Raw genomic sequence first — 57,183 nt, forward strand, 5'->3', positions numbered from 1 at the left:
AACCGCTCCGACGACTATGACATCGCTTTTATCGAGGGATCAATCACCAAAGAATCCGAGATCCCACGGCTGCAGGCCATCCGCAACCAGGCCAAGGTCCTCGTCGCCCTGGGGGCGTGCGCTTGCACCGGCGGCGTCAACTGCCTAAAGAACGCATACTCGTCAGAAGAACTCTTGAAGGGCGTTTATGGCGAATGCGCCTCTTTTTATAACACCATCCCGGCGCGGCCGGTCAATGCCGTTGTGCCGGTGGACTACTACATCCGCGGTTGTCCGCCTACTACCGCCGAGTTCGTCAAGGTGGTTAAGGCTTTGCTCCTGGGCAAGCGGCCGGACCTGCCGAACTATCCCGTCTGTACCGAATGCCGTGTTGCCGGCAACATCTGCGTCTTTCAGCGAGGCGGCACTTGCATCGGTCCGGTGACCCGCGGTGGTTGCGACGCCATGTGCGTCGGCGCCGGACGCTTTTGCTGGGGCTGCCGGGGTCTGGTGGAGAACCCCAATACCGACTCGGCTAAGGATGTTCTGGCCCGCTACGGCTTGACGATCGATCAAATACTAGAACGGTTCAAGATTTACAACTCCTATTCGGAGGTATCGCAGTGCCAGAAGTAAAGATCAAGGTCAACCAGTTAACCCGCGTCGAGGGTCACGGCAATATCCACCTGGAAGCCACCGACGGCAAACTCGATAGGGTCCTTTGGGAAGTCACCGAGAGCCCGCGCTTCTTCGAGTGGATGCTTAAAGGCCGCAACTTTGACGACGTGTCCACCATTTCCTCCCGCATCTGCGGCATCTGCTCGATTGCCCATACCACTGCCTCGTTGCAGGCGACCGAGGCCGCCTTCGGCATCAAGCTGACTGAGCAAGCATGGCTGCTCCGGAAATTGCTGTTCGACGCCGAATTACTCGAAAGTCATGTGCTTCATGTTCTTTTCCTTATCGCCCCGGATTTCCTGGGAGCGGATTCGGTCATCCCATTGGTAGCCACTCATGGCGATGTCATCGTCATGGCAGTCCGGATGAAGAAGCTGGCATACAACCTGGCCGAGGTCCTTGCCGGCCGCAAAACTCATCCCATTACTCCCATCGTCGGCGGCTGGAGCAAGCTGCCGGATGTAGACGCCCTGAAGGCTGTCCGCGAGCGGCTGGTTTCTGCTCTCGATGACGCCGAGACCATGGTGGCGGTGGTCAAATCACTGGCGCCGATGATCCCCAATTTCAACCGTCCCACCGAGTATATCGCCCTCAAGGACTCCAAGGAATACGCCTTCATCACCGGCAAGATCGCCTCGTCGGATGGCGGAACCTACCCGTTGGAAGACTATACCAAGATCACCAACGAGTTTTGTGTTCCTCAGTCCTCCGCTAAGTACACCAAGCACGCGCGAGATTCATATATGGTCGGCGCGCTATCCCGCTTCAACTCAAATTCGGAACAATTACTACCCCGAGCTAAAAAAGCCGCCGCCTCGCTGGGTATGAAGGCGCCGATCAACAATCCGTTCTTCATCTCTGTCGCCCAGACTATTGAGACGGTCAACTGCATCGAGGACGCTATCAACATCATCGATAAGCTTCTCGCCAGAGGTCTACATCCTGAGGAAGTCAAAGTCAAACCCAGGGCAGGTCGGGGGGTGGGCATCGTAGAAGCGCCGCGAGGCATGCTCATCCACGATTACACGTATAACGATGCCGGTGAGATCGTTTCCGCCAACTGCATCATCCCCACCGGCCAGAACCATTTATCTATCCAAAAGGACTTCGACGCCCTGGCGCCGACCATCCTGGACAAGCCTATCGACGAGATCCGCCACACCCTGGAGATGCTGGTCCGCGCCTACGACCCATGCATTTCCTGTTCGGTGCACTAGACTCAATCGACGATCACAAAAGAGGCGTCCCGGTCACCGGGACGCCTCTTTTCGTTCCCCAAATTACTCAAAGCTTCCTAAACCGGTTACAGTGTTGTGATCAGCCGGTGAAAAACTGTTATAAAAACAACTCGGTAAATGGGTTTAATCCAGCTGGGTTGTTAAGAATTAGATTGATTCACTAACAGACCTATGGGTTGGGATAGAGCCTCAGTCGATGGCTCGAGGGTTGAAAAAGATCAGTTGATCCCAACTCATCGTTCGTCGGGGGATCTGCTGTCGAGAGAGCGGCGGAATAAAACACGTTTTGGCGACAATATTCCCCAGGTGATCGTCATCTGGATAGCTTTAAGGAACGAGACATCGGTTTCGATGATTTGATCCCTGGTGGCCAGAATCCACGTGCCGGTGTGTGGGAAGGGTGAGGTAGGGAGAAACACGGTGACGAAGGGGCTGCCTTCGCGGTCCTTGATTTTGTTGGTGATGAAACCCAGAGTGAATACGCCAGCCCGCGGGTACTCCAGAATAATGACCTTTCTGAAACCGCCCTTGAAGGCTCCGGGGACAGAAAGAGCCTGCATCGCCTGCTTGGCGCCGCTGTACACCTGCGCCAGGACCGGGAGCCGAGCTATTAAAAATTCTCCAAACCGGACGATGCTGTTGCCGACAACGTTCGAGGTCACGATCCCAACGATCAGGATTAGGAGCAGCGTTAAAAGGATGCCCAGACCGGGAATCGGGCGCCCGAAAAGGATATTGACCAGGGGTCTGAGTATGCCGTCCGCCAGGTCGAACAGCCAGATGATGCCAATTACGATCAAAGCGCCGGGCAAAACGACCACCAACCCGGCAACAAAAGTCCGCCAGATCTGCCGGAATAGACTGTTAAGCGCGGGCGTTTTCTGTTTCTTTTCGGTCAATGGCGCGATCCCTCAATCGGTTTCTTCCACCGAAACATTATAACCGCCGCGGCGACGGAGATAAATGCCCGCCTTTTGGTATTCACATTGCCAGGGCGATATGTGCCTAGAGTACAATTGACGCTACCTTTCCGGGCGTTGCTAATTACAGTCGCCGGGAGTACACTGGGTAGCATTTTTCGAAACAAAGATGTCCTTGGAATTAATCAATTGACAGATCCCGCATATCCCCAATTCAACATGCCAAAGAAGGGGCTGTTTGCCAACCCTATCTTCAGGCGTTTTCCGCCGGGTGTGTGGATGGTCACCATCATCGGCGTGCTGAACTCCGCCAGTTTTTCGTTGTCCCTGCCGTTCCTTTCGCTTTACCTCAACACGCAGCGGGGCGTGTCAATGCTGATGGTGGGGCTAATCATCCTGGGATCAGGTTTGATCGCTTCTGCGGCGCAGATGGCTGCGGGAATGATATCCGACCGAATCGGCAGAAGGCCGATCATACTGGGCAGCATGACTTTGGCGGGATCTTTGTTCGTGGTAATGTCCATCCTGATCAACGCCGTCGCCCCGGTTTGGTCAATCGTTGGTGTCTATTTCCTGGTTCGTTGCGGACTGATGGCGGCGCGGCCGGCGACGCAGGCACTAATCGTCGATTTAATGCCGAAAGCACGCCTGGCTGAGGGCTACGGCATCCTGCGCATGGGCCAGAACCTGGGGTTCGGGTTCGGTCCGGCTATCGGCGGTTACTTCTGGGCGGCGGGAGTTTCTTACGCGTGGCTGTTCGTCGGCGCAGCGGTTGTCAGCAGTATCTGCATCCTCGTGACTTTCACTCATCTCACAGAAAGCCATGTCGGGGGTGGTTCTGAGCAAGTCAGTTTTTCGGCAGCCCTGGCTACTGCAAAAGACAGGACTTTCCTGGTATTCACCATGATCAGCGTGATCGCATTCATGGGATTGGGACAATTCATCAGCACAATGTCGGTATATACCGTGGAGCGTGTCGGTTTTTCGACGGTGCAATATGGCTCTCTCCTGACTTTGAACGCGATTTTAGTGGTGCTTTTTCAATATCCGGCGACTCGATTTATAAGCAAGCTAGATAAAGCAAAAGCACTGCTCCTGGGAATGTCGGTCTACGCTCTGGGGTACTTGACCATGGGTTTTGTCGGTCCATATGGCCTGGCGATTGGTGCGATGGCTATCATCACCGCTGGAGAGGTTCTGTTCTCGCCAATGTCTATGGCAGTAGTGGGCGAGCTTTCGCCCAAGAGCTGGCGTGGCCGCTACCAGGGATTCTACGGTCTATCGGAGACTCTAGGAGTATCGTTAGGTCCAACACTCGGAGGGCTGTTACTCGATTCCACTGCGCCGGACGGGAGGCTTTCGGTCTGGCTGCCGATCGCTTCCGTCATCATGTTCGCCGGGCTGGCTTTTTACGCGTGGGGTAAGATGCTGCGACCGTCGGCGGCAAAGGCAGTGAAAAGTTCGGATTAAAAAAAGTTGGGCTCGCCATGGCGAGCCCAACAATCAATAGTGTTGGCTGAGATAATGCTGGTTCCTAAGCTTGGCCTGAAAACCGTTATTTCTTGATGAAATAGCCAGTGCCGGACTTTGTCATTATGGCGCCCTGCATACCGATGTCGCCAAGTTTCTGCCGCAGGTTGCGCATATGCACCCGGATGGAGTTGGCGGCGTCCGCCGGGACCTCGCCCCAGATGGACATCGACAGGTCGTTATGGGAAACCGGTTTGCCCATGTTTTGGGCCAGGCAGTAGAGCATCTTGCCTTCGGTGGTGGTTAACTTAACGCTCTGTCCATCGCACGTGACCTGGCGTCGGGAGGCGGAGAAATGGAATTGGCCGATTGATATTGGCGAGCCGCTATCGCTAGCCCGTTGCCGGCGGAGAAGCGCCTTAGCCCGTGAGACAAATTCCATCTGGCGGAATGGCTTGGTGATGTAATCATCGGCGCCCAATTCCAGCCCGCGGACGACATCAGACTCCTCATCACGAACCGTCAGGATGATTACCGGTACATTGGAATGGGTACGGACCTCCTTGAGCAGTTCGAGGCCGCTCCTATCCGGCAAACCGAGGTCCAGAATGATCAGGTCGGGGTTTTCCTTGTCCGCCAGTTCGATGCCTTCCTGGGCAAGCCCGGTAAAGACAATCCGGGAATCCGGCCAGCTCACCCTCAGGCACAGGCTAACCAGTTCGACGATGGCGCTGTCGTCTTCCACGATCAAGATTTTCATGCCAGATTTTCCTCCTTACGATTTACTATACGGTACCTTGAAACTAAAAGTGCTGCCTTTGCCATGGGCGCTTTTCAACCAAATTTGACCACCGTGCAACTCAACGAACATTTTAGACAGGGCTAAACCCAAACCAAGGCCGCCGAGACGCTTTTTGTCGGTATTTTGACCCCGGTGGTACGGTTCGAAAATATACGGCAAATCGGCAGTGGCGATACCTGTCCCGTTATCGGCTACCGATGTAACCGCCCCATCGGGATCTTGTCGCAGAGATATTTTAACGTGACCGCCCTTGCGACTGAATTTGAATGAGTTGGATACCAGGTTGGTTACGACCTGTCGCAGGCGGTCGGGATCGGCGCTGATAACGACCGGCGCCGGAGGCACGTCAAGCTCGAGTTGAATTCCTCGGTGTATGGCCTCCGGTCGGACGTATTCTGCGATCTTCTCCAGTAGAGCGGCAAGATCGAAAGAACGATAGCTGAGCCGAAGGGTCCCGACCTCGCCGCGAGCCAGGTCCAGTAGTTCGTTGATCCTCTTTTCCATATTTCTGGCACCGACTTTAATATTATGGGCAAAGCTTCGGGCGGTCTCGTCGGTCAAACTAGCCTCAAGATAATCCGAGGCGGTCAACAGCGGGGTGAGCGGGGTCTTAAGTTCATGCACCAGAGCCCTGGTGTAAAGAGATCGCTCTTCGATCTGCTGCCTCAACGCGCTTGATAGAGTCTGCTCTCTGTCAAAAAGCAACCGCAATTCACTCTCGGCTTTCTGCCTCTGGATTATTTCCGATCCCAGGGCTTCGGTGCGCGCGGCGACCATATCCTCAAGCCGGTGCTGGTAAACCTCGATCTCCTCCTGCGACTTCCGTTGTTCGGTGATGTCACGGACGATGGTAATGGTGGACATGGAACCATCGGGATGAGGCTGAAATGTCTGGATCAGTTCGCAGGGGAAAAGCTCTCCGCTTTTACGCCGCTGAAATGCCTCGGTACGAAGGCCTTCGGCGGCTTTCCCGCTGGATATGGCCTCGGAGAGCCGGCGCGATTGAGCCAGGTAGGAGGCTCTGTCAGGAAACAAAAACCCGGGAGTGCGCCCCAGGCATTCTTCCGGTGTATAACCGTACAGTTCGACCATGCGGCGGTTAACGTATTCTATCCGCTTCCCCGGCCGGCGGACGACAACAATTGCGTCGGGCAGGGAATTGTTCAGCTTTTCAAGCCGGTCCCGGCTCTCCTTGAGTCCCCGCTCGGCCGATTTGCGCCGGGTGATATCAAGGCCGTAGAGATTAAGGAAGCCGTTCGCTGTATCAGGGAAAAGGGTAAGAGCGTAGGTCGCGCCCGGGATTTCGAGCTCCGCTTCGAATTCCTCCCCGGTTTTCCAGGCCCTCCCAGCCTGTTCAGGCCAGGGGGGAGGGAGGACGCCACCAGTGTCGATATGCCATTCCCGCAGAAGCGGCGAGGCGGCGGGGTTGGCGAACAAAACGCTTCCTTCCATCGAGACACGAAGTACTGGACTCGGGTTGGACAGCGGGAAAGCCGCCAGGCTGCGGATCTCCGCCTCCTGTTCCAGCCTTTTCCTGATGTCGCGGATCACCGACAGGATCACCGTTTTGCCATTCAGTTCGAATCTATGGGCGGAGACCTCCGAGGGTATGGGTTGTCCCGATTTGGTACGGTGAACGATCTGGACGGTCAACTGCCCGGTTCGTTGGAACGCCTCGGAGCTGACGTTAGTTTGAGCGTAACTTTCAGGTGTGTTGAGGTCGCGAGCTGTCAGATGAAGCATCTCTTCATGGGCGTAACCGTATCTGTCGCAGGCAACCTGATTGGCCTCAATAACCCGGGCTTCATAGCCGCTACCGGGCATCTCCCAGAGGATGATGGCATCGCCGGTGTTATCGAAAAGGGCGCGGAAGCGCTGTTCGCTATCGCGGAGCGATTGGGTAAGACGCACCCTCTGTATAGCATTGCCCAGCACCAGGCCGATCTTTTCAAGCTCGGCGACCAAAACGGGCGGGACCATGTTCTCATGCCGATCCGCTACGTGTATCAAGCCGAGGACCGAATCCCCCGATCTTATTGGAATCAGAGCGACGGATTCATATCCGTGGGCGTTGCAGGCGTTACGCGTTTGACCTTTTTCATCTTCTGAAACCGTGGCGAGGAAATTGCTCGTCCGGTTCATAAAGAAAGAACCTATTTCAGTGTAGAACGGCTTTGACGGGTCGGTCGTTCCGGCGATGACATTTATGCACATGCAGCGATCGGTGCCGATCACCAAAGGGCTTTCAAGTTCGACGAAATCCCTGGAAAATCCTTCATAGACAGAATAGGGAATACTGCGCTCCTCATCGAGCAATCGGATGCCGATCGCGGAGCATCCGGTGAGGGCTTTAAACTCTGCAAGGAATTCTACCAGCAGTGGTTTGATCTCGACATGCCGGTTAGCGATCTCAAGAAATTTGTAGGCGGTTTCCAGGGTCTGTCCTGACCGGAGCTTGGTTGTCACCAGGGTGTGCCTTTTTCTTAATGATTTAAAGCTATTGTAACGTTTTGGCGGCAGATTGACAATACTTTAAGGTAAAAACAGATGGCGTATTTAAAAATATTTATTAGACAATGGTTACAAAAAGCAAATAACGGTACGCTGGATAATTAACGTGGCATAACCAAAACTATCATCATTAGTCACTCAGGCTGGAATAAAGATCGAAAAAGGCCATTGAATGACTCTTTGAAACAAAGTGGACCTGACAGGCTGCGATTATACCGGCTTGAGAAATTTTGCCCAATTGAGCGATGTGAATTAAAATCGGAAATGAACACCTATTTAATCCACTTGGCGAATAAATACATGAATGAAAATAAGCGTTCGTTAGAGTCCCTCCTCAAACCCCGGTCCGTGGCGGTCATCGGCGCCTCCAGGCGTGAAGGGAGTCTCGGCAACAAAATTTTCAATAATTTATTGGAAAGTGACTTCAAAGGCCCGGTATTCCCGATCAACCCGAATGCGGATGATATATCATCGGTCAAGGCGTATCCATCGATTTTCGATATTCCCGAACCCGTCGACCTGGCAGTGATCGCCGTGCCGGCTGAATTCGTTCTTGAGGCAGCCGAACAGTGCGGCCTGAAGGGCGTAAAGGCATTGGTAGTGATTTCGGCCGGATTTGCCGAGAATGGACGGGAGGGTGTGAATCGCCAGCGAGACCTGGCGTCAATCTGCCGTCACCACGGGATGAGACTGGTCGGGCCTAACTGCATGGGCGTTTTGAATACTGACCCGAATGTCTCTCTCAACGCGACCTTCAGCCATGTTTTTCCGCCTCAGGGGGACATCGCGATGGCAACGCAGAGCGGAGCGCTGGGGCTGGTGATCCTCGAGTATGCCAGGAATTTGAATATCGGATTATCGACGTTCGTTAGCGTGGGTAATAAAGCTGATGTATCATCGAACGACCTGTTGGAGTATTGGCGCGATGATCCGAACACCTCGGTCATCATGCTGTACCTGGAATCATTCGGCAATCCGAAAAAATTCGCCCGGTTGGCGAGGTCAATTTCGCCCAGCAAGCCAATAGTCGCCGTAAAGAGCGGAAGGTCGCCTCAGGGGTCGAAAGCGACTGCCTCGCATACCGGGGCGCTGGCAACCGCCGATGTAGCGGTCGACGCGCTGTTTGCCCAGACCGGGATAATCAGGGTCGATAGCCTGGAGCAGCTTTTCGACGTATCCGATTTCCTATCCAAGCAGCCGCTCCCCAGGGGAAACCGGGTCGCCATTTTGACCAACGGCGGAGGGCCGGGAGCCTTGGCCGCCGACGCCTGTTCCGCGGCCGGACTGGAGTTGACGCCACTTTCAGACGAGACGCTGGCCGGGCTAAAAGCATTATTACCGGTACGGGCATCACTGGCTAATCCGATAGACATCACCGACGTCGGAGCCTCCGAGTACCGCGGCGCTCTGTCGTTGTTAGCCTCGGACGATAATATCGATGCAGTCATAGTTATTTTTATCCCCCCGGTGTTCGCATGTCCCGAGGAAGTGGCGGTGGTGATCAAAGACCTGGCTCCGGAATTCCGGCGCCGCGGCAAACCCATGGTCGCCTCGTTCATGGGGCAACGGGGCTGCGTACCCGGAACGACACTGCCGGCAGGGGCCGCCGGAGTGCCTTCATTCGCTTTCCCGGAAGCGGCGGTGTATGTCCTCGCGAGAGCGCTGGATTACGGCCGGCAAAGGCAGAAACAGAAGGGGACAATTCCTGAGTTTCCTGACATCGATCGTCAGAAGGCAAAGGAGATCGTCGATTCTGCGCCAGATGGCTGGCTTCAACCGGTGGAGGTGTTCTCACTCCTCGAGTGTTACGGGATAAAAGCTCTGGGAATCCGTTCCGCGGCAAATCTTGAGCAGGCAACCGCAGCAGCGCAGGAGATCGGTTATCCCGTTGTCCTCAAAATCGATTCCAATACCATCGTGCACAAGACAGAAGCAGGCGGCATCATTCTGGACATCGGATCCCCCGAAGAGCTCCAAACTGCCTATGACGGCTTAATGAAGAGAATGAGCATTGCAGGGTTTGTAACCGGGGTAAGGGGAGTCACGGTACAAAAGATGGCGGGGGAAGGTATTGAACTCATCGCCGGGGTCATCCATGATGCGATCTTCGGACAGCTGACATTGTTTGGGTTGGGCGGCATTTACACTGAGTTGTTCAAAGATTCGACAGTGAGGATTCAACCGTTAACGGATGTCGATGCAAACGAGATGGTGCATTCCATTAAGGCGTACAAGCTGCTGGAGGGATTCCGAGGATCCCCTCCGGCGGATATCCAAGCAATCGAGGAACTGTTATTAAGGTTATCGGCTTTGGTCGAGGATCTGCCGCGGATACAAGAATTGGATTTGAATCCGGTAAGAGTATTTGCGGCCGGTAAAGGGTACGCCGTAGTGGATGCCAGAATTTTATTGGCTGGCAACAAGCAACACGCTAATTCCGTGCCTGAATCTGTCGCAGGGTGACACGAATCCGCCTCTCTTAGATGAAGAAGAAGGCAGTGGCGATAAGGGCATAAACCGCCAGAAGTTGGGCGCCCTCCAGCCAGTGGCAGATGCCGTCGGCGCTGATGTAATTGGCGATCATCGCTGTCATGACCAGCGAGATCAGCTCAAACGGGCTGAGAACAAGATCCATAGTACTGCCGGTGAGCGTGGAACTAAGCAATACCAAAACCGGCACCACGAACAAAGCGATCTGTAAAGCTGAACTCATGCCTATCTCCAGGGATAATGTCATGTTATTCAGGCGGGCAAACCTGGCAGCGCTGATCTGTTCAGGGATATTGGTCAACAGCGCGATTAGGACGAGTCCGGCGAAAGTCTGAGTTATACCGAGGGTATCTATCAGCGGGGTGATCGAATCGACGATTAACGACGACTCGAAACCTGCTGCAATCGCCGAAATCAGCAAGATAGCGACCGCAACCCTGAAAGGCCAGGGGCGATAGCTTCCAGATGGCGGGGCTTCGCGTTTGACGATGAACAGATGCTTATGGGTCACCAACGTATAGAACAGGCTTAACAAATAAATAACGCCCAAAATAACGGATACCGCAATGCTCATATCCTGTGCCGGTTTGCCTACCAGGATGCTGTACATCGATGGCATGGCTAACCCGACGACGATTATGATCAGCATCGTCGACGACAGACCCGCTGAGTCCTTATTAAATCGCTGTTCCTTATATTTCATGCCGCCGGCAACCATAGAGAGGCCTATTAGGAAAAGTACATTAAGGATAATTGAGCCGGTGATCGATGCTTTGACCATTGTCTCCAGTCCGGCACGGAGGGCGAAGATCGCGATCATGAATTCGATGGCATTACCGAAGGTGGCGTTAATGAGCGCTGAGATAGTGCTCGATACCCGCTGTGAAATTATGCCGGTTGCTTCGACCATGAGATGGGAGATGGCGACGACCGCGGCAGCTGCAGAAGTGAAAGACACTATCGCCGGAAGCTTGAGGAGATAACAGGCCAGCGAAAGGGGAACGAATAGGAGTAAAAAATCGATCCGATGAAGCTGAATCCGGCCTAATCTGATAGACATAAAGTTATGGGTGAAACTAACACCGAAAAAATTGTTCAATCAGTGTGCATATTCCGGTGCCGGGCGAATGGTTGCTCATCATACTCCGGACGTAATGGCTTTTCAATCGGGGCAGGGTATCACCGCATAATTCGGGAACCAATGAATAAAAAAACGCCCGGATGGATTCCGGGCGTTTTGACGTTCATGTTGAATTTATTCGGCAGCAGCAATCTCGATGTATTTCATACCTCGGCCGGCGCCACTGGCTGCCAGTTTGCCGGCGGCGATGGCATTTTTGAGTGCCTTACGGATCTTGTTATCTGAGCAACCGGGTTCGACTCTGGTCATTTCCAACTTGATCGCTCCGAAGCCGCGCTCCTGACCAAAGAATCCGGCAGAAGTCAAATCGGCCGCGAGCTTGTCGCAAGAAACTTTCTTCTTTCGGGCAGGCTTCCCAGACTTGGGGGGGCGGCCGGGACCGCGCTTGTCTGTGGGTTTTTCGATGGCTGTTTGAACTGCAGCACCGCCTGGGGCGTACTTGGCAATGTATTTTTCAACAAATTCGATCGGACCTTCGAGTTCGATAACGCCTTCCTTCAGATCAATTAACACCCTGGCTTCAGTCATTCTTACTCCTTGCGCAATTATTTATTCAAAATTCATTATAACCAATTATTAAAATAAAAGTAAAGACAAATATATAAGATCAAATAAATGTGAACCTGAATCTTCGATTTGTGAAACAAAATAATCGGCTGGTTGATTAGTAAAATCGGAGGCGGGCTTTTGCCATTCAAAAGCACAGCATGCGAACGATTTCCGATTTCAAGAAGCAAGCCAAATTGTTTGAATTAAAAAGATGAATATAAACGTTATAAGACAATACTAATAAATACAGGGAACCAAAACAAAATTGATTTATATTTTCATTTTGACTTAAGACGGTTTGCCCCTTATCCTGAAACTAGGAGGACAACAAGATGACCAAATATCGATGCACAATTTGCGGATACATATACGACCCGGCGGCGGGTGATCCGGATGGAGGCATCAAACCGGGCACGCCTTTCGAAGACATACCGGACAGTTGGGTGTGTCCTGTATGCGGGGCGACCAAAGACCTGTTCGTTAAAGCCAGTTAGATTACGTCTCAGTGGAGGTAAAATGGATGATGATCTGAACATCATGATTGGTGGCGAGGCCGGTCAAGGGGTTCAATCTGTGGGTTCGGTTTTGGCCAGGTCCCTTTTGCGAGGTGGTTTCGAGATATTTGCCGATCAAGACTTTGAATCCAGAATCCGAGGCGGGCATTCTTTTACTCGTGTCAGGGCAAGCAAGAATCCGGTAGCCTCAGCCCTTGAACCGATCGACATCCTGGTAACCCTGAATGCCGAGACGATAGAAATTCATCGAAAAGCGCTGCTACCGGGCGGAACTCTGATTTACGATGGTGCTAAGACGGGGGGGAAACCGTATGACGGCATCATCTCGCTTGACGTTCCTCTTGAAAAAATTGCTCTTGATACATCCGGCAACGTCCTGATGACAAATACGGTTGCCGCCGGAGTGACGCTTGGTTTGCTGGGTTACGATTTCGAAGTCATGGCAGAAGTTCTCCGACAGGAATACGGTCGGCACGGTGAAAAAGTGGTCGAGGACAACGTCAAAGCCGGGAAAGCCGGTCATGATTACGGAAATCAAAACCGACCCGCCGGCTTTGAACTGCGCCTTAAAGCAGACAAACCCTCCGGCAAGATGCTGGTTACCGGCCACGAGGCACTGGCTTTGGGCGTACTTGCGGCAGGGTGTAAGTTTGTGGCCGGTTACCCCATGACGCCGACTACTCCAATTCTTGAATTTCTGGCGGACAAGGGCCGGGAATACGGGCTCCACGTTGTTCAGGCAGAGGATGAAATATCGGCGGCTAATATGGTGGTGGGGGCTGCCTACACCGGCGTCCGGGCGATAACAGCCACCTCTGGCGGCGGTTTTTGCCTTATGGTCGAGGCCCTGTCACTCGCCGGAATGACAGAGACGCCGATGGTTGTCGTCCTGGGGCAACGGTCAGGTCCGGCTATCGGCCTGCCGACGCGAACTGAACAGGGTGAGCTGTTATTTGCCATTAATTCAGGACATGGGGAATTTCCTCGAGCGGTCTTGGCTCCCACCGATGCTGAGAGCGCTTTTTGGGCGGCTGTGAAGGCCTTCAACCTGGCGGAAAAATACCAGTCGCCGGTCATAATTCTCACTGACCATGATCTGGGCAATTCTTCATATACGATGAAAAAACCGGACTTGACGAAGGTGATCATCGATCGCGGAGAAATTTTAACAGACGAGGAAGCGGAAAAAGCTATCGATTACCAGCGTTATGCCTTTACCAAAACGGGCATCTCTCCGCGAGCATTTCCGGGCCAGGGTAAAGCGCTGGTCGTAGCCGATTCAGACGAACATAACGAGAAAGGGCATATCATCGAAGACGCTGAGACCCGGACAAAGATGATGGACAAACGAATGCGTAAAAATCTCAGTTTGGCAAAAGAGATCAAGGGCCCGATCGTACACCACCGTGACAATGCGAAGTTCAATCTTATAGGATGGGGCAGCACCCTTGGAGCCGTCAGAGAGGCAGCCTGCCAGCTCGAGACTCTTGGCACCAACGCTTGTGTCGTCCAACTCGACGAGATATGGCCATTCCCGGCTGAAGCTCTTGGCAACGCTCTGGCAGGAGTAGCCAAAAACATAGTCATCGAAAACAATTACACAGGGCAGTTGGAACAACTTATTCGCTCAGAAACAGGCATCGCCGCAGACGGCCGGATTCACAAGTACGATGGCAGGGCGTTTACCGCGGAATATATCGTCAGCGTTCTGGAAAAGGAGACCTGAAATGCCCGCTAGAGAGAAAGTTGATATCAAGGAATATGCCCCCGGTTCAGAGAACGCTTGGTGTCCCGGGTGCGGTAATTTCGGGATTCTGCGTTCGGTGAACAAGGCACTGGCAGATCTTGGACTCCATCCCAATGAGGTTTTGCTTGTCTCCGGAATTGGGCAGTCGGGCAAGTTACCGCACTATACGACCGCCAATGTCTTCAATGGCCTGCACGGTCGACCGATGCCAACTGCGGTGGCGGCCAAAATAGCTAATAGAGAGTTGAATGTATTAGTCATCTCCGGCGATGGAGACGGTTATGGAGAGGGCGGCAACCACTTCATGCACGCCATGAACCGCAATTCCAATCTAACCTATCTGGTGCATAATAACCAGGTCTACGGCTTGACCAAAGGCCAAGCCTCTCCGACAACTGACCTCGGATTCACCACAAAGCTCAATCCCGACGGGGCGTGGCACGCACTACGGCCGCTGGCAGTTGCCGTTGCTTGTGATTGTTCGTTTGTCGCCCGTGGGTTTGCGGCTGACATCGACCATTTGGCCGGTCTCATCGAACAGGGTATGAAACACAAGGGTTTTGCTTTGATCGAGATACTCCAGCCCTGTGTCAGCTTCAACAAAAAGAATACGTATCAATGGTACCAGGAGAGGATTTACAAACTCGAAGCCACCAAGTACGACGCGTCCGACCAATGCGGGGCTTTTCAGAAAGCGCTCGAATGGGGGGAGCATATCCCGATAGGTATTATTTATCAACACGAGCGAGAGGTGTTCGAGGACTACCTAGGAATTACTCAACAACCGCCTTTGGTTAAACAACCGCTTGAGCTGAAGTCCCTCGATAGATTACTGGATATTTTTACCTGATTGTCAAAAGATTGACATCGAGATATTGAATATTCGAAAATGCCGCATCAAGGAGTAATTCGATGCGGGTAACAAAGATCGAGAAGGAAATCCTCTCAAAATATAAAACGATTGCGGTCGTCGGCGCCTCTCCGGACCCGCAACGCCACTCAAACGCGGTGATGGCTTACCTGATCGGGACAGGATATAAAGTAATTCCGATTAATCCTACCGTGGAATCCGTCCTGGGCAGAAAAACCTATCCGGACCTTCCATCTGTACCCGAGAAGATAGAGGTAGTGGACGTGTTCCGGGCTTCAGACAAATTGATGCCCACCGTCGATGAAGCGATCGCCGTAGGCGCCAAGGTCCTATGGCTTCAAGAGGGCGTAATCAATGAAGAAGCGGCCGAAAAAGCCAGACAGGCCGGACTTATTGTCATCATGGACAAGTGCCTTGCCAAGGCTCACGCCGCTTTCACCGGGGCCAAGCACTAAATCCTTCGCACACTTTTTATTTCCGATAATAGAAAAAGATCGACGGCTTTTAAGCCGTCGATCTTCATTTTTATTCGGGGAGAAGGCTAGCCGCCGGTCTCAAAGGCATGAAGACCGGAGAAGAAGTAGTTACCGAAAAAGGTGAAAATCACCGCCAGGAAGGCGATCACCAGCAGTACCGCGGACCTGTTGCCTTGCCAGCCGACAACCACTCGTGTGTGCAGATAAGCGGCATAGAAAAACCAGGTGACCAGGGCGGCTGTTTCTTTCGGGTCCCAAGACCAATAGCGACCCCAGGCTACGTGAGCCCAAAGGGCGCCGAGGATGATCACCAGGGTGAGCAGCGGGAAACCGACGATGACGGTGTTGTAGCTGATCCGATCGAGTTTATCCGGAGACGGCATCCAGGGGATGATGCGTTTACGCTGCATCAGGAACATTATCGAAGTGACAAAACCGATGGCGAAAGCACCATAGGAAAGGGCAGCCGCGGCAACGTGCGTGGACAAGAGGAAATTCTGCTGCAACGCGGGAACCAGTTCCGAAGACTGGGTAGGATTAAAGCCGGTGGAGAAGGCCGCGAAGATGATTAGTGCCAACGCTATAACTGAAGAAGCGCCGGAAACCAGCAGCGTCTTGTAGCGCATCCAGTAGAGGATTCCCAGGCCGATGATGCCCCATGCGAAAGCCAGGGCAAATTCGAACATGCTGGAGAAGGGTCCGTGGCCGGTAGCTGCCCAACGGGTGGCGATAGCTCCCGATAAAAGAGCGAAGGATAACCACATCATGAAGATAAGGATCTGGCGGACGGTCTTTCCCGCGTCCTCGCGTTTACCTCGCGCCGACGCCAAACTGGAAATGTAGATGATGAGACCGAGGGCGATTAAGCCAAGCGAAAGTAGTGAAGCCCAAAAGAAAATTGCCTGCATTGCTTCCATTTATTTTTTTCTCTCCATGTTTTTGGGCTGTATTTGACCAGTCGCGCCGATGACTTTGGCGAAGGATTCGATCTCGTCGGTAGCGGCCTGGTTTTTTTTGCCAAGAATATGATAGGCAGTGCGGCTGCCTTTGACATCTGGATAGACGCCTATGACCATCTGGCGATGAGGGAAATAGAAGACGAGGCCGAGTCCTAGCATGAACAGGATGAATGCCGCCCATATAAGGTTCAATCCGGGATCTTCGCGCAACTGGAAACCCGAGAACTCGATCATCGCGCTTGGGGAGAATTTGAGCCCCTGGAACTCGGTGGTGCTCCCGATTTGAATATCCAGGGAATCGATAAACTCTCCCCCGGTATCCGGCGAAGCATCGTAAAATTCAAGCCGTACACTTCCATTGGGCACCACTGGATCTCCCGGTCCGGCAGAACTGATGATAAAAACGAAAACACCGCTCGATGTCAGGTCGAGGGTCCCGGAGTTCCGTGTAATACCTTCAACGGTGAATGGGTCGGTCAGGGCTAGGGAACCATCGAAAACCTCGTTTCCACCTGAATCGGATACCCGGAGGGTCAGGGCGGGCCCGTAAAATGATTGATAGATATTCAGATTGCCGTAACTCAATGGGTAGTTGACTCGTATTGTTCCTTCTTTGATTACCTGACCGCCGACAAGGATCTGCACATCGCTCCGATAATCTTTGGGCTGACCGTTATCATAAAAATCGGCCTGGAAGTCAACGAGTTTGATGGAGGCATCATACGGTGATCCGATAGCCCTCGTTTCGCCCTCTGTAACTACAAAAGACTCGTTGGAATATCCTTTGGCGCTCCCGACAATGTAACCGGCGGTCAAAAGGATCAGGCTAAGGTGAATGGCATAGGTGCCCCATGGGGCAAAACGGTTTTTATCAGCGACAAATACGGTTCCATCTGGTGTCTCCCCGCGTCTCACCCGGTAGCGGCGATTGGAAAGAAAACCAGTCACATTTGCCATGTTTTCGGACGCTGAAATCTTGCTTGCGGAACGGGTAACATTGCCTTTTTCAAGAAGTCGTGCCGCGCTGTCCAAATCGGTTCCACGGCTTGTCCTTATCAGGCTGGGCATCCGTTTAAGTGAACACACAGCAATCGCTATGATGAGCAGGCTTCCGAGAATCAGGAATATGGCTGAATGGAATACATCGAATAAGCCCAAACCGTTAAACACGGCGGTCCAAAAAGAGCCGTAGTGAGGCTGGGCAACCTGTTCGATCCAGGCCTGTTTCAATGTAGGGTCGGCGAGCAATTGGGAAGGAATTTGCCGAAGAAGGGTACCGGCAAGGCTTACAATGGCGAGAAGTAAAATAATCCAGAGGGCGAATCTGACGGAACTGAATAAATGCACGAACCAATTAAACGTGGATTTGATGTAGTTCAATGCAAAGGATGCCTTTCAAAGTGAGTTAAAACAAATTCCGCCGTCCGATAAATATCGACGCCAATAATATAGTGACTTATTTTTTATTGAAGGTCAAATAGCATGAAACAGCGACAGATTGAGAGCGGGTGATCGGCAGCCCGCTCTCAATCTGTTGACAGCTTAGGGTTCAAGACTGAAAGGAGGGTATCGATCAGTGATCAAGAGAAATGCATACGCACTAACCCTGAGACCCCAGCGCATGACCCCTACGATGAAATCAAAGAGCGATTTGGGCATCTTACCGGTAAACAGGATGGAGAACCATGAGATAATTGCACAGACGATAGCCGCGAGACCCAGGAAAAACAGGATAAAATAGTGGGGGATGGCAAGAAACCATTTGACCAGAGGCATTCCCTGCCCCAGGTCTTTCTTGGCATCAGGATAAACCAGATCAAGATGCACCGACTGTTCTTCGTCGGTTGAAGGATATTCATCAAATAACAAGGCTATGAAGGCAGTGACTCGGGTGGTAAACCTGGTCAGGTTGAGGTTCCAATCAAACCACCACCGGGGGTACTTTTGTCTGAAGAGAATCATTAAACCCACGGAGAAGAACAGGATGCCACCTGCGGTTCCCCAATACGGAGCAGAACCGCCACCAATCAACCCAAGCACAATGGCGATCGGGATAACCACAAAGATGCGAAAACCGACACTGACTCGATTCCTGGGTTTATCAGGAAAGTCGACGGACAAGGTTGCGGGATACAAAGGCGTACTTTGAATCACTTCTTTCCTCCTGATATATATTTCAATCCAAGTCTATCTCACAAAGTTATGTTATTCAACCATTTCCTGACTTGACACCAAAAGTGAGATAAGCCAGAATATACATTCACGCATGGTTAATCCAGACGGGAAGGGGTGATTTTTTTGACCGAAGTTAGACCCGAGTATAACGAGAGCTTCGAGGGTATGCTCAAGCGGTTCAACCGCAAAGTGCAACTCGATGGCGTCATCCGCGAAGCCCGTCGCCGCGCTCGTTTTGAAAAGCCCCTGACCCGCCGCAAACGTAAAGAAACAGCTACCCGCCGCGCCGCTATTAAAGCCGCCCGCCGCACGGCCACCCGTCGCCCAGTTTAGGGCTTTCAGTGAATAAATGAACGCCTCCCGAGGATACTTTCCTCCGGAGGCGTTTTTTCTTGGGTCGCGTCACGTGTAAGCCGCCTCAATATCTCAAGATTTATCATGTAACGGTAAGGAGATCCAACAACGATGATCGTTGAAATGAAAAAAGGTGCCGTAAAAGCTTCAGTCGATGCCGTGGTGGCGCGGGCAAAATCCCTTGGACTTGGCGTTCAAATGAACCTCGGAACGGACAAAACGGTGGTGGCGCTGTTGGGCAGCAACACAGGCCAATTGTCGCCGGATATTTTCGCGGTTTTACCTGAAGTCGAATCTGTGACCAGGATTATGAAGCCCTATAAGTTGGCTTCAAAAGAATTTAAACCGGCACCTACAATTGTCACCGCCGGCGGAGTCGAGATCGGCGGCAATCGTATCGCGGTAATGGCCGGTCCTTGCGCTGTGGAGAGCGAAGCTCAACTTTTCGAAGGCGCCAAGGTCGTAAAGCGGGCCGGGGCAGCCGTTTTGCGCGGCGGCGCTTATAAGCCCAGGACGTCGCCCTTCAGTTTCCAGGGTCTCGAAAAGATAGGTCTGGGCTTTCTTGCCAGCGCCAAGAAAGAATTCGGCATGCCTATTATTTCCGAGGTGGTAGACCCGCGTGACGTCGAGAACCTGGCCGAAATTGTCGATATTATCCAGATCGGCGCCCGGAACATGCAGAATTATGCCCTGCTGACCGAGGTTGGCAAGCAGAAAAGGCCGGTGCTTCTAAAACGCGGGCTTTCTTCTACCATCGATGAATGGCTGACTGCCGCGGACTACCTGCTGGCAGGCGGTAACAATCAGGTTATTTTGTGCGAGCGCGGAATAAGGACTTTTGAAACCAGCACGCGTTTCTCACTCGACATTTCATCGATTCCCGTAATCAAGCGTTTCAGTCACCTGCCTATCGTAGTCGACCCCAGCCACGCAGCGGGGCATTATGCGCTGGTCCCGGCGATCGCAAAAGCTGCGGTAGCCGCCGGCGCCGACGGTCTGCTCATCGAGGTCCACCCCAACCCGAAGGAAGCGCTGGTAGATGGGCTGCAGTCGCTGACACCATCGGATTTTACACGTTTGATGGATGAGTTGAAGCTGGTGGCGGCGTCGGTTGGGCGCACGATCTAAACCAGCAAAGTCCAACATTCAAAATAAGTATCACTCGTTGGGATGATATAATTGTGCCATGCCCGCGCCGGAACGAATAGCGATTATGGGATGTGGCAGCGGTGGCAGCTACCTGTACCGCCTGTTGCGATATCGAAACCTAGATTTAAACATTACACTCTTTGACCAGCCCACCGCCAATTCTTGCGGAATCAAATGTTGCGCTTGGGGGGTTTCGCACCCTTTGTTTGCGCAATTATGCGCTGAGGCTGGCATAGACTCCGAAGCATTCATCATTTCACAATACGATCATGTAGTCATCAACGGTCAGCGGTTGAAAGCCGACCTGGCCATTATCGATAAACCGGCATTGGTAAAGAATTTCCTCGGCGGTGCCGAGCAGTTTGATCCGGCCGCTGTTGATATCAGCAGTTATGACAGGGTAATCGATGCAACGGGATCGGAACGGGTTTTTTTACCGGCTACGGATGCGACACCGGTGGTCTCTGCTGTCCAGGTCAGGCTCAAAGCCAGGGCTCCGAGGGCTCCGACGGCGGTTTTCAATCCGGGAGGCGGCTACAGCTGGCTGTTTCCTATTGGCGAGGACGAAGTCCACCTCGGCTCTCTGTCGCCCCAGGGTTTTGACGTTGCCAGGGAAGAACTCAAAAAAATGATGTCCGGGAGCAAGAGCGAGGCTGTGTGCAGTTGCCGCGGCAAAATACGCTGCCACGGGCCGGTTACCCCCTTTGTGCAAGATAAAGTCTGGGGTATCGGCGAGTCGATTGGATTGGTAGATCCGGTGACCGGAGCCGGTATCGTACCTGCGATGACATCAGCAAAACAATTGGTTGACCATTGGGATTCGCCTAGCGAATACCAGGGTGTCGTGATGCAGCGGTTTTCGTACATGATGAAAGAAGCCAATACACTGAACCGGCTTATGGCGGGAAACGCGCTGTCTTCAGGGGATCTCTTTTTCCCCAAATGGGCGCTTGAAACAATCGGCATTAATCCGTCTTTCGTTGAACTCGTCGGACTGGTGGTCAAGGGCGCCAAGGATTACCTGGCTCACCGCAAGGTTTAAAAAATAACTGTGACTGGGATTGGAAAAGTAACTCAGCGACAATTTATTAGTAGTTGCTAACTTTAACCAATCCTTTTAATGCCCCTTTTGAGGTCGACATAAAAAATTGTCCCTCGGTTAAACGAGACAACCCGCCAATTGTTGAAGAAATATCGAGATATTCTTCATCATCAGGAAGCCATATTCCATTAGAATCGGCTTAAATACCTGTTAATGGTTTTGATTTCTCCAATATCACAGGCTAAAATAGTTAACGATTCATAACACCCATGTAAAGGAAGAAAACTGTAACCTTGCAAGATTTCCGGTAGTCTATTAAATCTAAGTGCGAGGGGCATCGTTGGTCAGATCTTTTGAACAAACCAGGAAGGCAGTACCGGAAGAACCGGGTGATCTGAATATCACTGATGCCCTGAACATCTATGAAGAGAACCCCAACCCCGTTTTAAGAATATCCAATGACGGGATCATTCTTTACTATAACCGCAGCAGCCAATTTCTTTGCGATTCCTGGGAGAGCAGGACCGGGGACCGGATACCCGAAACTTATCGACAACGAATAGAAATAGCCCTTAAAGAGGGTAAACCCAAGAGCTATAAAGAGGTGATTAACGGTTTCAGGGTAGTATTGCAAATTGTACCCATATTGACTCAAAACTATGTCGATGTATTCGGTTACTGCCAGCCAAACTTCGAACTTCCGATTGAAAATCGAACAAAGGCAGGTATCCGCGGCGTTCGAAACGACACAAGAATCACACGGCAGACCGAGTTTGCCAGGGCGGCTGTTCATGAACTCAGAAATCCGCTGACTCCAATTCTGGCGGCGAGTGAAATGCTGGTTAACCGTTTAGATGAAGGGGCACCCGCCCGCCTGGCGAGACAAATCAATGCCAGCGCCACTGAACTCAATGCCCGAATCGGAGAGTTATTTGAGCTGGTACAAGCTGAAACTGGAGCTTTTGCCCTGAATTACCAGACGATTAATATCAAAGACATTGTACGCGAGATTGTCGAATCTTTCCTGGGCGCCGCCGGCAAGAAGGGCGTGCAGATCATAAATGACGTGGATGGAGGTCTGCCCGAAATCCAAGCAGACGGGGTGCGCCTTAAGGAAGCAATAGGTTATTTAATTGAGAACGCAATAAGCCGTTGCGAGTCGAAGGCGATCATTCGATTTACCGGAATGGCCAAGCAGAATTCGGTAGTATTCAAGATCAAAGTAACCTGCCTCAAAATTCCCCCGGCGATCAGCACCTACCTATCTTCAACGGGCCAGGTAAATCCGATGGACCGGTATCATTTCAGCAGTGTCGGTTTGAAACTCACATTGGCGAAATTGCTGATAGAACTGCATAGCGGCGATATTCATGTCGAAAATGAAAACGATTGCGATATTTTCACCATCAGGGTGCCTATTGGAGAAAATTCTATAGTCCAGGAGGATCCTCTTGAAAATCTTGATCATTGAAGACGACCCCGGCATCGTCGAACTCGTTTCACTTACATTTGAACTCGGGTGGCCGGACGTGAAATTGATCGTAGCAGATACCGGGGAAAAGGGTATGAATATCCTCGAATCAGACCGCCCGGACGCTGTAATTCTGGATATAGGTTTGCCCGACACAACTGGTTTTGAAATTATTAAAGCTATCCGTCTTTTCTCGGATGTTCCTATTTTAATGCTGACTGTTCGAATCGACGAACGGGATGTAGTCAAAGCATTAACGCTGGGCGCTGACGATTACTTGACCAAACCGTTCAGGCAGATGGAACTGTTAGCGCGGATTAAAGCAATAACCCGCAGGACGCAACACGGCGACCAGGACCTAAAGGTGAGTAACGGACCATGGCACTTTGGAAAAACTCTAACTGAACTTTATCGCGGCCAACAAATTTTCCATCTGACGCCGATTCAGGGCTTGATCATGCAGTCACTGATTAAACAGGCCGGTCAGTTCGTGAGCGCGGAAACCCTTGCTGCGAAAATTTGGGGCGAACATCATGCCGCGACTGCCGATGACCTGAGGGTGCATATCCACCATCTCAGGAAGAAATTCGATGAAAACAGATCGGGTTCGGGCTTTATCAGCAATAAACCGGGCTTGGGTTATATGTTGGTAGGCGAATAGCAATCAGACAAGTATAACCTTCCGGACAACCGGATCATTCTCTTAAAAGGTTTAGTCCTTCGCCCCGCTTTTGTCTTTTCTATTTTTATTGAAGGTTTATTTTGCCTCCGAACCGCGGTACTAGTACCCCTGTACCTTTGGCCATTTTGCTCTACGCATATATGCTGAATTTTGATGATATTTAGCTTTGGTTATGCCAGAGTTAACGCATATTAACGCTTTTTAACTGAATATTAATAGGTAGATGATGTACATTATCCGAGTAAAGATTAATAAATCTTAAGCACCCCAAAAAGTGTAGAGAACAGAAAAATACATAACCCTAGTGAGCCGCAGCCACTGCAATGGTTGTCAGCTCGAAAAAAAGCGCCGGCGACCTCTGCAAAGGCCGCCGGAAAGGAAGGTTAAAAATCCGCCGTATCAGGGTCAGCCTTTTGTTGCCTTCCGCTTTTAATTTTCCCCCTGGGGAAACACGTCGTCAAGACCGTTCAAAGGTAAAAGATTAAGGAATTCTGGTCAACTCGTTTTAGAAAAGCCAGCCCGTAGAGGAGGTACCCATGGTCCCTATCCAACCGATGATCAGCCGGCAGGAATTCATGAATTTAATGTCGGCTTCTGTGTCACCAAAGATTGAAACACCGCGGCTACCTTTTATCTACACAGCGATGGACGAAGCGTGTTTCATTCAGGCTCAGCAGATTCTGGCGGTGATTCGGAGAAAAAATCGCCCTATAGTTAAAAGATCTTTTTCGGAATGGGCGGTTTAACCGTTCGAATGAAATTATTGTCTTTTTTCGCGGCAAGCCTTGCGGTGGGGGAAACCGGGGTGACGTTGGCTGTTTGCGACTCAGCCGGTGTCAGAAGGTACTGTGAAACCCCTCCCGTGGGCTCCCTGGGCGTAATCGGGGTTCACCGCCAGGCTTGCCGAATTCACAGAAATAGTCTGGAGAGGTAGCAATGCAGACCAACGTTTACAACATCGCCTTCGCCGAGTCTACCAAGCAAGCCTATCTTCATTTTTGGGGTTGTAACATCAAGTGCCGTGGCTGCGTGTGCCAGAAGGTGGTTTATGATTTCATGCTGGACCGGAACATGCACCTCCACATGGCTGAGCCGAAAGGCACGGCGACTGCTCCCGAGAGATTCATGGAACTCGACGATGTCATCGAGACCCTAGTCGGTCTGGACGTGGAGTGGGTGCTTTTCGAGGGGCAGGAAGCTTCGCTCGACCCCGCCATGCCTCTAATAGCCGAAGCGATTCACCGGAGGTTGAATACAACCAATGTCCTGCTAACCAATGGATTTAAAATGCCGAATCTAAAGCACATCGATAAAGTAGCCGTAGGTCTCAAAGCGTTTGGTGAAAATAAACACATCGATTATACAGGAGAATCTAACAGGACTATCCTCGAAAACTTCCCCAAGATATACAAGTCCGGCATACCGATGATGGCTGAGACAGTGTTGATCCCGGGATACATCGACCATGACGAGATCGAGAAAGTCGCTAAGTTCATTGCGTCGGTAGATCCTAACATCCGATACCAGATAGATGCCTACTTCAAGGCCGGCGACAACCCGTGGCGGCGGCCGACATCCGAAGAGGTTGAACGGGCTGTTGAAGCCGCCCGAAAGCATCTTAACAACGTTTACGCCTATAAGGGCACGGAACCCAGGGAATTTGGAGTCAAGAGCGTCTTCCCGACCGAGGAAGAACTGGCGGCCGCCAAACTTGCGCCCGCGGTGGATGCCCGCGAGCTGATCCCTGCATAAAACAGGAATATGAAAATTCTACTCGTCATCCCGTCCCGGTCTTACGGCAATATGCCGGGTTACACCAAGTTTCCCGACGAGATGCTGTCGATCGGCGGCATGCTGGAGAGTCGCGGCCACGAAATCAGACTGATCGATTGTAACCTGGATAAAAATAGTCAGCCGGCGGACTTTGTTGAATTTGCGCCAGAACTTATCGGCTTTGGCGTTGCTACAGGTCCGAATATTGCCAGTGCCCTGTCCCAATCAGCGGAATACAAAAAACTTCTGCCCGGAGTAAAGATCGTCTGGGGGTTCCGGCATGCCAGCGCCTACCCGGCTGAGGTTTTAGCTGAACCATGCATCGATTATGCCATTATCGGCGCCGGCGAGTTTACCATCGCGGAACTGGCCGAATACCTGCAAAACGGTACTTGTGAGATTGCATCGATTAAAGGTCTGGCCTACAAGGATTCACAAGGCAATGCGGTCATCAACGAAGCCCGGTCCTTCATGCCTGACCTGGACTCCCTGCCTGACCCAGCCTGGCATCTTATCGACGTCAAAAAGTATTCGGACGTCACCCTGAACACCTCCCGTGGCTGTCCTTATAAGTGCACTTTCTGCTCCGACACCAGCTTCTGGGGCGGGCAGATGTGCGACCTTTCGGCAGAACGCATCGTTTCCCAGATGGAAATTCTGCACAAAGAATACGGCATCCAGCACATCTATTTCTCTGGCGAGCGGTTCGTCATCAACAGGGAGCGATTGAAAGAGTTTTGCAACCTGGTAATAGCCAAAAAGTGGAAATTGACCTGGAACGCACCGGTTTCCGGCGGCATCGACGAAGAGACGGTCAAGCTCATGGCTAAATCGGGCTGCACCTCGGTGCTGCTCGAGATAGAGACCGGCAGCCAGCGAATGCTGACCTTCCTGGACAAGGGCACCGTGGCTGAAATGGAGTCCACTTTCTGGTTTCTGGTCAAGCACCGCATCATTCCGACCATCTTCATGTATTACGGATATCCCACGGAGACAGTTGCCGACTTCAAGGAAAGCCTGGACTTGTTGAAGCGGCTGGACGATCCGCCATATCTCTACATGAAATTCGTTCCGTATCCCAGCACCAGGCTTTTCGACTACTGCGTTGAGCAGGGACTGTTGGCTCAACCTAAAAACCTGATGGAATGGGTCGATTTTCCCCTCAGGTGCGCCAATGAGATGAATCTGTCGGCAGTGCCTCAAAAGGCTATGGATGAGGCCATGGCCAGTTTCCGCCGCAGCTATGCCACCAGGCGTGTGCGCTTCATGCTGCGCCACAATCCGGCATTCTTCTTGATGGCAATTAAGCGTCCGGGTGAGTTTTTCCGCTCGATCTGCGACCTCGGGAAATATTACATAGACATCATGATGGATCAGACTAACAGTTCCGATTCGTGGATGTACAAACTGTTCAAGAAGATGGGTTGGGTTGGCAACAAGAGTTCTAAACAATCCGAAGAGGTTAAGGCAGTAACCCGCGGAGGGGAGGTAAGGTAGATGAAAGTACTTCTTGTTACCTCGGCGACTCCGGCATACCGCCATTATTACCAGGCTTACACCAATCTACCCAACGGAATCCTGTACCTGGCTTCATTCCTTGAGAAATACGGCCATGAAGTACAGGTGTACGACGGGTATGTGGATGACAGGCAGCCCGAGGATTTTGTCGCTTTCAATCCCGACCTGATCGGTTTTTCAGTTATCACCGGGCCCAACCTGGAGGGTTCGGTTACCCAGTCGCGCGAGTTCAGGGGTTTATTCCCGGAGGCCAAAATTGTTTGGGGCAATGTCCATCCGTCCATAATGATCAATCAGACGCTTCTTGAAGAATCCGTTGATTACGTGGTCATCGGTGCCGGTGAGCATACGCTGGTTGAACTTTTGGACAACATAAAAACCGGTGAGCCCGGTGTAGATACGATCAAAGGTCTTGCCTACAGGAAGGGTGGGGAAGTAGTCGTCAACGCTCGGCGGGAGTTCATCAATGACCTTGAATCCGTGCCTGATCCCGCATGGCACCTTGTGGACGTAAAGAAATATTCCGGCATCGGCTTGAATACTTCCCGTGGCTGCGCCCACCGTTGCACTTTCTGTTACAACAAGTCGTACAACAAAGGCTACATCGGGTATTTCGGAGCTGAACGTATTATCTCCCAGATCAAACACGTTCAGGAGAAATACGGTGCGAAATACATCCGCTTCAACGAGGATAACTTTACCTTCAACAGGAAACGGCTCCGCGAATTCTGCAAGCTGATGATCGAACGCAAAATCAAGATCCAATGGGGCTGTGACTCTCGGGCTGATCTTTCTGAAGCTGACATCGCCTTGATGAAAAAAGCCGGTTGCGTCGCCGTTGGCCTGGGTCTGGAACACGGTTCCCAGCGTATGCTGGACTTTATCCAGAAGGACATCACCGTTCAGGAAATGGAAAACACATTCTGGAATCTGGTGAAAGCCAAGATCCGCACCTCGGTCTACATCATGTACGGCTTTCCAACCGAGACCATCGAGGATTTCAAGGCCACTCATGCCATGCTAAGCCGGTTGGACGATCCCTACTATATGTTTAACAGGTTCGTGCCATTCCCGGGCAGCGTCCTTTTCGATTACTGCGTCAAGCACAGCCTGGTGAACCTGCCCGAACGCCTGGAGGGCTGGCCTGAATACCTGATGCGGTTTTCAAACCAGGTAAACATCTCGAAGGTACCGGAGGAGATGATGTCCGAAGCGGCAGCACGTTGGCGCGCAACGTACGCCGTGCAGCGCTTCCGCTTCACCTTGAAGCACAATCCGGCCTATTTCTGGACGGCAATCACCGATCCCGGGAAATTTTTCCGCGAACTGTGGGAACTGGCCAAATTTCACATTCAGGTCAACGGTTTCTATAAGATCGTCAAGAAGAAACTCTCGACACCTGGAAAAGAGCCAGTAGCTACCTGCGCCAAGGCTCAGGCGAGATAACCGATGCAATAAGGAGGTCAACAATGAAAGTTCTTCTGATCAATGCCCCCGCTCTCGATTACATCAAGTATTACAACTCCAATGCCTATACGACGTTCGACTATGGCCTGTTGTCTATCGCAGCGGTCCTGGAGCAACATGGCCACCAAGTCCAGATTTGGGATGGCTTCGTCGATTTCCGAAAGGCTAAGGATTTCACTGACTTCAAACCTGAGCTTGTTGGCTTTTCGGTTCTGGCCGGGCCGAACATGGAAGGGTCGATCTCTCTCTCCAAGGAATTCCGGAAACTCCTGCCTGATGCCAAGATCGTCTGGGGCGATGTCCATGCCAGCGTACTTCCGGAACAGACCCTGACTCCGGACTACATTGACTTTGTGGTCGTCGGCGCAGGCGAGTTCACCGTGCTGGAACTCGTGGAGCATCTTGAAAAGGGGAACGCCAATTATTCAGATATCAAAGGCCTGGGCTACAAAGATAACGGCAAGATAATCATTAACGAACGCCGTCAGTTCATAAAGGATCTCGAATCGCTACCGGATCCTGCCTGGCATCTTATAGATGTCAAAAAGTATTCGACCCCCGGACTGAACACGTCTCGCGGCTGCGTTAACCAGTGCACCTTTTGCTACAACAAGTCCTATAACAAGGGCTACACCGGTTGGGTGTCGGCAAGCCGCATTATCAAGCAGATCGATTTCCTCCAAGAAAAGTACGATATTAAATATATCCGCTTCAACGAAGACAACTTCACCTTCAATCGCAAACGCCTCCGCGAAGTCTGCAACTTGTTGATTGCCAGAAAGCGCAAGATCAAGTGGAGTTGCGACGCTCGCGCCGACCTCTCTGAAGCCGACATTGCCCTGATGGCCAAGAGCGGTTGTGTCGATATTGGGCTTGGTATCGAAAGCGGCAGCCCCAGGATGCTTGAGTTCATTAAAAAAGATGTCACTGCAGAGCAAATGGCGGCTACCTTCTGGAATTTCATCAAGCACAAGATCAGGACTTCGGTGTATATCCTCTGCGGCATGCCGACCGAGACGATCGAGGACTTCAACGAGACTCAACGGTTCCTTGAAGAGGATCTGGACCGGCCTTACTACATGTTCCACCGTTACGTACCATTCCCTGGTTCTGCGATGTACGACTATTGTGTGGAGCATAACCTGATCGAGGCGCCGCAAAAACTTGAAGATTGGCCCGGGTATGTCAAATTCTACGGACACAAGGGCGGTCACTTGAGCCAAGTGCCTGAGGAAGTGATCGAGGCGGCGGTCCAGAAATGGTCGACGACCTATGCCGTACAACGCTTCCGCTTCACTTTAAGGCACGACCGGTCCTACTTCTGGATCATCTTCAAAAATCCACTGAAGTTCCTGAAAGAACTACAGGGACTCTGGAAGTACCAGGCGCAGGTGCACAACTATCACCGGACTGTAGTCAAAGAACAGCAGCGGCAAAAATTGGTCAATCCAGACGTACTATCTCTTTCACGTTCAGGCAACGCCAAGCAGGTGGTGTAGATATGGGAACTTTCATCGGAACGGTTTTCGGCGGATTTCTCATTGCTCTTTGCGAACTCTGGAGGCGAGTTTCCGGCCGAGCGACGTTCGAGGAACTCATACCGCCCTGGGCTGAGGACCTTCCGGGCAATGCATTCACTTACAGCAGGTTCCCGTAACTGGTCATAAAAGGAGAATAGATGGCAGGTTGGCATCCGGGAAAAGACCGGATGAAGATGGCCACCACCAATCTGTTCAACTATTTCTTTGCCGCGATGTACCCGAGCTTTGGTTATGGGCTCAAGACCGGGGAACCGATCGAAGACTGGTGGGATATGGCTCTCCCGTATTACGGTTTCGATTCGACTATGGATTCGGACATATGGGATACCATCGCCTTTAGATCCAGGGCTTTTTGTTGTGGAAGGCAGGCCGTTGAAGCCTGCCTTCCTTTGTTAAAAGAAGGCGATCGGTCTTTTAACAAGTAATACTTTGAACGGAACGGTTGTAAAAAGTATAATTGCTGCTGTTTTCCTGGTTTAAGGTAGAGGTGGATGATGAATCTAATTTTGTCCCGCGAGTGTGGGAATTCTTGCCCCTATTGTTTTGATGAGGCCGAAAAGCAAGCCGGTCAAAAGCACTTCATTTCGATGGAGGAAGTTGGAGCCTTCGCCAAATGGGCGTACAACGCACGGCTACCATACCTTTCATTATCAGGGGGCGAACCGTTTTTACATCCCAAACTAGGGATGATCGTGAAACTCTTCCGCCAGAATTGCCGCGATACTGCGATAAGAATATTAAGTGGTGGGGTTTTCAATAAAGATGTACTTGATACCATTTCTCCTGAAGATGCCGGAATAATCTTCAACGTCAATGAGCCGAAGGATTATGAAAATCCGAAGCATTTTTGCAAGGTGATCAACAACATTGAGACTGCCATCCGAAAAGGCTTCAGGATCGGAATAGGTTTCAATGTATGGAGACTTGATTTTGATACCGCTTTCATATCCAATCTCGCCCACCGTCTCGCATTACCGAGGTTCACTTGGGCGGTGGCTAATCCCATTAATGGTTTGCCATCCAAAGCCGTCCTTCCAGAGCAGTACCCGGCATTTTCAGAACGTTGTTTTCAGATGTTGCAGGAAGCCGCGCGGTTGAACATAGAGGCGGGCTTGGATTGCAGTTTACCGCTCTGTTTTTTCAACGACGCCCAGATGGGTTGGGTCAGGCAATATCACCCCGGTACGGCGTCATTAATGGGTACGTGCGAACCTCCACCGATCGATGTTACACCCGAGTTGGAGGTCATTAGATGTTTTGCGTGTTCAAAAGCAGCACGGCTCAAGTTAAGGGATTTCCACAATCAGGGCGAAATCGAAGAGTGGTTCCAGAAGCACATCGATGCCCAATTACTTCATAAAGGTGTCTTCCCGTATTGCAGTGAGTGTCAGCATCTGAAAGAAGGCAGGTGCTATGGCGGCTGCCTGGCATGTCGCGAAGAAGACATTGGCCTTGTTAGAGAAAAACTGAATTCCCCGAGCTTAGAGCAGCAGATGGATGAAGCTCTCGGGACCGGCAAAGCTGATCTTGCCCTAAGTTATTTTAATGCCGCAAACCATTGGTTAAAAACCGATGCAGCTACCTTCAAAGCAGCAGTCGCGGCTTCAAAACTTGGCGATTGGACGCAGGCGCTGCGCTATGCCACAAAGGCTAATTATAACGCTACGGAATTCGAAACGATGCGGAAAATCAGAGAATTCATTGCCAGCATTCCGTCATCGGCTCTTGATACAGGTGTCGAGGTTGCCGCGAACGAAGGTTCAAACGTTTTTGTGTCGCTTCCTGTTCAAACCGTTCGAGGCAAGGATTCCACTTAGCTAAATCTTGGGGAACACCTGGACCATCCGATCTAACACAACAATGGGTTCATCCAATCTCGGGAGTTGAGGTTCAGGTACTTTGTTCAAACCCAGGGCACAGAATGCATGCGCGGCTCTTGCCGCCACCTAAGTGACTTTAAATTGGCTTTCTGCTAGAATAAACTTCCTTAACCCAATAGTAACCGTCAGCCAACCCCAACTCGCCTATGTAGTGATTGAAAAAGGGACGTCAGAGTTTCGATGAAGGTCCTTCTAATTTTTCCACCCCAGTGGACGCCGTTTCGCCCATATCTTAGTCTGCCGTCGTTAACGGCCTATCTTCAGGAACACGGAGTAAACGTCGTTCAGAAAGACTTCAACCTTGAAGCTTACGATTTGCTGCTTTGCAAAGACTATTTAACGAAGATTGGCGGGCAACTCAAGAGCCAATTTGCCGCACTCGAATCGAAAGAATCATTGGCTCCCGGGATAGAGCAGAAGCTCTACTCCGACCTGTTCATGGCCAAGTCGCTTGTCCCCGAACTGATCGAGAAAGTTGAGTCCGCCAAAGCCACCTACCGCGATCCGGTCAACTTTTACGATCCCGACAAACTGGCAGCAGCGACACATATTATCACCGAGTCTCTGACATCGATCGCACTGGCCCATTACCCCACCAGTATGGGTTTGTCGTCTTTCGACATGCCTTCGTTCACCGGTTCGTTTGCTAGTCTTAAGAGAGCTACGGAGAACCGGCTAGAAAATCCCTACATTGAATTGTACGAACAGCATCTGCTGTCTTTTATCGACAATGAAAAACCAGGGCTCATCGGGATTACGATCTCAGGTGAAAGCCAACTGATCCCGGCACTGACCCTGTCCCGGATGCTTAAGTCACAAGGCGTTAAGGCACATATCTCTATTGGCGGCTACGTGGTCTCGATGCTTGCCGAGATCCTCCCCAAGTATCCCGATCTTTTTAACGAATTCTTCGATAGCGCCATTATTAATGACGGTGAGAAACCGCTCCTTGACCTTGTCCGGCATCTGGAACAGGGAAAATCCCTGGACGGAGTCCCGAACTTCATTTTCATGGATGCCGAGCGCATTAAAGCCAATCCGAAGGAAACGCCCGAAAACATTAACTGCCTCCCGCCCCCAACGTTTGAAGGCCTGCCACTGAACGAGTATTTCAGCCCCGATCCGGTGCTCCCGGTGCTTTCCTCCAGGGGTTGCTACTGGGCTCGATGCGCTTTTTGTACCCACAGTCTTGCCTACGGCATGACCTATCAGATCAGAGATGCCGGCAAATTTGTAGATGATCTCGAAATTTTATCCAAAAGGTATGGAGTTACCCATATTGCGCTTTCGGATGAGGGTACCTCGCCCGCTTCGGTAGGCAGGATATCCGACGAGATATTGCGGCGAGGTCTAAAGGTTAGGTTGTCCACCTCCATTCGCCCCGAGAAACAGTTCACACCGGAACTATGCCGGAAAATGGCCGAGGCGGGTTTGAGAGAGGTGTACATCGGCGTTGAATCCGCTTGCGATCGCGTTCTCGGCCTTATAAACAAGGGCACCAGCTGCGCAATAGATGAAGAGGTATTGCGCAACATTCATGAGGCCGGAATTTGGGACCATGTATACATAATGTTCGGGTTCCCCGGTGAGACTATGGAAGAAGCCTGCCAAACGTTCGATTTCATCGAGAAGAATACAGGCATAATCCGGTCTCTTGGCATCAGTAATTTCTCTGTCGGCCGCAATTCCAGAGTGATGAAGCACCCCTCGGAATACGGTGTTACCCTTCCGGACGCCGGCGATGACCTCGATTTTAAACTCTACATCCCGTACCAGACCTCTGAAGGATTGAGTGATGTTGAAGGCTGGCAACTCACCGAAGATTGTTATGCTAAAGTTGCGGTCAAGCTGGAAGGTGACGTACTGCTTGAAAAGATCGGCCACCACTATGATAAAGGCTGCATCCTTCCGCAATACCTGTCTCATTACGAATCTACCGACCCCTTCCTGAGCACTGTCGTTAAGGTCAAGCCGCCAGCAACGCCGCCACGTCGGACGATCAACTCGAAATCCCGACTTGCACTGAAGCCGGGGGTTACGATGGAAACGCTACAGTTCAACCTGAGGCAGATCCGCAAAAATATTACTGATGGTGCCAAATCAGTCGTTTATCGAGAACCGACGATAACCCTTTGCGAGCCGGGGCAAGCCCGATTCAAGCGGGTCGCGGACAACGCGGCAGAAATACTGAAGCTATGCGACGGGCAGAACACATTGGCTCAGATCAGCCAGAAATTAGCTCGTAGATTTTCAGTTCCCCCGTTCGTCATCGAACGTGACGCCATCGCTTTTATGCAACCTTTGTATGATGAAGGCTACGTAACCTTTCAGTCGTAAGATCGACCCGATTGATTTCGGTTATCTCTCCCCAAATTTGGAAGCTTATTGACAGGGCTCAAGACGGCTCTTATAATCCTGAGAAACAATTACCGGGAGGTTAAAATGTCCTGGGAACAGATCGTAATCTTTGTGGTCGTGCTCTGGGCGATAGTTCACACCATCATCGACATGCAGGTTAAAAAGAAGGTTGACGACCTGGCTATGAAGTTCGAAGAGCACAAGCACTAACGAGCCAATCTGGTTCAAACAACAGCCCCTCCCGTAATCGGGGGGCTGTTGTTGTTTTGGAAAGACTTGCTACTTAAGGACATTCGTGCCCATGTAAGGCCAAAGGGCTTCCGGGATCATGATCGAGCCGTCTGCCTGCTGGTAGTTTTCAAGCACCGCGATCAGGACCCTGGGCAAGGCCAACCCCGAGCCGTTCAGCGTGTGAACGAAATCGACCTTGCCGTCGGAAGCCCGGCGATAGCGGATGTTGGCGCGCCGCGCCTGGAAGTCCCAGCAGTTGGAACAGGACGAGACCTCAAGCCACTCCTTGATGCCCGGCGCCCAGATTTCGATATCATAACTCTTGGATGAAGCGAAGCCGATGTCGGCGGTGCAGAGCTGCTTGATGCGGTAGGGCAGCCCGAGCGCCCGGGCGATGTCCTCGGCGTCATCCAGCAGTTTTTCCAGTTCTTCGTTGGATTTCTCCGGTTCGGTGAACTTGTAAAGTTCGACCTTGTCGAACTGGTGCCCGCGCTTGATGCCGCGGGTGTCCTTGCCGGCGCTCATCTTCTCGCGGCGGAAGCAGGCGGTGTAGGCGCAGTATTTGATAGGGAGTTGGTCATTGGCCAGGATCTCGCCGCTGTGCAGGCTGGTGAGCGGCACTTCGGCGGTAGGTACCAGCCAGAGGTCGTCGATGGCGTCGCGGTAGAGGTTATCGGCGAACTTCGGCAGGTTGCCGGACCCATACAGGATTTCCTTTTTCACCAGGAACGGCAGGTACATTTCCTTGTAGCCGTGCTTGCGGGTGTGGAGGTCCAGGAACAGGCTGATGAGCGAACGCTGCAGCCTGGCGCCCAATTCCTTCAAGACATAAAAGCGAGTTCCCGACAACTTCACGCCGCGTTCGAAGTCGATGATGCCCAATTTTTCGCCTAGTTCCCAATGCGGTTTGACTTCAAAATCGAATTCCCGGACATCGCCGCAATACCGCAGCACGATGTTATCGTCTTCGCTGGTGCCGAAAGGAATGTCGGCCTGAGGGATATTGGGCACCTGCAGCAGGTAAGTCTGTAATTGCTCGTCCAGAGTCCGCAGGGTTTCTTCCAGGACGGCGATGCGTTCACGTAAAGCCCGTCCTGCTTCCGGATCGACGCGCTGCTTGGATTGCTCCTTGCGCTGGCGGCGTAGTTCATCCAATTCGGCGGTCTTTTCGCGGCGCAGGCGGTCGGTTTCCAGGATCTCGTCGATCGGCGCTTTGGTCTGGCGGGAATCGACGGCTTTATGCACCAGTTCAGGATTATCGCGGATGAGTTTAAGGTCGATCATGGATGTTACTCCTTATCCTTGAGCGCCGGGAAGAAGATGACCTCGCGGATGGTCTGGTTATCGGTCAGGATCATGGTCAGTCGGTCGATGCCGACACCCAAGCCTCCGGTCGGGGGCATGCCGTATTCCAGGGCGGTGATGAAGTCTTCGTCGATCGTCTCCTGCTCTTCTTCGCCCCGGGCTTCCTTAATTTTCTCCTGCCCCATGCGCAGTTTCTCGGACAGGCTGAGGACGGTTTTATCGCTCAGAGACTTCGCCTTGTGCTCGACCTCATGGATGTGCTCCCGGAACTCCCGGAGCGCCTTGAGGACGGCCGGGTTGTCGCCCGCCTGGCCTTCGATTTCCGAAGACAGCGCCCCGGCGCGGGCGGCCATCTGCTCGACTTTCACCGGGTCGCAGTGGGCTATCCCGGACACCTGGGCATCCATTTCGGCGATGAGTTCCTCGGTTAAAAGACCAAGCTGCGCCTCGGTGTTTCGGTAAAGGATCTGGAGCTTAAAGCGCTTCTCCTGTTCCAGGGGATCGTTTAGTTCCGAAAAGGCGTTGGCGATCTCCATGCCGGCACAAAAGCCCTCGAACCGCTCGACGATGCGCGGCTCATCCGGCCTCGTTTTGGCCAGCGGCGACATCTCGATAGGGTAATCGATTAGGAAGCAAGGCTGGATCAGGTTCGGCTCGATATAGGTCGAGAGCAGATCGTCCAAGAGCTTGCCCTTGTCTTTCTTCGGGTCGATGGCGATGCCGAGTTCCCGAATTTTCTGCCTGAGCGATTCGATATCGGCATAAGCCAGGAAATCGACGCCGCTTTTGGAAAGAAGTTCGGCGCGGAAATCGATACGGGGCCAGGGAGGGGTGAAATCGAGGGTGTTTTCGCCGTATTTGACGGTATAGCCGCCGGTGATGTCCTTGACGATGCTGGAAACCATTTCCTCCACCAGTTTCATGACGTCGCGGTAATCGGCATAAGCCTGGTAGGACTCCAGCATGGTGAATTCGGGGTTGTGCTTGAAAGAAATGCCCTCGTTGCGGAAGATGCGCCCGATCTCATAGACGCCGTCGAAACCGCCCACAATCAGGCGTTTCAGATGCAGTTCAAGGGCGATGCGGAGGTAGAAATCCCGGTCGAGGGCGTTGTGGTGGGTGATGAATGGCCTGGCGGCGGCGCCGCCTGCAGCAGGCTGCAGCACCGGCGTTTCGACCTCGATAAAGCCGCGGCCGTCTAGGTACTTCCGGATGCCGGAGATGATCCTGGCGCGGGTGCGGAAGGTGTCGCGGACCTCAGGGTTGGAAATAAGGTCCAGGTAGCGCTGGCGGAAGCGGGTTTCGGTGTCCTGCAAGCCGTGCCATTTTTCGGGCAGCGGCTGCAATGACTTGGTGAGCAGCGACAGCGTCTTGACGAAGACGGTGGGCTCGCCGGATTTCGAGAGCTTGAGATTACCGGTAGCGCCGATGAAATCGCCGATATCAAGGCTTGGCAGAAGGTCCCAGCCTTGCTCGATGTGGCCCTGGCCGCACAGTAGCTGGATTTTGCCGCTGCCGTCGAGGATATCGAAGAAGTTGATCTTGCCCATGCCCCGCCGGGCAATCAGTCGGCCGGCGACGGTCACCACCGGTTCGTTTCCGGTCCCGTCCGGTTGTTTGGCCAACGCGGCTGCTTCCGCATTGGTGTGGGTCCGATGAAAGGTATTGGGGTATGCTTCGACGCCCAGGTCTTTGAGGCGGGCCAGTTTGTCGAGGCGTTCGCGGGTAATATTGTCGATTCTTGAGGTCATATCGCCCTTTTATGATGTTCCAGTTCGGTAATTATAGGTGATGAACGAGGTCATAGCAATTGAGAATAACCAATATCGTTCGCCCCAATCGCTTCGCTCAGGGTAGGCTCTGAGCTTGTCGAAGGATGTGACGATTCTTGGTAGTCACCGTCCATTCATGGTTCGACTGGCTCACCACGAACGGATATCTGTTGATTACATTAGTCAAGGGCTACCCACCTTTCCCTACCGCGGCTCGAGGTTGATAGCGGTTAGCGGCCTCGATGGTGAGAGCCGGGGACACCAGGTAGTCGTCGTGGGATTTTGACGGGCCGACGTAGAGGTTCAGAGCCCGGTTGGGCTTAGAGTCAAACTGGCCGGGATTTGTTTTTCCCATTTTTCCAAAAACGTTTTTTCTGAAACAAATCATCAAATTTTAGCTTCAGGTTGAACGTGGGATTTGTTTTCCAAATCAAACCCTTCCGAATGGTGTTCTTCCATCCATTTATTAAATGCCAAGGTGACATCCTTATCGCCAGTAGCCAGCAAGTGTGCGAAAAAGCGTCCCATGATATTGAGGGCTCTCGGGGTGGGCTCGCATTCCTCCGGTTCAAGCGGAAGAGCGGCCTCCAACCTGAGGATAGTGTTGGTAATCCTGTTGATCAGGGCTAAATTCCAGGGTTCAGTCTCCAGCATTTCGGCCAGTTTGCAGCGAAAAAGTGCCAGCTCAGCCTCGACGCCTCTAACACCGCAGGCTTCGTTAAAATCCTGGAGCTGTTTAGGCGACAGGTACCTGGCATAGAGGCCATGCTTTCGGGCATTATGGTTTCCGGGTGGAGCACCGCGACGACGGACCGGGGGTTGAGGGAGTGCCGGAGTTTCGGGTTGTGCGATATTCAGTTGTGGGGTAGCACCTGCGTTCTCATTCATGCCGAGAATTATAGCACGGGTGTACTCCTAGGCTGTCAAGCGTTTCGTGTCGTTTTTGGTGCCATTTTCAAAAAATATTTTTACCACAAGGCGGTCAACGAAAATAAACTTTAAAACCTGTTTCTTAGTCAGGGTTCTGGCTGGACCGACAGAGAGCAGATAGGTATTTTGAAACCTTAAGCAGCTATACGGATGTTATTGACTCATGGCGTATAATTTACCATAACTTACTTTTATTTACCTAAGACTGACTCAAAGAAGGTATAAATGGACATATTCTCGAAAATTGCACGAGTGGCCAAGGTGACGATAGATGAGATAAATAAACCAGAAAGCTACGTAAAGGGCGATTCATTTGAGAACTATGTTCGTCACAGACTTTTCGTGAAAGATAGATACGACTTAATACAAAAAACCCATACCTTTAACACAAACAAAGACGATTATATTGAAAATACAAAAGAACCCGATTTCAAATTTAGATCGATAAAAACTGGCGAAGAATTCTTTGTTTAAGCTAAATTCCGATCTGCGTTTTATGACAACGCGATTGAATGGTGTAAACTCTTTCAACTCAAGAGATACAAGGAAATAGGGGAAAAAACGCCCGTATATATCATTCTTGGAATTGGGAAAGAATCCGATTCTCCAGGACAAGTATTTTTGATACCATTAAAGGACATCAAATATACAAAACTCTTCCGTTCTTTTTTGAAGGATTATGAGGTGTCTACTAACTCACCAATCGATTACCGATTGCTTAAATAACACTAAGTACACATGGAAGGGGAATGATCCCCGATGTTTGTTGTTAAAAAATGGCAGGTCTGATTCGTTGACGGGCAGGATATAATTAAAGTCAGATCTAGGGGAAACCAGCAGCAGAACGAACAAGCGAACGTTTGTTGGAGGCGACAAATGTTACTAAGGATACTGGGAGTAGTAATCCTTGTATTCGCGATACCCGTGGCAGCTTTCTCCATCATGGGTCTGATCTTCAGTGGTGACAGCGCGGAATTAATTCAAGGGGTTATCGGGACGGTAATAACTGTTGGCTTAGTTCTGATTGGGTACATGCTGGTTAAGAGAAGTTTCAAATAAGGTGTCATGATAATCAAGAGTCACGAGGTACAAAATCAAATCTAATAAAATTCTATATCGGCTTAACCTTGGCTCTTGGTTCAGCCGCCTGGATGTTTTTCGATTCTTTTTATCCAATCCAAATTGTTATCGGGATAATTGGGATAGGATTGATAGGGACTTCTGAGTATCGACCGCTAAAATAATTTTCCGTATATCGTCTAATCCTCAACATATGCATGGAATGGCAAACATCCCGATATGAATATTTTTCCAGAGGTGTATTAATATGGACGCAGCGAAAATTATCTCGCCATTCGCCCTTAGCGCAGTATTGTTTGTTTTGGCCTATCTTTCGAGTAAAGATAGCAACAGTGGCTTTTTCCCAATAATGCTATTCGGAATTGGCGTAATCCTCGCAATTGCCGGAGTCATGGCCATTTTTTCTGACGATAAAAACAAACAGAAGTAATAAGTTAAATCTCTCGACAAGCGTACGTATGGAATGGCAATGATCCCGTTATCTTCATGAAGTAACAGCCAACCAGCAATTTTCAAGTTATATCATTTGCCGGAAGGTTTACTATGGGTACCATCGAATTAGCTCAGTTTTATACAATTGGCAAGATGAGTGATGAAAAGTCAGGTAAATGCATCTTGTAAACAAATATTGTCAATGGTACTATCGTACTAGTCATCAAAGCTGAGGAGAGGAGAATTATGAAAAAGATTAGCAAAATACTGATTGCGGCGGTTCTTGGATTTACTTTGACATTAGCGGGTGCTATTTCTGTGTCCGCAACTGACCTAGAGGGACTCACCCCAGGTTTCTGGAAGAATCACACCGAAGCATGGGCAGACACGGGCTTTTCACCTACTGACCAAATCGGGTCAATTTTTAACGTCCCTGATGAGTACAATTTGGATGACTTCACTTTATTGGAAGCTTTAAGCTTCGGCGGAGGCAAAGGAGAAATTGGTGCGGCTAAGATTCTACTCAGAGCTTCTGTTGCAGCCATCCTAAACGCTGGTGACCCCGACATCAAGTATTATTATCTGTTAAGTTCGATTTACTCGAACACCAATGCTGAGCTCAACAGTCATAACAGAGCAGACATGCTATGGCTTGCTGGTGTTTGGGATTCATACAATAATTTTGGTCTCCACTAAATACCACACAAAAGACTTTTATTAGCATAAGTGGATAGGCTGATATTGTGGCAAATTATCAGCCTATTCTCTTTTCCGGTATTTTAATCTTCAATGTCGATTGAATATGCGCATCGAAGGGCAAACACCCTATTAATAATTGAAGGGAGCTGTGCGCTCCCTTCAATTATATTCCCGATCCTACACACAATACTATGATATCGTTGTGAATACTCGCAATTGTATTACCCGTGCGGCTATCCACAAATAGATTTATCGAGTAACCGCCACTTGAGAACGCAAAAGGTGAAACAGCCAAAAATTTGCTGATTTTTAAGTCTCAGGCCTGGCTCTTAGCTCATCTAACCAGACAGCGCTCCTGATCCCTTTTTCCAGGTGGAAATGGATGTAAGCGCGGACCAGGGAAGCGATCTCAATGTTCAAATCCGGTTCCAGTTTCAGCCGGGCGATGGCCTCGTAACGGTTTTCCAGGAGAAACCGCATGACCTTGAGGCCGCTGACAGAAACGGGGTAGGTGACCGACAGATCGGCGCAGTCCGGGCAGAGGACACCTCCTGACGAGAGCGAAAAATAATTGGTTTGAGCTTTCAGTTCAGAGCCGCAACCAGGACAGCGGCGGAGTTCAGGCCGATAACCCAGGTTTTTAAGTAGGTTAAGTTCAAAATAGCGGGACAGCAACTCGGGATTGGCCGCCTCGCCAAGGTTTCCAAGGGCTTCGACGAGGAGGTCGAACAGGCTCCTGTTGGCCTGTTCCTCCGGGGCGAAATGGGAGACCAGTTCGGCGAAATACAGGGCGTAGGCGGTGCGCTCGAGCGAGTTTCTCAATGACAGGTAGGGAGATAACGTCTGGCTGCCGATGATGGTGTCAAGGTTTTTACCCCGCGCCAGGGTGATATCTGTGTGAGTGAGGAGTTCCAGATGCCCAGCCAACCGCGCCGTGGACTTACGGACGCCCTTGGCTACAGCTGAAACCTTACCCAACTCCCTGGTAAAAAGGGTGATCACCCGGTCGGCTTCGCGGAGGCGGGCGCGGCGGATAACGACAGCTTCGGTTTTGATCTCCCGTGGGGCGCTCATTTAACCCTCGCTGACAGGCGTTTTTGGACGGCGTCACTCTTAAGTTCCCGCATGGCATCGGCAGCGATCCAGCGGGCGGAAGGCGCGTCGATCAAAGCGATCTTTTCAGCGGTAGCGATCACCTGCCGGTTCAGTTCGAGCGAACTTTTGCCGATCTGCCGCAGCGCCCAGCTGACGGCTTTTTTGACGTAATTCCGATCATCAACGGCGCCGCGTTCGATCTCCGCAAAGATCGCTGCCATCTGAGGGGGCGCAAGACGCTTCTTACCCCCGACGACGGACCGCGCCATTAGCACGAAGCCGGCGCGTTTGACGAACTCCTCATCCCGGCGGCTCCATTCGACGGCCTTGGCATAGGCGTAAGGCGTCTTTTCCCACAGGTTGGAACATAGCTGGTCGCAGACGTCCCAGGAATCAATATCGGCAGTCCAGGCCTCCATCTGGTCAACGGTAACTTTTCGGGGATCGTCGATCAGACTGGCCAGGATATGGGCTTCATGTATACCGGACTGCCAAAGTTCAGCCGCGAGTTCGTGGTTTTTCCGATAGGGCTTGGCCATCTCGCGAAGCACGGGCATCGAAACACCGAGGGTGTTGTCGGCTTTGATGCCAAAACGAGCCATGCCTGCCACGTTGGCGGGATTGGCCAGGGATTTCAGTTCGGCGTTGATGGTTTCGCACTCTGTCATAATACGCGGCTCCCCGGGGGGACCTCGAAATCCGGCTTGATGAGAACGACATCGTTGTCCGGTCCCACGACGCCGAGCACCAGGACCTCCGAGATAAAATCGGCGACCTGCCGGGGCGGGAAGTTGGTCACCGCCAGGACGGCGCGGCCGATGAGGTCGGGACAACTGTAGTGGCTGGTGATCTGGGCGCTGGACTGTTTCAGGCCAAACTCACCGAAATCGATCCACAGCCTGTAGGCCGGTTTTTTCGCCTTGGGAAACGGTTCAGCCCTGACGACGCGGCCGGAGCGGATCTCGACTTTCTCAAAGTCGATGTAAGTGATCGATGCCAAGGGCTAAATCCATTTCTTACGACGGAAGAAGAGTAGCAGGTTTATGGCCGCGGTGGCCATGATGCCCAGGACGATGAAATAGCCCCAGTGCCAACGGAGTTCCGGCATGAAATCGAAGTTCATGCCGTAGACGCCGGCGATGAAGGTGAGGGGGATAAAAATGGTGGCGATGATCGTCAGCACCTTGATCACTTCATTCAGGCGGTTCGAGACGCTAGAAAGGTAGATGTCCAGCAGATCGGAGAGGATCTCTCGGGAGTTGTCGACGCCGTCCATGACCTGGATGACGTGATCGTAGACATCCTGGAAATAGATCCGGGTGTTGGGCTTGATGAGGGTCGATTCCGAATTTCTCAGGCCGCTGACCACTTCCCGCATCGGCCAGATGCTCCGCCGGAGGAACAGCAATTCCCCTTTGAGAGTTTTTATCGTCGCCAGGGTCGCGGTCGTCGGCGATACCAGCACGTTTTCTTCCAGATCGTCGGTGATTTCGCCGAAGCTTTCCAGAACCCCGAAATAGTTGTCGACTATGGCATCGATGAGAGCATATAGCAGGGAATCAGCCCCAAGTTTGCGGAGCATACCCTTGTTTTTGCGGAGGCGCTCCCGGATGGATTCGAAAGCATCGCCGCCGCCCTCCTGGAAGGACAGGATGAAGTTATTACCGAGGATGAGGCTGACCTGTTCGGCTTCGATCTCCCCCTTGGGGTCCCGGTAGAGCATCTTAAGGACGACGTAGAAGTAGGTCTCGAAGTCTTCAAACTTGGGACGCTGCTCTGTATTGACGATATCTTCCAGGACCAGAGGGTGAAGGCCGAAATGCTTGCCGAGTTGTTCGACGGTCGCGGTGTCCTGGAGGCCGTCTACGTTGATCCAGGTGACGGTGGCGGTGTCGCGGAAGGGAAACGCCTCTTCGACGCTGCCCAGGTCTTTTTCCAGGAGTTGGGACTCATCGTAGTCGAAAAGGCGCAGCCGGGTTTTTTCAGACCGGCGTTCGCCGATGTGAATCAGGGTGCCTGGCGGCAGCCCCGCTTTTTCCGACCGTTTGACTCTGCGAGCCATAAGTTTTCGACTCTAAAATTCTTGCCGGTTTTCCATTGCCCGGGACAGGGTCACGTCATCGGCGTATTCGATCTCGCCGCCGAAAGGCAAGCCGCGGGCCAGCCGCGTTACCTTCACGCCGAGAGGCGCAATAAGCCGCTGGAGGTACATGGCGGTGGTCTCGCCTTCGACATTGGCGTTGGTGGCCAGGATGATCTCGGCGACGGCGCCGCTTTCCAACCGGGTCATGAGCTCGGCAAGGCGGATGTCGCCGCTGCCGACGCCCTCAGAGGGCGAGATGGCGCCGTGCAGGACGTGGTAAACGCCCTTGTAAACGTTGGTGTGCTCCAGCGTCAGCATGTCCTGGGGCTGCTCCACCACGCAGATGCGGCTCTGATCCCGGACCGGGCTTGAGCAGATGCTACAGATTTCGGCGTCGGTAATGTTGCAACAGATCCGGCAGCGCTGGGTCTTCTGCTTCACCGCCACAAGCGCATCGGCGAGGTCTTTGACCTGCTCATCGCTGGCCTTCAGCAGGTGGTAGGCCAGGCGCTGGGCGCTCTTGGGCCCGATGCCCGGCAGGCGCGTCAACACATCGGTCAGACGGTTGACGGCGGCGGCGGTGGACTTGGGTGCCTCTTTCATGGTTTTACCCCAAGCCGGGGAGACCCATGCCGCCCATCATCCCGGCCATCTGCTTGGACGATTCCTTCTTGGCTTTTTCCATGGCGTCGTTGACCGCTTTAAGGATGTTGTCTTCCAACTGCTTGGTCTTAGTTGGGTTGACGGCATCTGGGCTGATGCTTATCGAAAGGAGCTTCTGCTGGCCGTTGACGCTAACCTTCACGGGGCCCTTCTCGCCCTCGACAACGATCTTGGCCAGTTCTTTCTGGATCTTGTCCAGCTGGGATTTGAGCTCCATTGCCTGTTTTACTTTTGAGAAATCCATTTATCCTCCACGTTTATTATCTCGGCGCCGCGTTTTTGCGCCTCTTTGACCAGATGGTTGCTGACCTGTTCGTGGACGCAGGCCACCTGGCACGGCGTTCCAACGCAGGCTGAAAGTATCTCACCGGTAACTCTTTTGTTTTCTGGTTCGTTGATCTTGTTCATATGAATGGGGAACTTGAAGGCTAGAGTAATGACACCCCCACTGTAAGCGACCGGTTGGGCGCCGGCGCTGCGAAGGATAGCTAGAGCCGTGGAACGCCTCAAGGCGGGCGGCGCCGCGGTGAGAAGGCCCGGCCACTGACTGACGAGATCCTCCAGAGTGGTGATCGGGACATTCGCGGGTTTCGGCGCCGGGGCAGGCTCGGATTTGCCCGTGCCTCCTGGCTTCTGTTGAGTAGGTTCCGGTTTTGACTCGGGCGGTTTTGGCGGGGCGGGGGGTTGAACGCTATTCTCAGCTCTCGATTGAGTTTTTAAGGTCGATTCTAACGGTTTGATCGACGATACGGGCTTCCTCGGAGCTGGTTCGGCGGTTGTTTTTATCCCTCTTGCAGGTTCTACGGGCGCCTCGGCGGCTTTTTCGAGAGCAACCAGTTTCAGGGTGGCATCGACAAGCGCCATTTCCATGGCCAGCGGCGTCGTCATATCCGCCCCGGAGGAGAGGGCTGAGAATCCCTTGAGGGCTTTCATAATCTGTTCCAGGGTGGCGCTCTCGGCGACTGTTTTAAGGTCGGCTAATTCTTCGGCGCTCAGCCCTGCCGCATCGGCGGAACCCGCCTTGACCATGAGCAACTGCCTGAGGCTTTCGGTTACCTCCCGATTGAACTGCTTCAGGTCAATACCGTCGGCGGCAACCCCGGATAACAGTTTCAAGCCGCCGGCTATGTCTCCTGCGACGACCAGTTTCACCAGCTGGCTTGACCGATCGTCCCCGGTGAGCCCGAGGCCGGACTGAACCTGCCGAAGGCCGATACGGCCGGCGTTGACCGTGGCGATCTGTTGCAGGAGGTTCTCGGCGTCCCGAAGGCTGCCGCTGGCGCTACGCGCCAGCAGGGCAACGGCGTTCTTTTCAATGTCGATGCCCTCCGCTTTGGCGATTTCGGCTAATTTTTCGGCAATATCCTTTACGGTCAGCCGCCTGAAATCGAAGCGCTGGCAGCGAGACATGATGGTGGGAAGGATCTTGTGCAGTTCGGTCGTCGCCAGGATGAATATGACCCGCGGCGGCGGCTCCTCAAGCGTTTTCAAGAGCGCATTGGAAGCGCTGGTCGAGAGCATGTGGACTTCATCGATTATATAGACCTTGTAGCGCGCCTCGGCGGGGGCGTAGTTTACCCGTTCTTTGAGTTCGCGAATGTCGTCGACGCCGGTATTGGAAGCGGCGTCGATCTCGATGACGTCCATCGCCCGGCCTTCGGTGATGCCGCGGCACATCTCGCAGGTATTGCAGGGTTCACCCAGACCATCGTTGGTGAGGCAGTTGACCGCCTTTGCCAGGATGCGGCCGGTTGAGGTCTTGCCGGTGCCCCGGGGACCGCAAAAAAGATAGGCCTGCGCCACCCGGCGCTGCTTCAGCGCGGACAGGAGGGTGGTGGTAATGGGTTCCTGACCCACGACCTCGGCGAGGTTCTGGGGGCGCCATTTTCGATAGAAAACCTGGCATGACATAATTGAATAATTATACCTTAATCAAGGACATCTGCGCGATATTTACGGTGAAAAAACGGAAAAAATGTCAGGGTAAAAAACTTACCCTGACATTTTTCTCACAGCCGGATTTTTGCGATATTCGATTATTTGGTGCGGTAGTGGACGTTCCAGCGGTAGCAGAGTTCCTCAACGAATTTCTTGATTTCAGGAATTTCGGAGGTGCCGAGTTCTGCCAGAAAGCCGTGCAGCAGCTCGCCGCCGCTCATGCCGGCAGTGGGTTCAGCGGGTCCGGGTAGGTTGACCCAGACGATCTCGTTCATTACCTTTTGATAATCGATCGAAGTGCCCATTATTTTCCTCCCCTTTTTATAACTGTAAATCGACACGCCGGCGCAGAGCTTGTTTGTACGGCGAGACGGGCTAAAGTTTAAGTCCCAGACGGTTTGAAGTCAAATATTTTGGTATTAGCAAACGCCTTTTTGAACGGCTAGATGACATAATTCGCCAGAATAATTGAGAACCCTGTATACTGTTGCGGCGGGTGGCGGGGGAGGGGTAGTAGTCTCCGCAGACCTCCAGCGAATATTCCATCTCAAATGAACGAAAATACATTCCAAATTGTTTCCTTAGGCTGCGCCAAAAACACTGTCGATGCCGATTCCATGGCCCAGTTATTGACAGCGGCCGGATATCAGCATGTGGATTCTCAGCGGCGGGCAAAAGTCATAATTGTCAATACCTGCGGTTTTATGACCTCCGCTACCGAGGAATCGTACGCGGAGTTAGCCAAACTGGCGTCGCGGAAGAAAAAAGGGCAAATCCTGATCGCGGCTGGATGCCTGGCAGAGCGCTACGGCGAGGGTGTGACCACAAGGATACCGGGCGTTGATGCCGTGCTCGGCACCCGCCGCTGGGTGGACATCGCCGGTCTAGTTCTTGAGCTTACCAAAGCAGAAGCCGCCGGCATCCATGTTGGCACAACCGGTGGCGAGGAAACGGGTGTCAAACGCGTGACGGTGCAAGGCGCCAGCGCATACCTGAAGATTGCCGACGGCTGCTCGCGGCAGTGCGCTTTCTGCGCCATCCCGCTGATCAAGGGACCGACGGTCAGCCGGCCTATGGAGTCGATCGTGTCAGAAGCCGTCTTTCTGCAACAACGGGGAGTCAGGGAAATAGTTTTACTTGCCCAGAATACGACGGACTACGGGCTCGATCTCGGCCTAAAGAACGGATTGGTGCAGTTGCTTCGTAAAATGACCGCCGCCGCGCCGGGCGTGGACTGGCTCCGGATCATGTACGCTTTTCCGGGCGGAGTGACCGATGAACTCATCGAAGTCATGGCAACGAACAAGCAGATCGTGCCCTATATCGATCTGCCGCTGCAGCATGCCCATCCGGACGTGCTGCGGCGCATGGGGCGGCCTGCAGACATAGATTGGGTCTATAGAACGCTCGAGAAGATGCACAAGGCTATACCTGACCTGGCTATCCGGAGCACCTTTATCATCGGCTACCCGGATGAAACAGAATCAGAATTCCAGTATTTGCTCGATTTTATCGGCGAGATTCGCTTCGACAAACTTGGCACGTTCAAGTTCTCTTTTGAAAAAGGCACACCGGCTGAAACGCTCGGTGATCCAATATCCGATATCATCAAAGAAGAACGTCTGAAACGTCTTATGGAAAAACAACAACAAATATCTCTCGAACGCAACCGGAGTTTCATCGGGCGAGACCTGAAGGTGCTGGTCGAGGGTAGCGGCGATGGGATTTCGATCGGTCGTAGCTATCGCGACGCTCCAGAAGTCGACGGCCTGGTGATCGTCAAAAGGCAAATCCCGTCGGGGGAAATGATTCAAGTTCACATCGACGACGCGATGGTTTACGACCTGAGGGGGTCGCCGGTTTCGAATGTGAAAACCTGATCTAATTCTGATATTATTAGATTACATGTCAGTTATCATAAAACTCACCCGCCTGTAAATACCTCCACATTCACACTCGGTTTGCTTCCATTTTCCGGAACTTTCATACAAGGGGAAACTGTTGAACGCTACTCAAGAAATTAAATTAGATACGAACGCGTTAAAAAAGGAGGTGTCGAGGAGACGCACCTTTGCGATCATCTCTCATCCTGACGCGGGCAAAACTACGCTCACAGAGAAGTTTCTGCTTTACGCCGGCGCGGTGGAACTAGCTGGCTCAGTCCGGGCGCGCGCCAATCAGCAACACACCGCTTCCGACTGGATGACCATGGAGAGGCAACGAGGCATTTCTATTTCGGCTACCGCCCTTGAGATGGAGTACCAGGGTTTTCGCATTAACCTGCTCGATACTCCCGGTCACCAGGATTTCAGCGAAGACACCTACCGGACACTGATGGCCGCCGACAGCGCCGTCATGGTGCTGGATTCCGCTAAGGGCATCGAGGCACAAACGGAAAAGTTATTCCGCGTCTGCCGCATGAGGGGCGTCCCAATCCTGACTTTCATCAATAAGATGGATCACCCGGGGCGCGACCCACTGGCACTTCTCGATGAGATCGAGCGGATACTGGGGATCGCGGCGGTACCGATGAACTGGCCCGTCGGCGAAGCCCCATCATTTCAGGGGGTGTACGATCTGCGCGGCAATAAGATGCTGCGTTTCCAGAGGACGGAACACAACCGGTTCAAGGCCCCGGTGCAGGTTTCGGGAATTGATGACCCGGCTCTGCCAGAATTGTTGGGTGAAGCCGCCTACAACAAGCTCGTCGAAGATGCCTCTCTTTTATCAGGGGCTGTGGCCGAGTTCGATCTGGCGCAATTTCTGAACGGGAAGATGACGCCTGTATTTTTTGGCTCCGCACTCAATAACTTCGGGGTTGAGGCTTTCTTGAACTCGGTCCTTGAACTGGCCCCGGCGCCGGTGGCTAGGGAAACGGAACAGGGGACTATCGACCCAGCCAGCGATACGTTCCGAGGATTCGTATTCAAACTCCAGGCCAACATCGATCCCAGGCATCGAGATCGGATGGCTTTTGTCAGGGTGTGTTCCGGGAAATTCGAAAAAGATATGCTTGTGCTCAACCCTCGGTTGAAACAGGAGATCCGGCTTTCGAGAGCCTTCAAACTGTTCGGCCGGGAGCGGGTGAGTGTCGATGAAGCCTTCCCGGGTGACGTCATAGGAGTTGTCAGTCCAGGCTTGCTGAGCATCGGCGACACAGTGACAACCGGGGAACCGATCGATTTTGCCAAAATACCGACTTTCTCACCTGAACATTTCGGCCTGTTGACCAACGACGATGTAACCCGTTTCAAGCAGTTTAACAGGGGACTTGAACAGCTTGAAGAAGAAGGTGCCATCCAGGTATTGAACTCTGAGGACGCCCTGAGGCGCGAACCGATCGTGGCGGCCGTCGGCGAACTCCAATTCGACGTCGTGCTTTCAAGGCTTGAAGAAGAATATGGCGTGAAAGCCAAGGTCCAACGGCTTGGTTTTTCCGGGGCCAGGTGGGTCAAGAATTCAGATGGAGCAATCCCGCGAATGTCTCTATCAAGCGGCATGCGGCGCTGCAGAGACAAGCGCGATGGCCTCGTAGTACTTTATAATTCCAAGTGGGAGCTGGAATATTTCCAGAAGGAAAATCCGGGGCTAATGCTCTCCGAGACCAGCTAGATTCATTTCTTGTCGCACATTGTAAAATCCTTGGGGCTGTCGTCTAATTAGGGGGGTAAAGAGAAGCTCAACATGGGTCCCGAAAGCTATAACCATCATGAGTGGATCGATGTTTCTGTCCCACTGAGCAACGATACGATCACCTGGCAGGGAGATCATCCGGTGCGTGTAGAGCGTACCGATGACATAGAACGGGGAGACAGCTACAGTCTTTCAGCCCTATGTCTCAGTTCTCATAGTGGAACTCACATCGACGCCCCAGCCCATTTCCTGAGAAACGGTGAGACCGTCGACAAAATTCCGATGGAGCGTTTTGTCGGTGCTGCACGAGTGGTAGAGATCGCCGATACCGAATCAATAAAGCCTCAGGAACTGAAGAATCACCGTATTCGAAAAGGCGATAGGATACTGTTTAAAACAAGGAATTCCGGACTCTGGCATGAGCGAAAAACCTTTACCGAGGATTATGTTTACGTAACATTAGGGGCGGCGTCCTATTTGGCCCAAATCGGCGTCGTCATGGTCGGGATAGATTATTTATCGGTCGGGAGCACAACCCAGGAAGGCGTCGAAGTGCATCGCGTTCTTCTCGAGTCGGGGATTATAATTGTCGAAGGGCTCGATCTATCCAAAACAGGGGCGGGGAGGTTCGACCTGATCTGCCTGCCGCTCAAAATCCATAACGGGGACGGCGCACCTGCGAGGGTTATTTTACGGCCACGTCGGCGAGGATAGCTAACGGGCAGCAACGAGGAATCGGAAACAGGGTGCCATAAGCTAAGACCCGGCTGGCAGTTCAGTTTTCCGTGGTTTTGACCGTATTCCCCACTTCCAAACCCCCGGCGACATTCACCGGGTTTGGCTCAATCAATTGCCCAGGCTTAGGTTTGGATTTGAGCTCGGTTAGCATCATGGCAGCAAGGACCAGCACGCCGCCGATGATGATCCGGGCAGTCAGACCATTTCCAGCAAGTACCACCGCGAAAAAACCCGCGAATACCGGTTCCATGGTCATGATAACGGCCGCCCTTGTCGCAGAGACAAGGGATTGAGCCCAAGTCTGGATAACAAAAGCAAAAGCGGTGGCGACTAGGGCGGTGATAACCACAGCTCCCCAGACACCGGGATCCGGGGGAAGGGTCAGGCCACCGGGCAAAGCAGCGACCAGGCTAAGTATGCCCACGAACGATATCTGTAAGACCGCCAAACCATAAACATCATGTTTCGACGACCATTCTCCCAACCCCACAATGTGGAAGGCAAAGAAAATGGCGCATAGCAATGTTAGCAGTTCCCCGATTCCAATGGACCAACCATTCAACGAGAGGACTGCGAGACCGGCGGTGGCGAGCACGACCGCCCACCAGACATTGGCGCTTAACTTACGTTTTAAAAGCAACCATGAAACTACCGGGGTCAACACAACGAACATCCCTGTGATGAAACCCGAGACGGCAACCGAAGCGTGCTGGAGTCCAAAGGTTTGAGTAATATAACCGAGTCCCAAGGCCAGACCTAAAATGGCCGCCCGCTTGAAACCAAGTGAGCCCATTCCTCGAAGACTTTGCGGGCGGATGGCGATCATGACCAGCGCCGCGAGGCAAAACCGCACCGCCAGGAAATCCATTACCGGCATGCGGGAAACCGCCTCCTGCACCACTATAAAGGTGGCGCCCCATGCCGCAGTAACGCTGACCAAAGCCCAGAGAGCCAGACCGGATGAAGATTTCCAGTTGTTTACCATACCACCCCAAGAAACAAAACTGAACGAGGATTATACAATATCCCGTGGAATTCCCCAATCTGTTTCTAACGTTTCAGGATCGATCCATTCGCCACAATCGGAGCGATTTATCCCGAGGTGGCGCTAACCTCCGGGAAGGGCGATAATTCTTTTGAGTAGTCTTTGGGATTTCTGGAGGAATCAGATGGCAAGCGATGGCGTCTGTCCTGTTAAGATTAAGGTCGACAAAGTCACGCTTAACGGTGATCTATGTCTTCCTAGGGGCGTTGACGGGCTGGTGGTTTTTGCTCACGGAAGCGGTTCCAGCCGTCTCAGCCCCCGAAACAGGCGAGTATCCGCGGCGCTCAGAAACACTGGACTCGGCACACTGCTTTTCGACCTCCTGACCGAAGACGAGGAGGCTGTTGATAACATCACGGGCGAACTGAGGTTCAACATCCGGTTTTTGGCTCAGAGACTTGTGGCTGTGACCGAGTGGCTGGAGAAACAACCAGAGGTATGCAAGTTTCCCATCGGCTATTTTGGGGCTTCAACCGGCGCAGCAGCAGCGCTGGTGGCCGCCGCCGAACTTCCCGGATGCATATCCGCGGTGGTGTCGCGGGGCGGCCGGCCCGACCTGGCAATGAAGAGGTTGAAGGAAGTCAAAGCCCCGACCTTACTGATTGTCGGCGGCGCGGATACCGAGGTACTCCAGTTGAACCGTCGGGCTATGGAACGTTTGGAGACAGCCAGAGAGTTGGCCGTGGTACCGGGCGCGACTCATCTATTTGAGGAACCCGGGACGATGGAAGAAGTCGAGCGATTAGCCGCGGCTTGGTTTTTAAAGTACCTGACCGCGGGACGAGGCAGAAGTTGAATTAAAGCACATGCTCTCGATGAATAGATACGTCGCTTTTCTCAGGGGCATCAACAGCGGATCGAACCCGACATTGAAAATGGAAACGCTCCGAAAAATCTTCGAAGATGCGGGTTTCCAGTCGGTTAAGACGGTGCTGGCCAGCGGCAACGTCATTTTTGATGCCCCGGGGGAAGATAATTTCGAAAATGCGTTAGAAAAAGAACTCGAAGCAAAGCTCGGGTACCGGATGGCGGTTATCGTTTTGTCTTTGGCGGAAATCAAACGGTTAATAGAATCAGCTCCGTTTGCGGGAATTGACGTCACCCCTACCACCAGGCTCTACATCACCTTCACCAAGTCAAAAAAAGCACCTGGCCTCATTTTACCATTTTCCAACGCTGACAAAGGATTTACCATCCTGGATTTCGACCGAGGGGTTATCCGTAGTATCGTGGACCTGAAAAAGGGAATCACACCCGACCTGATGAGCGCCCTGGATAAGCATTTCGGGAAAAGCAACACCGCCAGAAATTGGAATACGATCGAAAAGATCTTTTCGATCATAAAACAGAATGGATCATAAAAGGGGACTTGGGCTGGGTTTAATAGTGTTCCAGGTCTTCGCCGGGGCCCTGTTCGCTCAATGGATTCTCATCGGCAAGGACAGGCGCCTCCGGGTATAAAGGCGATTGATCAAGGAACTCCTCGAGAACGCGCCTGCCGAACTCACTATCGCTGATGTCGGTGATGTCATCAATGCCCTGTTGGGCGATCCAACGTCGAAGCTCGTCTTCCCAGTCGGCAACTGGTTCGAAAGCGACAGCGCCGGTGTCACCCTCTTCCCGTTCAAACCATTGAGTCCAGGCCCAAACAAAGGTCCGGCCGGTCTCCGGGTGTCGCCAATTAGTTGAATAGACCACAGGAGTGGTGCCTCGAAAACGATCATCGCGAAACTCTTCGGCCACAGGCTCTCCTTAATAAGTCAGGTTGCTCCCTAAAAAGCATAACCCTTATCCAGTCCGCTTTCCATGCGTAAAATTACCTATTTTAACGTGGTTCACGTACGTATTCGTACCGACCTCGTAGATGATGACCAGATCATCAAGGGAATTAGAGTCTTCCCGGAAGTTGTTATCTGATATGGATTTTAGCCTGGGCCTGAACCTTCGCCGGTTTCATCAGCCATCTCCGCATTTTTCAATGCTTCCGGTTCGGGAGGCACAAATCCTTTTTGAAGAGCATATCGAAGGAGTTGACTATGATTGCGGAGGTTCAGTTTGCGCATGAGGTTCGCCCGATGGGCTTCGACAGTCCGCGGACTTATAAAAAGCCTTTTGGCGATGTCGGCACCGGTATAACCCCGGACCACCATGTGCAACACCTCGCGTTCCCTGGTCGACAATTGTTCGTAGGGATCGGCGACCGCATCGCTCTCGGTTTGCTTAATGTATGACTCGATCGCCCGTTGGGAGAGAGCCGCCGATAGATAATGGCGCCCCTTCATGACTTCGCGGATGGCGCTGGTAAGTTCATCGACTGTCGATTCTTTTAGAAGATATCCCTTCGCCCCAGCCCGCAAAGCACCTTGAACATAGCTTTCATTGCCATACATGGATAAAAGAACTACGGCCGTCCTGGTCGAGTGTTTTATCACCTGGCGACAGACCTCAATACCCGAAATGCCATGAAGCATCAGATCTACGATCAATACATCGGGATGTAGTTTTTCTACCTGTTGCACCGTCTCGAGCCCGTCTTCGGATTCACCGATGACTTCGAAATCAGGTTGAGCTTCGAGGAGCGCCCTGATACCGCTTCGCACGACTCGATGATCGTCAGCCAGGAAAATGGTGATAGTCATAATTCTCTCCCCAAAGTCTGCGATCGGACAGTTTTGAATATATGTCTTTCATTACCTGTTCAAGAACGATTATAACGCAAATATAGAGATGCTCCAACAGAATTTTCTCCAACGTCCCGCCGTTCAAAAAAATAGATTTGATAATCATCACGTCCTGACATCCATAAATATTTTTCAAAAAATGAGGGCTTTTTTCGCCAAGACTAGGGGTTTTTACGTATATCCACGCGATGGGATTTGGGGTTAAATATTGTTAAGAAAAAACAAGCGCCGGAGGAACAGACAATGGGTGTGATGATATCGATAATTTTGTTGTTGACAGCCGCGGTCATCGGCGCCTGGCGGTTGGAGACCGAATTTGATCGTGAAACAAGATCTCAGCCGGCAACACAAACGGTAAAGCAATCAATTTCTGTAACCAGAGAATAGATAGAGCCGACCTGAATATCGAAAAGTTCGGAGGAGAGAATGTATCACTTCAAAAGCTGCCCCAGATGCGGAAAAGGCGACCTGTTCGAAGACAGCGATGAATACGGGGTTTACGCCCAATGCTTTCAGTGCGGTTATGTGGGCTACCCCGGCAAGATACTCTCGCTGGAGCAGGCCCGTGCCGAACAGTTGCATCGGCGCGGCCGCCGCTAGTAAGAACGATCCGGTACCTGATAGCGCGTACAACTGTTAATAGAAGTGAGGGCGAAAAGATGGCAATGGAAAGATGGCAATCAAGGCATCCTTTAGCGGCGTGGCAACCTTTCAGAGCGTTGGACCAGATGGAAAAAGAGTTTGACGACATTTTCGGGCGAAGTTTTTTGCCGGTAATGATGGGAGATGGTGGCAGGGCGGAAGAAATGATGCCCAAAATGGATATTTTTGAAAAAGAGGATAGATATGTCGTCAAGGCTGAAGTCCCAGGAATCAAGCCTGAAGATATCGACATCTCGATCACCGGCGACCTGCTGATGCTGAAAGGTGAGAAGAAGGACGAATCCGAAACTCACGAAGAGGATTATTATCGCCGTGAGTTATCCTACGGTTCGTTCGTGCGTTCAATCCGGCTGCCATCAAGCGTAGACGTAGACAAAATCGTGGCTACCTGCGACGACGGTATGCTGGAAATCGATCTGCCGAAGGCCGGGGTTGTAACACCCAAGAAAATTACGATGACAGCCAAGAAACCCGAAAAAGCCGGGGGCAAAGTCATCGAGGCTAAGGCTAAGGAAACCAAGCCCAGGGCAAAGAAACAAAGCGAAGCGAAATAATATCGGACTGCAAAGGGGGGCTTTTAAGCCCCCCCTATGTTTTCTCTACGATTGGTACGTGAGGATTAAAGGCGGCTCGGCTTCACCAAGCGATCCCGGTCCTGGCGCAATATGTCTAACACATCCGCATCGTCAAGCTGTTCAAAACGCCGGTAAAATTGGCCAACTGCACCAAAATCCGCGGGAGATCTGAGACAAACTAACTCATCGGCATCCCTGGCCAGGGACTTGATCGTATCCTCCGGACCTACCGGAAGAGCAGCGATCAATTTGCCCGGTTTCTCATGCCTGGCAGCAGCCAGGGCTACTTTAAAAGTGGCACCGGTGGCGACACCGTCATCGGTGATGATGGCGATCATCCCGTTTAGAGGGACTCGGGGGCTTACCTCGCGGAAGACCCGATTCCGCCTCTTTATCTCTGCCATTTGGAAGGCTTTTTCCCGTTCAATGAAATCTTCGCTGATATCGAGCATCCTGACGACGTCCTGGTTTAATGACACCTGATCATCTTCCGAAATGGCGCCAAATGCCAGTTCCGGTTGGCCCGGGCTGCGAAGTTTACGCGATAAAACGATGTCCAGTTTGGCATCCAATTGCAGCGCTATTTGCCGGGCGACAGCCATGCCACCGCGGGGGATCCCCAAAACAACCGTATTTCTGCCCGCGTAATCCTTCAGTTCGGCAGCAAGCAGGTTTCCAGCCTCTGTCCTGTCGGCAAAAGGTTCGCCGTTGCGACTCAAGATGCGCCAATTAGCCAAAATGCGCTCCTCATAATGCGAAAAATTCTAGCCCGCAAACCTAAACCCAAAGAACGGTTTTGCCGGATGGTTCAAATTGATGAAAGCAAGAACTGCATCGAAAAATGGCCTGAGGGCCATATTCCTGCCTGGTGACGAAGGCTGCACCGCCACAAATCGGACAACGGGCATATGTTCCCGAGGTATAGCGGAATCCTATCTCGGCAAGCTGACCGTCGCCATAGGGACCATGCATCGTGTCGATGGCTTTTTCAGCGTACACCGTCATTCAAAACCCTCAACTTGAATGAAATTACCGATTACGCTCACTTTACGCCGTCAAGTTGGTTAAAAGAAATAGGTGAAACTACCTAATTAGCTGTGTCAAACCCCTTAATTTTATCGTCGAAGCCATATTTCAATTGATTGATTGGAAGGCGTATTCACTACTCAAACGGATCAACTTTTAAAAAGCTTCGCCAGCTTGGGAGCGATGACAGCCTGGCAATAACCTTTTTCCGGGTGCAGTTGATAATAATCCTGGTGGTAAGCCTCGGCGGGATAGAACGCCTCGAGCTGTTTGACCTCTGTGACAATCGGCTGGGGAAATGCCTTGTCCTTAACGAGTTGAGCGATGTAATTTCCCGCGGCATTTTTCTGAGCTTCGCTTGAATAGAGAATCACCGAGCGGTATTGGGTGCCTAAATCCGCCCCCTGGCGATTAAGAGTGGTGGGATCGTGAGCCTTGAAAAACACCTGCAGCAAATCATGGTATGAGATCACCGCGGGGTCGAAATCGATTTTCACAACTTCCGCATGGCCGGTGCGGCCGGCGCAAACCTGTTCATAGGTGGGACTGGGGGCTGTGCCCCCGGCGTAACCCGAAGTCACCCGGCTGACCCCTTTCAACCGGCTGAAGATGGCTTGAATGCACCAGAAACACCCGCCTCCGAGGACCGCGCTTTCGGTCATTTCTTTGGTTCCTTTTCGGGGTTAAAGTCAATTGAAAGAGAATTGACACACATCCTGGTATCCTTGGGAGTCTTGTGTTCGCCGCGGAAAACGTGACCGAGATGACCTCCGCAGGCAGCGCAAACGATCTCCATGCGGCGCCCGTCGGGATCCGGAATCTCTTTGACCGCACCCGG

The 57,183-nt window shown here is 52.1% G+C and carries 60 protein-coding genes (2 of these 60 only partly in view); 33 read left to right on the plus strand and 27 right to left on the minus strand.

The genetic code is table 11. The features are described from left to right. Positions 1 to 615, plus strand: partial view of an NADH-quinone oxidoreductase subunit B family protein gene (locus tag HX448_RS02935; RefSeq protein WP_102330678.1) — the 3' portion only. The gene continues 135 nt to the left of window position 1, outside the view; 615 of the gene's 750 nt are visible here — the last part of the coding sequence; the start codon falls outside the window, past its left edge; it ends in the stop codon at positions 613 to 615. Further along, a complete protein-coding gene (locus tag HX448_RS02940; RefSeq protein ID WP_102330679.1) occupies positions 603 to 1,874 on the plus strand; it encodes a Ni/Fe hydrogenase subunit alpha in 1,272 nt (423 codons plus the stop codon). The genes HX448_RS02935 and HX448_RS02940 overlap by 13 nt, the downstream gene beginning before the upstream one ends. A gap of 254 nt (positions 1,875 to 2,128) precedes the next feature. On the opposite strand, the gene HX448_RS02945 is transcribed toward HX448_RS02940, so the two are convergent. Further along, the gene (locus HX448_RS02945; protein ID WP_162485974.1) at positions 2,129 to 2,794 is read right to left on the minus strand and encodes a DUF502 domain-containing protein; all 666 of its coding nucleotides are present in this window, start codon (positions 2,792 to 2,794) and stop codon (positions 2,129 to 2,131) included. 210 nt (positions 2,795 to 3,004) lie between these two features. Here HX448_RS02945 and HX448_RS02950 point away from each other — a divergent pair, with 210 nt between their 5' ends. Beyond that, positions 3,005 to 4,285, plus strand: coding sequence for an MFS transporter (locus HX448_RS02950; RefSeq protein ID WP_102330681.1), 1,281 nt, complete (start codon positions 3,005 to 3,007; stop codon positions 4,283 to 4,285). 85 nt (positions 4,286 to 4,370) lie between these two features. On the opposite strand, the gene HX448_RS02955 is transcribed toward HX448_RS02950, so the two are convergent. Both HX448_RS02955 and HX448_RS02960 read right to left on the minus strand, forming a co-directional pair. Further along, positions 4,371 to 5,045, minus strand: a complete 675-nt coding sequence (locus HX448_RS02955; protein ID WP_102330682.1) for a response regulator transcription factor — start codon at positions 5,043 to 5,045, stop codon at positions 4,371 to 4,373. Between the two features lie 15 nt (positions 5,046 to 5,060). Next, on the minus strand, positions 5,061 to 7,553 hold the full coding sequence (locus HX448_RS02960) for a sensor histidine kinase (protein WP_102330683.1): 2,493 nt from the start codon (positions 7,551 to 7,553) through the stop codon (positions 5,061 to 5,063). Between the two features lie 345 nt (positions 7,554 to 7,898). On the opposite strand from HX448_RS02960, the gene HX448_RS02965 reads away from it, so the two are divergent. Beyond that, positions 7,899 to 10,061 carry an acetate--CoA ligase family protein gene (locus tag HX448_RS02965; protein ID WP_162485975.1) on the plus strand — a complete coding sequence of 721 codons (2,163 nt, stop codon included), beginning with the start codon at positions 7,899 to 7,901 and terminating at the stop codon, positions 10,059 to 10,061. A gap of 16 nt (positions 10,062 to 10,077) precedes the next feature. Here HX448_RS02965 and cax read toward each other — a convergent pair whose 3' ends face one another. Both cax and HX448_RS02975 read right to left on the minus strand, forming a co-directional pair. After that, entirely contained in the window at positions 10,078 to 11,148 is a 1,071-nt protein-coding gene (gene cax / locus HX448_RS02970; protein WP_162485976.1) for a calcium/proton exchanger, read from the minus strand. A 195-nt stretch (positions 11,149 to 11,343) separates the two neighbouring features. Beyond that, the gene (locus HX448_RS02975) at positions 11,344 to 11,757 is read right to left on the minus strand and encodes a hypothetical protein (RefSeq protein ID WP_102330686.1); all 414 of its coding nucleotides are present in this window, start codon (positions 11,755 to 11,757) and stop codon (positions 11,344 to 11,346) included. Positions 11,758 to 12,110: 353 nt separating this feature from the next. Between HX448_RS02975 and rd the strand changes: the two genes are divergently transcribed. From rd to HX448_RS02995, 4 genes are all read left to right on the plus strand, one after another. Further along, complete coding sequence (rd, locus tag HX448_RS02980; RefSeq protein WP_102330687.1) at positions 12,111 to 12,272, plus strand: rubredoxin; 162 nt, start codon at positions 12,111 to 12,113, stop codon at positions 12,270 to 12,272. Positions 12,273 to 12,294: 22 nt separating this feature from the next. After that, entirely contained in the window at positions 12,295 to 14,019 is a 1,725-nt protein-coding gene (locus HX448_RS02985) for a 2-oxoacid:acceptor oxidoreductase subunit alpha (protein ID WP_162485977.1), read from the plus strand. Position 14,020: 1 nt separating this feature from the next. Next, positions 14,021 to 14,890 (plus strand): thiamine pyrophosphate-dependent enzyme, encoded by an 870-nt coding sequence (locus HX448_RS02990; protein WP_102330689.1) that lies wholly within the window; start codon positions 14,021 to 14,023, stop codon positions 14,888 to 14,890. Between the two features lie 62 nt (positions 14,891 to 14,952). Then, positions 14,953 to 15,366 carry a CoA-binding protein gene (locus tag HX448_RS02995; RefSeq protein WP_102330690.1) on the plus strand — a complete coding sequence of 138 codons (414 nt, stop codon included), beginning with the start codon at positions 14,953 to 14,955 and terminating at the stop codon, positions 15,364 to 15,366. 86 nt (positions 15,367 to 15,452) lie between these two features. Here the strand turns inward: HX448_RS02995 and ccsB are convergent, their stop codons facing one another. The 3 genes from ccsB to HX448_RS03010 form a co-directional block, all read right to left on the minus strand. Next, positions 15,453 to 16,304 (minus strand): c-type cytochrome biogenesis protein CcsB, encoded by an 852-nt coding sequence (gene ccsB, locus HX448_RS03000; protein ID WP_102330691.1) that lies wholly within the window; start codon positions 16,302 to 16,304, stop codon positions 15,453 to 15,455. Beyond that, entirely contained in the window at positions 16,305 to 17,693 is a 1,389-nt protein-coding gene (gene resB / locus HX448_RS03005) for a cytochrome c biogenesis protein ResB (RefSeq protein WP_162485978.1), read from the minus strand. A 195-nt stretch (positions 17,694 to 17,888) separates the two neighbouring features. After that, positions 17,889 to 18,500 (minus strand): DUF4389 domain-containing protein, encoded by a 612-nt coding sequence (locus HX448_RS03010; protein ID WP_226846825.1) that lies wholly within the window; start codon positions 18,498 to 18,500, stop codon positions 17,889 to 17,891. A 144-nt stretch (positions 18,501 to 18,644) separates the two neighbouring features. Here HX448_RS03010 and rpsU point away from each other — a divergent pair, with 144 nt between their 5' ends. The 14 genes from rpsU to HX448_RS10570 all read left to right on the plus strand — a co-directional run bounded on the left by rpsU (position 18,645) and on the right by HX448_RS10570 (position 33,966). After that, on the plus strand, positions 18,645 to 18,854 hold the full coding sequence (gene rpsU / locus HX448_RS03015) for a 30S ribosomal protein S21 (protein ID WP_102330693.1): 210 nt from the start codon (positions 18,645 to 18,647) through the stop codon (positions 18,852 to 18,854). Between the two features lie 132 nt (positions 18,855 to 18,986). Next, positions 18,987 to 20,003, plus strand: a complete 1,017-nt coding sequence (aroF, locus tag HX448_RS03020) for a 3-deoxy-7-phosphoheptulonate synthase (protein ID WP_102330694.1) — start codon at positions 18,987 to 18,989, stop codon at positions 20,001 to 20,003. Between the two features lie 58 nt (positions 20,004 to 20,061). After that, positions 20,062 to 21,066 (plus strand): NAD(P)/FAD-dependent oxidoreductase, encoded by a 1,005-nt coding sequence (locus HX448_RS03025; RefSeq protein WP_162485979.1) that lies wholly within the window; start codon positions 20,062 to 20,064, stop codon positions 21,064 to 21,066. A gap of 340 nt (positions 21,067 to 21,406) precedes the next feature. Further along, complete coding sequence (locus HX448_RS03030; RefSeq protein WP_162485980.1) at positions 21,407 to 22,537, plus strand: sensor histidine kinase; 1,131 nt, start codon at positions 21,407 to 21,409, stop codon at positions 22,535 to 22,537. Further along, positions 22,518 to 23,198 carry a response regulator transcription factor gene (locus HX448_RS03035; protein ID WP_102330697.1) on the plus strand — a complete coding sequence of 227 codons (681 nt, stop codon included), beginning with the start codon at positions 22,518 to 22,520 and terminating at the stop codon, positions 23,196 to 23,198. Before HX448_RS03030 ends, HX448_RS03035 begins: the two co-directional genes overlap by 20 nt. A gap of 957 nt (positions 23,199 to 24,155) precedes the next feature. Beyond that, positions 24,156 to 24,971, plus strand: coding sequence for a radical SAM protein (locus HX448_RS03040; protein ID WP_102330699.1), 816 nt, complete (start codon positions 24,156 to 24,158; stop codon positions 24,969 to 24,971). Between the two features lie 9 nt (positions 24,972 to 24,980). Next, a complete protein-coding gene (locus HX448_RS03045) occupies positions 24,981 to 26,489 on the plus strand; it encodes a B12-binding domain-containing radical SAM protein (RefSeq protein ID WP_102330700.1) in 1,509 nt (502 codons plus the stop codon). Next, entirely contained in the window at positions 26,490 to 27,956 is a 1,467-nt protein-coding gene (locus HX448_RS03050) for a B12-binding domain-containing radical SAM protein (RefSeq protein ID WP_102330701.1), read from the plus strand. A gap of 23 nt (positions 27,957 to 27,979) precedes the next feature. Further along, a complete protein-coding gene (locus HX448_RS03055) occupies positions 27,980 to 29,476 on the plus strand; it encodes a B12-binding domain-containing radical SAM protein (protein WP_102330702.1) in 1,497 nt (498 codons plus the stop codon). Between the two features lie 2 nt (positions 29,477 to 29,478). Further along, a complete protein-coding gene (locus HX448_RS03060; RefSeq protein WP_162485981.1) occupies positions 29,479 to 29,634 on the plus strand; it encodes a hypothetical protein in 156 nt (51 codons plus the stop codon). Positions 29,635 to 29,655: 21 nt separating this feature from the next. Continuing rightward, the gene (locus HX448_RS03065) at positions 29,656 to 29,943 is read left to right on the plus strand and encodes a hypothetical protein (protein ID WP_102330703.1); all 288 of its coding nucleotides are present in this window, start codon (positions 29,656 to 29,658) and stop codon (positions 29,941 to 29,943) included. Between the two features lie 66 nt (positions 29,944 to 30,009). Continuing rightward, a complete protein-coding gene (locus HX448_RS03070) occupies positions 30,010 to 31,335 on the plus strand; it encodes a radical SAM protein (RefSeq protein WP_102330704.1) in 1,326 nt (441 codons plus the stop codon). A 243-nt stretch (positions 31,336 to 31,578) separates the two neighbouring features. Next, positions 31,579 to 33,735, plus strand: coding sequence for a PqqD family peptide modification chaperone (locus HX448_RS03075; protein WP_102330705.1), 2,157 nt, complete (start codon positions 31,579 to 31,581; stop codon positions 33,733 to 33,735). 105 nt (positions 33,736 to 33,840) lie between these two features. Then, positions 33,841 to 33,966: a hypothetical protein gene (locus HX448_RS10570; RefSeq protein WP_264294073.1), complete on the plus strand. Its 126-nt coding sequence runs from the start codon at positions 33,841 to 33,843 to the stop codon at positions 33,964 to 33,966. Positions 33,967 to 34,035: 69 nt separating this feature from the next. Here HX448_RS10570 and serS read toward each other — a convergent pair whose 3' ends face one another. The 4 genes from serS to HX448_RS03095 form a co-directional block, all read right to left on the minus strand. Then, the gene (gene serS / locus HX448_RS03080) at positions 34,036 to 35,271 is read right to left on the minus strand and encodes a serine--tRNA ligase (RefSeq protein WP_102330707.1); all 1,236 of its coding nucleotides are present in this window, start codon (positions 35,269 to 35,271) and stop codon (positions 34,036 to 34,038) included. A 5-nt stretch (positions 35,272 to 35,276) separates the two neighbouring features. Continuing rightward, positions 35,277 to 37,043, minus strand: coding sequence for a lysine--tRNA ligase (gene lysS / locus HX448_RS03085; RefSeq protein WP_226846827.1), 1,767 nt, complete (start codon positions 37,041 to 37,043; stop codon positions 35,277 to 35,279). A gap of 211 nt (positions 37,044 to 37,254) precedes the next feature. Next, a complete protein-coding gene (locus tag HX448_RS03090; protein ID WP_162485982.1) occupies positions 37,255 to 37,419 on the minus strand; it encodes a hypothetical protein in 165 nt (54 codons plus the stop codon). Between the two features lie 32 nt (positions 37,420 to 37,451). Next, positions 37,452 to 37,952: a hypothetical protein gene (locus tag HX448_RS03095; protein WP_102330709.1), complete on the minus strand. Its 501-nt coding sequence runs from the start codon at positions 37,950 to 37,952 to the stop codon at positions 37,452 to 37,454. Positions 37,953 to 38,219: 267 nt separating this feature from the next. Here HX448_RS03095 and HX448_RS03100 point away from each other — a divergent pair, with 267 nt between their 5' ends. From HX448_RS03100 to HX448_RS03110, 3 genes are all read left to right on the plus strand, one after another. Beyond that, positions 38,220 to 38,468, plus strand: coding sequence for a hypothetical protein (locus tag HX448_RS03100; protein WP_102330710.1), 249 nt, complete (start codon positions 38,220 to 38,222; stop codon positions 38,466 to 38,468). An 853-nt stretch (positions 38,469 to 39,321) separates the two neighbouring features. After that, entirely contained in the window at positions 39,322 to 39,504 is a 183-nt protein-coding gene (locus HX448_RS03105) for a hypothetical protein (protein ID WP_102330712.1), read from the plus strand. Positions 39,505 to 39,752: 248 nt separating this feature from the next. Continuing rightward, positions 39,753 to 40,202 (plus strand): hypothetical protein, encoded by a 450-nt coding sequence (locus HX448_RS03110; protein ID WP_102330713.1) that lies wholly within the window; start codon positions 39,753 to 39,755, stop codon positions 40,200 to 40,202. Positions 40,203 to 40,514: 312 nt separating this feature from the next. On the opposite strand, the gene recO is transcribed toward HX448_RS03110, so the two are convergent. From recO to HX448_RS03150, 8 genes are all read right to left on the minus strand, one after another. Beyond that, positions 40,515 to 41,279: a DNA repair protein RecO gene (gene recO / locus HX448_RS03115; protein WP_102330714.1), complete on the minus strand. Its 765-nt coding sequence runs from the start codon at positions 41,277 to 41,279 to the stop codon at positions 40,515 to 40,517. Then, the gene (locus HX448_RS03120; RefSeq protein ID WP_102330715.1) at positions 41,276 to 41,968 is read right to left on the minus strand and encodes a DNA alkylation repair protein; all 693 of its coding nucleotides are present in this window, start codon (positions 41,966 to 41,968) and stop codon (positions 41,276 to 41,278) included. Before HX448_RS03120 ends, recO begins: the two co-directional genes overlap by 4 nt. Next, complete coding sequence (locus HX448_RS03125) at positions 41,965 to 42,300, minus strand: tRNA-binding protein (protein WP_102330716.1); 336 nt, start codon at positions 42,298 to 42,300, stop codon at positions 41,965 to 41,967. Before HX448_RS03125 ends, HX448_RS03120 begins: the two co-directional genes overlap by 4 nt. Before the next feature lie 3 nt (positions 42,301 to 42,303). Then, positions 42,304 to 43,362 (minus strand): magnesium/cobalt transporter CorA, encoded by a 1,059-nt coding sequence (gene corA / locus HX448_RS03130; protein ID WP_102330717.1) that lies wholly within the window; start codon positions 43,360 to 43,362, stop codon positions 42,304 to 42,306. Positions 43,363 to 43,374: 12 nt separating this feature from the next. Further along, positions 43,375 to 43,986, minus strand: a complete 612-nt coding sequence (gene recR / locus HX448_RS03135; protein WP_102330718.1) for a recombination mediator RecR — start codon at positions 43,984 to 43,986, stop codon at positions 43,375 to 43,377. Positions 43,987 to 43,990: 4 nt separating this feature from the next. Then, entirely contained in the window at positions 43,991 to 44,290 is a 300-nt protein-coding gene (locus HX448_RS03140) for a YbaB/EbfC family nucleoid-associated protein (RefSeq protein WP_102330719.1), read from the minus strand. Next, on the minus strand, positions 44,272 to 45,957 hold the full coding sequence (dnaX, locus tag HX448_RS03145) for a DNA polymerase III subunit gamma/tau (RefSeq protein ID WP_102330720.1): 1,686 nt from the start codon (positions 45,955 to 45,957) through the stop codon (positions 44,272 to 44,274). Before dnaX ends, HX448_RS03140 begins: the two co-directional genes overlap by 19 nt. Before the next feature lie 125 nt (positions 45,958 to 46,082). Then, positions 46,083 to 46,289 (minus strand): hypothetical protein, encoded by a 207-nt coding sequence (locus tag HX448_RS03150; RefSeq protein WP_102330721.1) that lies wholly within the window; start codon positions 46,287 to 46,289, stop codon positions 46,083 to 46,085. Positions 46,290 to 46,535: 246 nt separating this feature from the next. Between HX448_RS03150 and rimO the strand changes: the two genes are divergently transcribed. The 3 genes from rimO (at position 46,536) to HX448_RS03165 (ending at position 50,331) form a co-directional block, all read left to right on the plus strand. Beyond that, positions 46,536 to 47,864, plus strand: coding sequence for a 30S ribosomal protein S12 methylthiotransferase RimO (gene rimO, locus HX448_RS03155; RefSeq protein ID WP_102330722.1), 1,329 nt, complete (start codon positions 46,536 to 46,538; stop codon positions 47,862 to 47,864). A 121-nt stretch (positions 47,865 to 47,985) separates the two neighbouring features. Beyond that, complete coding sequence (locus HX448_RS03160) at positions 47,986 to 49,596, plus strand: peptide chain release factor 3 (protein ID WP_226846829.1); 1,611 nt, start codon at positions 47,986 to 47,988, stop codon at positions 49,594 to 49,596. A 72-nt stretch (positions 49,597 to 49,668) separates the two neighbouring features. After that, on the plus strand, positions 49,669 to 50,331 hold the full coding sequence (locus tag HX448_RS03165; RefSeq protein ID WP_102330724.1) for a cyclase family protein: 663 nt from the start codon (positions 49,669 to 49,671) through the stop codon (positions 50,329 to 50,331). Positions 50,332 to 50,392: 61 nt separating this feature from the next. On the opposite strand, the gene HX448_RS03170 is transcribed toward HX448_RS03165, so the two are convergent. Then, on the minus strand, positions 50,393 to 51,340 hold the full coding sequence (locus HX448_RS03170) for a DMT family transporter (protein WP_190259897.1): 948 nt from the start codon (positions 51,338 to 51,340) through the stop codon (positions 50,393 to 50,395). Positions 51,341 to 51,524: 184 nt separating this feature from the next. Here HX448_RS03170 and HX448_RS03175 point away from each other — a divergent pair, with 184 nt between their 5' ends. Both HX448_RS03175 and HX448_RS03180 read left to right on the plus strand, forming a co-directional pair. Then, positions 51,525 to 52,196, plus strand: coding sequence for a dienelactone hydrolase family protein (locus HX448_RS03175; protein WP_102330727.1), 672 nt, complete (start codon positions 51,525 to 51,527; stop codon positions 52,194 to 52,196). Between the two features lie 19 nt (positions 52,197 to 52,215). Then, positions 52,216 to 52,761: a DUF1697 domain-containing protein gene (locus HX448_RS03180; protein WP_162485984.1), complete on the plus strand. Its 546-nt coding sequence runs from the start codon at positions 52,216 to 52,218 to the stop codon at positions 52,759 to 52,761. A 19-nt stretch (positions 52,762 to 52,780) separates the two neighbouring features. Here the strand turns inward: HX448_RS03180 and HX448_RS03185 are convergent, their stop codons facing one another. Beyond that, complete coding sequence (locus tag HX448_RS03185; RefSeq protein WP_102330729.1) at positions 52,781 to 53,143, minus strand: hypothetical protein; 363 nt, start codon at positions 53,141 to 53,143, stop codon at positions 52,781 to 52,783. 182 nt (positions 53,144 to 53,325) lie between these two features. Further along, on the minus strand, positions 53,326 to 54,039 hold the full coding sequence (locus HX448_RS03190) for a response regulator (protein ID WP_102330730.1): 714 nt from the start codon (positions 54,037 to 54,039) through the stop codon (positions 53,326 to 53,328). 285 nt (positions 54,040 to 54,324) lie between these two features. Between HX448_RS03190 and HX448_RS03195 the strand changes: the two genes are divergently transcribed. From HX448_RS03195 to HX448_RS03205, 3 genes are read left to right on the plus strand one after another with little or no spacing between them, the layout of a single operon-like run. Further along, positions 54,325 to 54,468 carry a hypothetical protein gene (locus tag HX448_RS03195; protein ID WP_190259898.1) on the plus strand — a complete coding sequence of 48 codons (144 nt, stop codon included), beginning with the start codon at positions 54,325 to 54,327 and terminating at the stop codon, positions 54,466 to 54,468. 39 nt (positions 54,469 to 54,507) lie between these two features. Beyond that, entirely contained in the window at positions 54,508 to 54,681 is a 174-nt protein-coding gene (locus HX448_RS03200) for a hypothetical protein (protein ID WP_158513458.1), read from the plus strand. A 59-nt stretch (positions 54,682 to 54,740) separates the two neighbouring features. After that, complete coding sequence (locus HX448_RS03205) at positions 54,741 to 55,298, plus strand: Hsp20/alpha crystallin family protein (RefSeq protein WP_162485985.1); 558 nt, start codon at positions 54,741 to 54,743, stop codon at positions 55,296 to 55,298. Between the two features lie 65 nt (positions 55,299 to 55,363). Here HX448_RS03205 and HX448_RS03210 read toward each other — a convergent pair whose 3' ends face one another. The 4 genes from HX448_RS03210 to HX448_RS03225 all read right to left on the minus strand — a co-directional run. Continuing rightward, positions 55,364 to 56,056: a phosphoribosyltransferase gene (locus HX448_RS03210; RefSeq protein WP_102330732.1), complete on the minus strand. Its 693-nt coding sequence runs from the start codon at positions 56,054 to 56,056 to the stop codon at positions 55,364 to 55,366. A 40-nt stretch (positions 56,057 to 56,096) separates the two neighbouring features. After that, positions 56,097 to 56,324: a hypothetical protein gene (locus HX448_RS03215; protein ID WP_102330733.1), complete on the minus strand. Its 228-nt coding sequence runs from the start codon at positions 56,322 to 56,324 to the stop codon at positions 56,097 to 56,099. A gap of 170 nt (positions 56,325 to 56,494) precedes the next feature. Then, entirely contained in the window at positions 56,495 to 57,007 is a 513-nt protein-coding gene (gene msrA, locus HX448_RS03220) for a peptide-methionine (S)-S-oxide reductase MsrA (RefSeq protein WP_102330734.1), read from the minus strand. Next, positions 57,004 to 57,183: the 3' end of a methionine-R-sulfoxide reductase gene (locus tag HX448_RS03225; RefSeq protein ID WP_336470081.1), read on the minus strand. Its footprint extends 414 nt past the window's final position; only the last 180 of its 594 coding nucleotides appear in the window; its start codon lies beyond the right edge, outside the window; the stop codon is at positions 57,004 to 57,006. The genes msrA and HX448_RS03225 overlap by 4 nt, the downstream gene beginning before the upstream one ends.

The sequence above is a fragment of the Dehalogenimonas etheniformans genome (assembly GCF_014672715.2).
Lineage (GTDB): Bacteria > Chloroflexota > Dehalococcoidia > Dehalococcoidales > Dehalococcoidaceae > Dehalogenimonas > Dehalogenimonas etheniformans.

Bases quoted from the DNA above. Each gene is read 5' to 3' on its own strand.
- HX448_RS02955 (WP_102330682.1), bottom strand. From the start codon at position 5,045: ATGAAAATCTTGATCGTGGAAGACGACAGCGCCATCGTCGAACTGGTT.
- HX448_RS02965 (WP_162485975.1), top strand. From the start codon at position 7,899: ATGAATGAAAATAAGCGTTCGTTAGAGTCCCTCCTCAAACCCCGGTCC.
- cax (WP_162485976.1), bottom strand. From the start codon at position 11,148: ATGTCTATCAGATTAGGCCGGATTCAGCTTCATCGGATCGATTTTTTA.
- HX448_RS02975 (WP_102330686.1), bottom strand. From the start codon at position 11,757: ATGACTGAAGCCAGGGTGTTAATTGATCTGAAGGAAGGCGTTATCGAA.
- rd (WP_102330687.1), top strand. From the start codon at position 12,111: ATGACCAAATATCGATGCACAATTTGCGGATACATATACGACCCGGCG.
- HX448_RS02985 (WP_162485977.1), top strand. From the start codon at position 12,295: ATGGATGATGATCTGAACATCATGATTGGTGGCGAGGCCGGTCAAGGG.
- HX448_RS02990 (WP_102330689.1), top strand. From the start codon at position 14,021: ATGCCCGCTAGAGAGAAAGTTGATATCAAGGAATATGCCCCCGGTTCA.
- HX448_RS02995 (WP_102330690.1), top strand. From the start codon at position 14,953: ATGCGGGTAACAAAGATCGAGAAGGAAATCCTCTCAAAATATAAAACG.
- ccsB (WP_102330691.1), bottom strand. From the start codon at position 16,304: ATGGAAGCAATGCAGGCAATTTTCTTTTGGGCTTCACTACTTTCGCTT.
- aroF (WP_102330694.1), top strand. From the start codon at position 18,987: ATGATCGTTGAAATGAAAAAAGGTGCCGTAAAAGCTTCAGTCGATGCC.
- HX448_RS03025 (WP_162485979.1), top strand. From the start codon at position 20,062: ATGCCCGCGCCGGAACGAATAGCGATTATGGGATGTGGCAGCGGTGGC.
- HX448_RS03040 (WP_102330699.1), top strand. From the start codon at position 24,156: ATGCAGACCAACGTTTACAACATCGCCTTCGCCGAGTCTACCAAGCAA.
- HX448_RS03045 (WP_102330700.1), top strand. From the start codon at position 24,981: ATGAAAATTCTACTCGTCATCCCGTCCCGGTCTTACGGCAATATGCCG.
- HX448_RS03050 (WP_102330701.1), top strand. From the start codon at position 26,490: ATGAAAGTACTTCTTGTTACCTCGGCGACTCCGGCATACCGCCATTAT.
- HX448_RS03055 (WP_102330702.1), top strand. From the start codon at position 27,980: ATGAAAGTTCTTCTGATCAATGCCCCCGCTCTCGATTACATCAAGTAT.
- HX448_RS03060 (WP_162485981.1), top strand. From the start codon at position 29,479: ATGGGAACTTTCATCGGAACGGTTTTCGGCGGATTTCTCATTGCTCTT.
- HX448_RS03065 (WP_102330703.1), top strand. From the start codon at position 29,656: ATGGCAGGTTGGCATCCGGGAAAAGACCGGATGAAGATGGCCACCACC.
- HX448_RS03070 (WP_102330704.1), top strand. From the start codon at position 30,010: ATGATGAATCTAATTTTGTCCCGCGAGTGTGGGAATTCTTGCCCCTAT.
- HX448_RS03075 (WP_102330705.1), top strand. From the start codon at position 31,579: ATGAAGGTCCTTCTAATTTTTCCACCCCAGTGGACGCCGTTTCGCCCA.
- HX448_RS10570 (WP_264294073.1), top strand. From the start codon at position 33,841: ATGTCCTGGGAACAGATCGTAATCTTTGTGGTCGTGCTCTGGGCGATA.
- serS (WP_102330707.1), bottom strand. From the start codon at position 35,271: ATGATCGACCTTAAACTCATCCGCGATAATCCTGAACTGGTGCATAAA.
- lysS (WP_226846827.1), bottom strand. From the start codon at position 37,043: ATGACCTCAAGAATCGACAATATTACCCGCGAACGCCTCGACAAACTG.
- HX448_RS03090 (WP_162485982.1), bottom strand. From the start codon at position 37,419: ATGGGAAAAACAAATCCCGGCCAGTTTGACTCTAAGCCCAACCGGGCT.
- HX448_RS03095 (WP_102330709.1), bottom strand. From the start codon at position 37,952: ATGAATGAGAACGCAGGTGCTACCCCACAACTGAATATCGCACAACCC.
- HX448_RS03100 (WP_102330710.1), top strand. From the start codon at position 38,220: ATGGACATATTCTCGAAAATTGCACGAGTGGCCAAGGTGACGATAGAT.
- HX448_RS03105 (WP_102330712.1), top strand. From the start codon at position 39,322: ATGGACGCAGCGAAAATTATCTCGCCATTCGCCCTTAGCGCAGTATTG.
- HX448_RS03110 (WP_102330713.1), top strand. From the start codon at position 39,753: ATGAAAAAGATTAGCAAAATACTGATTGCGGCGGTTCTTGGATTTACT.
- recO (WP_102330714.1), bottom strand. From the start codon at position 41,279: ATGAGCGCCCCACGGGAGATCAAAACCGAAGCTGTCGTTATCCGCCGC.
- HX448_RS03120 (WP_102330715.1), bottom strand. From the start codon at position 41,968: ATGACAGAGTGCGAAACCATCAACGCCGAACTGAAATCCCTGGCCAAT.
- corA (WP_102330717.1), bottom strand. From the start codon at position 43,362: ATGGCTCGCAGAGTCAAACGGTCGGAAAAAGCGGGGCTGCCGCCAGGC.
- recR (WP_102330718.1), bottom strand. From the start codon at position 43,986: ATGAAAGAGGCACCCAAGTCCACCGCCGCCGCCGTCAACCGTCTGACC.
- HX448_RS03140 (WP_102330719.1), bottom strand. From the start codon at position 44,290: ATGGATTTCTCAAAAGTAAAACAGGCAATGGAGCTCAAATCCCAGCTG.
- dnaX (WP_102330720.1), bottom strand. From the start codon at position 45,957: ATGTCATGCCAGGTTTTCTATCGAAAATGGCGCCCCCAGAACCTCGCC.
- HX448_RS03150 (WP_102330721.1), bottom strand. From the start codon at position 46,289: ATGGGCACTTCGATCGATTATCAAAAGGTAATGAACGAGATCGTCTGG.
- rimO (WP_102330722.1), top strand. From the start codon at position 46,536: ATGAACGAAAATACATTCCAAATTGTTTCCTTAGGCTGCGCCAAAAAC.
- HX448_RS03165 (WP_102330724.1), top strand. From the start codon at position 49,669: ATGGGTCCCGAAAGCTATAACCATCATGAGTGGATCGATGTTTCTGTC.
- HX448_RS03170 (WP_190259897.1), bottom strand. From the start codon at position 51,340: ATGGTAAACAACTGGAAATCTTCATCCGGTCTGGCTCTCTGGGCTTTG.
- HX448_RS03175 (WP_102330727.1), top strand. From the start codon at position 51,525: ATGGCAAGCGATGGCGTCTGTCCTGTTAAGATTAAGGTCGACAAAGTC.
- HX448_RS03180 (WP_162485984.1), top strand. From the start codon at position 52,216: ATGAATAGATACGTCGCTTTTCTCAGGGGCATCAACAGCGGATCGAAC.
- HX448_RS03190 (WP_102330730.1), bottom strand. From the start codon at position 54,039: ATGACTATCACCATTTTCCTGGCTGACGATCATCGAGTCGTGCGAAGC.
- HX448_RS03195 (WP_190259898.1), top strand. From the start codon at position 54,325: ATGGGTGTGATGATATCGATAATTTTGTTGTTGACAGCCGCGGTCATC.
- HX448_RS03200 (WP_158513458.1), top strand. From the start codon at position 54,508: ATGTATCACTTCAAAAGCTGCCCCAGATGCGGAAAAGGCGACCTGTTC.
- HX448_RS03205 (WP_162485985.1), top strand. From the start codon at position 54,741: ATGGCAATGGAAAGATGGCAATCAAGGCATCCTTTAGCGGCGTGGCAA.
- HX448_RS03215 (WP_102330733.1), bottom strand. From the start codon at position 56,324: ATGACGGTGTACGCTGAAAAAGCCATCGACACGATGCATGGTCCCTAT.
- msrA (WP_102330734.1), bottom strand. From the start codon at position 57,007: ATGACCGAAAGCGCGGTCCTCGGAGGCGGGTGTTTCTGGTGCATTCAA.